At 37.3% G+C, this 42,181-nt stretch carries 38 protein-coding genes and 2 pseudogenes (1 of these 40 running past the window's edge); 23 read left to right on the top strand and 17 right to left on the bottom strand.

Going from position 1 to position 42,181, the window contains the following annotated elements; translation table 11 throughout:
• A pseudogene (locus EQ827_RS01840) lies at positions 1 to 219 on the top strand (3-hydroxyacyl-CoA dehydrogenase family protein); the annotation flags it as partial.
• Between the two features lie 485 nt (positions 220 to 704).
• On the opposite strand, the gene EQ827_RS01835 reads toward EQ827_RS01840, so the two are convergent.
• From EQ827_RS01835 to EQ827_RS01820, 4 genes are read right to left on the bottom strand one after another with little or no spacing between them, the layout of a single operon-like run.
• Positions 705 to 1,574 carry an IS3 family transposase gene (locus tag EQ827_RS01835; RefSeq protein ID WP_309109321.1) on the bottom strand — a complete coding sequence of 290 codons (870 nt, stop codon included), beginning with the start codon at positions 1,572 to 1,574 and terminating at the stop codon, positions 705 to 707.
• Complete coding sequence (locus EQ827_RS01830) at positions 1,508 to 1,726, bottom strand: hypothetical protein (protein ID WP_181189267.1); 219 nt, start codon at positions 1,724 to 1,726, stop codon at positions 1,508 to 1,510. The genes EQ827_RS01835 and EQ827_RS01830 overlap by 67 nt, the downstream gene beginning before the upstream one ends.
• Complete coding sequence (locus tag EQ827_RS09220) at positions 1,707 to 1,835, bottom strand: helix-turn-helix domain-containing protein (RefSeq protein WP_181189266.1); 129 nt, start codon at positions 1,833 to 1,835, stop codon at positions 1,707 to 1,709. The genes EQ827_RS01830 and EQ827_RS09220 overlap by 20 nt, the downstream gene beginning before the upstream one ends.
• Positions 1,836 to 1,838: 3 nt before the next feature.
• Complete coding sequence (locus tag EQ827_RS01820) at positions 1,839 to 2,084, bottom strand: transposase (protein ID WP_181189265.1); 246 nt, start codon at positions 2,082 to 2,084, stop codon at positions 1,839 to 1,841.
• Between the two features lie 558 nt (positions 2,085 to 2,642).
• Between EQ827_RS01820 and EQ827_RS09215 the strand changes: the two are divergent.
• Positions 2,643 to 2,786 (top strand): annotated as a pseudogene (locus tag EQ827_RS09215) (transposase); the annotation flags it as partial.
• A 490-nt stretch (positions 2,787 to 3,276) separates the two neighbouring features.
• On the opposite strand, the gene EQ827_RS01810 reads toward EQ827_RS09215, so the two are convergent.
• On the bottom strand, positions 3,277 to 4,083 hold the full coding sequence (locus EQ827_RS01810; protein ID WP_181189263.1) for a tyrosine-protein phosphatase: 807 nt from the start codon (positions 4,081 to 4,083) through the stop codon (positions 3,277 to 3,279).
• A 138-nt stretch (positions 4,084 to 4,221) separates the two neighbouring features.
• On the opposite strand from EQ827_RS01810, the gene EQ827_RS01805 reads away from it, so the two are divergent.
• The 9 genes from EQ827_RS01805 (at position 4,222) to EQ827_RS01765 (ending at position 14,289) form a co-directional block, all read left to right on the top strand.
• Positions 4,222 to 4,713, top strand: coding sequence for a universal stress protein (locus tag EQ827_RS01805; protein WP_181189262.1), 492 nt, complete (start codon positions 4,222 to 4,224; stop codon positions 4,711 to 4,713).
• 74 nt (positions 4,714 to 4,787) lie between these two features.
• On the top strand, positions 4,788 to 6,599 hold the full coding sequence (gene pepF, locus EQ827_RS01800; RefSeq protein ID WP_181189261.1) for an oligoendopeptidase F: 1,812 nt from the start codon (positions 4,788 to 4,790) through the stop codon (positions 6,597 to 6,599).
• An 87-nt stretch (positions 6,600 to 6,686) separates the two neighbouring features.
• The gene (locus EQ827_RS01795) at positions 6,687 to 9,194 is read left to right on the top strand and encodes an ATP-binding cassette domain-containing protein (protein WP_219912610.1); all 2,508 of its coding nucleotides are present in this window, start codon (positions 6,687 to 6,689) and stop codon (positions 9,192 to 9,194) included.
• Between the two features lie 129 nt (positions 9,195 to 9,323).
• A complete protein-coding gene (locus tag EQ827_RS01790; protein WP_181189260.1) occupies positions 9,324 to 9,890 on the top strand; it encodes a sugar O-acetyltransferase in 567 nt (188 codons plus the stop codon).
• Positions 9,891 to 9,971: 81 nt separating this feature from the next.
• A complete protein-coding gene (locus EQ827_RS01785; protein WP_181189259.1) occupies positions 9,972 to 10,466 on the top strand; it encodes a hypothetical protein in 495 nt (164 codons plus the stop codon).
• 78 nt (positions 10,467 to 10,544) lie between these two features.
• The gene (locus EQ827_RS01780; RefSeq protein ID WP_181189258.1) at positions 10,545 to 11,063 is read left to right on the top strand and encodes a GNAT family N-acetyltransferase; all 519 of its coding nucleotides are present in this window, start codon (positions 10,545 to 10,547) and stop codon (positions 11,061 to 11,063) included.
• Positions 11,064 to 11,162: 99 nt separating this feature from the next.
• The gene (locus EQ827_RS01775; protein WP_181189257.1) at positions 11,163 to 12,437 is read left to right on the top strand and encodes a metallophosphoesterase family protein; all 1,275 of its coding nucleotides are present in this window, start codon (positions 11,163 to 11,165) and stop codon (positions 12,435 to 12,437) included.
• 90 nt (positions 12,438 to 12,527) lie between these two features.
• The gene (locus EQ827_RS01770) at positions 12,528 to 13,799 is read left to right on the top strand and encodes a carboxylate--amine ligase (protein ID WP_181189274.1); all 1,272 of its coding nucleotides are present in this window, start codon (positions 12,528 to 12,530) and stop codon (positions 13,797 to 13,799) included.
• 16 nt (positions 13,800 to 13,815) lie between these two features.
• On the top strand, positions 13,816 to 14,289 hold the full coding sequence (locus EQ827_RS01765; RefSeq protein ID WP_181189256.1) for a universal stress protein: 474 nt from the start codon (positions 13,816 to 13,818) through the stop codon (positions 14,287 to 14,289).
• Positions 14,290 to 14,368: 79 nt separating this feature from the next.
• On the opposite strand, the gene EQ827_RS01760 is transcribed toward EQ827_RS01765, so the two are convergent.
• From EQ827_RS01760 to EQ827_RS01735, 6 genes are read right to left on the bottom strand one after another with little or no spacing between them, the layout of a single operon-like run.
• A complete protein-coding gene (locus EQ827_RS01760; protein ID WP_181189255.1) occupies positions 14,369 to 14,893 on the bottom strand; it encodes a shikimate kinase in 525 nt (174 codons plus the stop codon).
• Between the two features lies 1 nt (position 14,894).
• Positions 14,895 to 15,992, bottom strand: coding sequence for a prephenate dehydrogenase (locus EQ827_RS01755; protein WP_181189254.1), 1,098 nt, complete (start codon positions 15,990 to 15,992; stop codon positions 14,895 to 14,897).
• A gap of 4 nt (positions 15,993 to 15,996) precedes the next feature.
• A complete protein-coding gene (gene aroA, locus EQ827_RS01750) occupies positions 15,997 to 17,292 on the bottom strand; it encodes a 3-phosphoshikimate 1-carboxyvinyltransferase (RefSeq protein ID WP_181189253.1) in 1,296 nt (431 codons plus the stop codon).
• Between the two features lie 10 nt (positions 17,293 to 17,302).
• The gene (locus tag EQ827_RS01745) at positions 17,303 to 17,830 is read right to left on the bottom strand and encodes an amino acid biosynthesis protein (RefSeq protein WP_181189252.1); all 528 of its coding nucleotides are present in this window, start codon (positions 17,828 to 17,830) and stop codon (positions 17,303 to 17,305) included.
• Between the two features lie 9 nt (positions 17,831 to 17,839).
• Complete coding sequence (aroC, locus tag EQ827_RS01740) at positions 17,840 to 19,009, bottom strand: chorismate synthase (protein ID WP_181189251.1); 1,170 nt, start codon at positions 19,007 to 19,009, stop codon at positions 17,840 to 17,842.
• Entirely contained in the window at positions 19,002 to 20,441 is a 1,440-nt protein-coding gene (locus EQ827_RS01735) for an MFS transporter (protein WP_181189250.1), read from the bottom strand. Before EQ827_RS01735 ends, aroC begins: the two co-directional genes overlap by 8 nt.
• A gap of 451 nt (positions 20,442 to 20,892) precedes the next feature.
• Here EQ827_RS01735 and EQ827_RS01730 point away from each other — a divergent pair, with 451 nt between their 5' ends.
• The 3 genes from EQ827_RS01730 (at position 20,893) to celB (ending at position 25,685) form a co-directional block, all read left to right on the top strand.
• Positions 20,893 to 22,839 (top strand): M13 family metallopeptidase, encoded by a 1,947-nt coding sequence (locus EQ827_RS01730; RefSeq protein WP_181189249.1) that lies wholly within the window; start codon positions 20,893 to 20,895, stop codon positions 22,837 to 22,839.
• Between the two features lie 122 nt (positions 22,840 to 22,961).
• Positions 22,962 to 24,338: a glycoside hydrolase family 1 protein gene (locus EQ827_RS01725; protein ID WP_181189248.1), complete on the top strand. Its 1,377-nt coding sequence runs from the start codon at positions 22,962 to 22,964 to the stop codon at positions 24,336 to 24,338.
• The gene (gene celB / locus EQ827_RS01720; protein ID WP_181189247.1) at positions 24,339 to 25,685 is read left to right on the top strand and encodes a PTS cellobiose transporter subunit IIC; all 1,347 of its coding nucleotides are present in this window, start codon (positions 24,339 to 24,341) and stop codon (positions 25,683 to 25,685) included. It abuts the gene before it with no gap.
• A gap of 195 nt (positions 25,686 to 25,880) precedes the next feature.
• Here celB and EQ827_RS01715 read toward each other — a convergent pair whose 3' ends face one another.
• Complete coding sequence (locus EQ827_RS01715) at positions 25,881 to 26,957, bottom strand: GntR family transcriptional regulator (RefSeq protein WP_181189246.1); 1,077 nt, start codon at positions 26,955 to 26,957, stop codon at positions 25,881 to 25,883.
• A gap of 270 nt (positions 26,958 to 27,227) precedes the next feature.
• Between EQ827_RS01715 and EQ827_RS01710 the strand changes: the two genes are divergently transcribed.
• The 5 genes from EQ827_RS01710 to EQ827_RS01690 all read left to right on the top strand — a co-directional run bounded on the left by EQ827_RS01710 (position 27,228) and on the right by EQ827_RS01690 (position 33,481).
• Complete coding sequence (locus EQ827_RS01710; RefSeq protein WP_181189245.1) at positions 27,228 to 28,604, top strand: sugar porter family MFS transporter; 1,377 nt, start codon at positions 27,228 to 27,230, stop codon at positions 28,602 to 28,604.
• 24 nt (positions 28,605 to 28,628) lie between these two features.
• Positions 28,629 to 30,227 (top strand): xylulokinase, encoded by a 1,599-nt coding sequence (locus EQ827_RS01705; RefSeq protein ID WP_181189244.1) that lies wholly within the window; start codon positions 28,629 to 28,631, stop codon positions 30,225 to 30,227.
• 43 nt (positions 30,228 to 30,270) lie between these two features.
• Positions 30,271 to 30,999: an L-ribulose-5-phosphate 4-epimerase gene (locus EQ827_RS01700; RefSeq protein WP_181189243.1), complete on the top strand. Its 729-nt coding sequence runs from the start codon at positions 30,271 to 30,273 to the stop codon at positions 30,997 to 30,999.
• Between the two features lie 17 nt (positions 31,000 to 31,016).
• Complete coding sequence (gene araA, locus EQ827_RS01695) at positions 31,017 to 32,441, top strand: L-arabinose isomerase (RefSeq protein ID WP_181189242.1); 1,425 nt, start codon at positions 31,017 to 31,019, stop codon at positions 32,439 to 32,441.
• Positions 32,442 to 32,509: 68 nt separating this feature from the next.
• A complete protein-coding gene (locus tag EQ827_RS01690; RefSeq protein WP_181189241.1) occupies positions 32,510 to 33,481 on the top strand; it encodes an amidohydrolase family protein in 972 nt (323 codons plus the stop codon).
• A 65-nt stretch (positions 33,482 to 33,546) separates the two neighbouring features.
• Here the strand turns inward: EQ827_RS01690 and EQ827_RS01685 are convergent, their stop codons facing one another.
• From EQ827_RS01685 to menB, 3 genes are read right to left on the bottom strand one after another with little or no spacing between them, the layout of a single operon-like run.
• Entirely contained in the window at positions 33,547 to 34,074 is a 528-nt protein-coding gene (locus EQ827_RS01685) for a DUF308 domain-containing protein (RefSeq protein WP_181189240.1), read from the bottom strand.
• A gap of 57 nt (positions 34,075 to 34,131) precedes the next feature.
• Positions 34,132 to 35,574 (bottom strand): o-succinylbenzoate--CoA ligase, encoded by a 1,443-nt coding sequence (locus tag EQ827_RS01680; protein WP_181189239.1) that lies wholly within the window; start codon positions 35,572 to 35,574, stop codon positions 34,132 to 34,134.
• A 24-nt stretch (positions 35,575 to 35,598) separates the two neighbouring features.
• Positions 35,599 to 36,414 (bottom strand): 1,4-dihydroxy-2-naphthoyl-CoA synthase, encoded by an 816-nt coding sequence (menB, locus tag EQ827_RS01675; protein ID WP_219912609.1) that lies wholly within the window; start codon positions 36,412 to 36,414, stop codon positions 35,599 to 35,601.
• A gap of 26 nt (positions 36,415 to 36,440) precedes the next feature.
• Between menB and EQ827_RS01670 the strand changes: the two genes are divergently transcribed.
• Together EQ827_RS01670 and EQ827_RS01665 are read left to right on the top strand one after the other, a co-directional pair.
• Positions 36,441 to 36,812, top strand: a complete 372-nt coding sequence (locus tag EQ827_RS01670) for a PaaI family thioesterase (protein WP_181189238.1) — start codon at positions 36,441 to 36,443, stop codon at positions 36,810 to 36,812.
• Positions 36,813 to 36,968: 156 nt separating this feature from the next.
• Positions 36,969 to 38,696, top strand: a complete 1,728-nt coding sequence (locus tag EQ827_RS01665) for a pyruvate oxidase (RefSeq protein WP_181189237.1) — start codon at positions 36,969 to 36,971, stop codon at positions 38,694 to 38,696.
• Positions 38,697 to 38,814: 118 nt separating this feature from the next.
• Here the strand turns inward: EQ827_RS01665 and EQ827_RS01660 are convergent, their stop codons facing one another.
• The gene (locus EQ827_RS01660) at positions 38,815 to 39,144 is read right to left on the bottom strand and encodes a hypothetical protein (protein ID WP_181189236.1); all 330 of its coding nucleotides are present in this window, start codon (positions 39,142 to 39,144) and stop codon (positions 38,815 to 38,817) included.
• Between the two features lie 63 nt (positions 39,145 to 39,207).
• Complete coding sequence (locus EQ827_RS01655) at positions 39,208 to 40,404, bottom strand: MFS transporter (protein WP_181189235.1); 1,197 nt, start codon at positions 40,402 to 40,404, stop codon at positions 39,208 to 39,210.
• Positions 40,405 to 40,489: 85 nt separating this feature from the next.
• Here EQ827_RS01655 and EQ827_RS01650 point away from each other — a divergent pair, with 85 nt between their 5' ends.
• A complete protein-coding gene (locus EQ827_RS01650; protein ID WP_181189234.1) occupies positions 40,490 to 41,683 on the top strand; it encodes a MalY/PatB family protein in 1,194 nt (397 codons plus the stop codon).
• A gap of 220 nt (positions 41,684 to 41,903) precedes the next feature.
• Positions 41,904 to 42,181, top strand: partial view of an aldose epimerase family protein gene (locus EQ827_RS01645; RefSeq protein ID WP_181189233.1) — the beginning only. It continues 721 nt past the right edge of the window; only the first 278 of its 999 coding nucleotides appear in the window; it begins with the start codon at positions 41,904 to 41,906; its stop codon lies beyond the right edge, outside the window.

Genomic DNA, 42,181 nt, shown 5'->3' with positions numbered 1-42,181 from the left:
AAGAATATTAGCTCATATTTATACGCTGATTTAGGTGCTGAACAAAAGACTGATCCCTTATTAACTAAAATGGTTGCGGATAATAAATTAGGTCTGAAATCTGGAGAAGGCTTTTTTGATTGGAAGATTGATTCAAATAAGCAAGTTGTTCAAAAGCGAGATCAGGCCTTATTAGAGTTATTAAAACAAGATCAAAACAGTAAAAAAGTTTGTCATTAATTTATTTTTATATATTGTTTTTAAATATATAACTGAACCATATTTTTCTGCGGCTTGGACTACTCCCCTTATTAATTGGACAGAGGATATTATTCCAGTACCGTTAGGTTAATTAAAAGACAAAAATATATTCGAGAACAAGAAGATCGATTACAAGATACAATTAGTAAAAGAGAGGACATTGATCCATTTTCAAATATTAAACTTCAAAATAATTAGAATGGACGCGATTGCTAGGTTTTTGTTGTGCCCCTTTGAGGGGCTTTTTGCTTCCCATATAGTGTTAATAAAAAAAACACCAGCTACGCTGGTGGATGGTTACTGAAGTGCAACAAAAAAGTTAGACAGTTTAGAGAAACTTAATAGTATAGCTGAATAAGACTTAGAACTCTGGAACTATCGTAACTTATTCCAGCTAATAAAGCAGGACCGATTAATTTTTGGTTTTGCTTTTTTGTTTGGTTCTATAGATGTTTTATCTAAGCTCAGGCAGTTAACCTTTGCTGTCGGTATTCAATCGGAGTTAAGCCGTTTTTGTTGAGAGAAATCCGCTCAATGTATTTTTGAACCATTTTTACCAATGCTGCTAGATCCACAATTGATTGTCGGTTAAGGCGTTCACGTTTCATTAAGCTAAAGAAACTTTCCATAGGCGCATTATCGTGGCAGTTGCCCTTGCGTGACATACTAGCTGTGAGACCCATTGCTTGGACCCGCTGCTGGTATAAGGCCGTTTGATATTGCCAGCCTTGGTCAGAATGAATAATTGGCGTCACGCCTGCGGGTAAATTATGTTGGAGCATGTCTAAGGTATCACTTAAATGTTGTTTATTAGCTGACTGAGAAACCACGGCGCCAATTACTTCTCGACTGGCTTCATCGAGCACGACTGAAATATAACCCCAATGTTGATTGGCCAAGCGGACTTGTGTGATATCGGTATGAAGAACGGTGTAAGGTTCGGTGGCCTGGAATTGCTGCTTTAAGAGATTGTCATTAACAGTGCCGAGCTGGCCTTTGTAAGAGTGATAATTACTGCTATGACGTGAGTAAACCATGACGGCTAAATCCAGTTCCCCCATCAATTTATTAATCGTCATCGGCGCACACTTAAAACCAGCTTTCAGGGCACATAAATGAATCCACCGATAACCATAGGTTTGCATACTAGCGTGAAAAGTCTGTTGAATAAAGGCTTTAAGTTGCCAATATTTATCAGGTTTCTGGTTCCGCTTTAAACGGTCATAAAAAGTAGATCGTGGTAAATTAACTAATTGCAGTAATGCGGCTAAAGGATATAAAGGCCGTAAGGAAGCGACAACTTGTGTCTTGGTTGCTGTGGTTTGTTCTTCAATACGGCCGTTAATTTTTTTAAGACATCACGCTCCATCTGTGTGTAATACAGTTCTTCTTCGAGACGAGCAATTTTTTGTTGAGAGTTTTCTGGTTCCCTTTTGGCAGCTGGCTGCTTGAGTTTTTGTGACTTACTAACTTTCTTGGACTTCATTTTTGAGGGCCTTCCTTTGGGGGGGACTCAATCCCGTAATTCCTTGTTGCTCATAAAGCAAATTCCACTTTTTAACTTGTGAAGAACTAATTCCAAAATGAGCTGCCACAGGTCAGAGACCTTGACCACTAGTTTGGTAGTATTCTACTACAGCTAATTTTTGTTCTAGGGAATAAACCCTTTTGGAATGTTTCACCCGCAGAGATTCCAGATCCTGAGACTTAAAACGCAATACCCACTCTCTAATTATTGATGGAGAAGAAATCTGGTATTTACTGGCTAAATCTTGATAAGATGTAGTGCTTGTCAGATATTCTTTGACAATTTTAATTTTTAATTCCAGAGAATATTTGGTCATAAAAAGTGCCTCACAATCGTTAGTATTTGTCTAACAATTATGAGGCACTTCATACACATAAAGAGTTTTTGTCCCAGCCACATACCCTATTAACGTATCACCAATTTTATAATTAATAATATAGAATTAATTTTAAGAGTGTTTAAATAATTATGTGTAAATACAATTTCTGAAGAGACTGTAAAAGGAAAGTCTATCCCTTTATGAATCAGCTTAATAAAGATATGATAGAGATACTAGTCAAAAACAGGATTTAAGTGAATTTTTCCGTCAACATCTAGAACAGGATATTAATTATATGCTTCAACATGAATTGGCCGCTTTTTTAGGTTATGAACATTACGTTCGGCAGGGTTTTAATTCCGGTAATTAGCATAATAACAGTTATCAACGTACCCACAACTTAGTATAGTTCTTTGAATTTAACCATTTCACGTGATCGTAACGGTAATTTTAGCAATCATACGTTATCAACTTATCAAAGCCAAACGGATCCAGTTAGAAATAATTAGCATTTATTAGTTTGTTTCAACTTTCCTAGTGTTATTTTGCCAGCATTATAGCTCTAATCTTAGTGAAACCTTTAATAAAAAGCTCAAGCAGCAAACCAAACGGCGGGAACAGTTTCCAAATGAAGAATCGTTAGAAAGAGTATTAGTGACCGTCATTTTAGATTATAATAACCGCTATAGTTTAAGATGAATTGTATAAAATATGGGGATTTAAAGTTGATTTTTATTTTTTGTTTAAATCTTATTATCATAATGTAATATCGAACTGTTAAAGTAGGGGATAGGCCTTTAGCCTATCCCCTACTTTTTTAATGTGTTGCCTCTTTTATAATTAATCATAAAAGTATTAATTTAATCTCTTGCCAACATTAGTTGTTACAACAGATCACAAAATCAGGATTGTTTTAACCGCTAAGTGATAGTTCCTTTTAACATAATACCAAACTTAGATTAAGCCATAGATGAATTAACTGTGTCTGAGTTACAAAAAAGTCAACTATTTGGAAACTGAAACAAACTTAAAAACCATTGAGCACAGTCTTTAAATCATCACTGGAAGAATTTATAGAGTATTTTAGCCCTAGTTAAAAGTATTATCGTTGATTGCAGAAAATAATTTTTAGAAAAGTTTAAAAAGATTAAAATCACAAAAACAACTGTTGGATATTTATTACAAATTGTTATTCTAAATAAATTTTCTTTAAATCTGCTATTTCTTGATCGGTAACTTTTAATTCAGTATAGAGATAATTCATCCAACTGCCAGCCTCTTTTTTGACTTCAGCATCTGCAGCTTTCAAATAATCTGCATTCACAGTGAGTAAAGCTTTTGCTGAATCATATATAACCTTATTATCAACAAAGGGGGCAATTTGTTCTTCAACAAAGTCTTGAGTAACTTCATTAGTTAAAAGGTAATCTTGAATAATAGTTTGCCGATCGACTCCTAAAGCGGTTAAGAAAAAGACAGCGCCCATGCCTGTGCGGTCTTTACCGGCAGTGCAGTGGAAAAGCAATGCTTGTTGGTCTTGATCATTGGCTAATAATTTATCGAAAAAAATCCGATAAGCCTTTTTGGCACTTTCTAGCTGAATGAGTTCACCGTAGGTATTACACATATTTTCATAACCATTATTAGGTATTTCATCCATGCCTTCAATTTTTTGTGCAGAAGCTGCTTCTTTTTCTTGTTCATCGAACTTAGACGATTGTGTTAAATCTACACCAAATACAGGATCAAAGATATATTCAGCTTTTTTAGGCAAGCGATCAGGAACTTTATATTGCTCATCAGCTGATCGAAAATCAATATCATATCTGACACCATAATCAGATAAGTATTGTAGGTCATGATCAGTGAGCTGGCCTAAGCTAGCAGAACGTATGACTTTATGATATTTGATCGTTTGTCCCGTAAGTGTTTGATAGCCACCTAATTCACGAAAATTTCTTCCCGCTTCTAAAGTTAAAAGACGTTTATTTTCCATATAAAAAATAACCTCCACTGCATATTTATTTTATTTTATCAAATATTTTCTAGAAAATAACTAATTTGTTTGATAGAGAAATATTGAAATTTTTGCATAATAGACGTATTCTAATAATAAATAGAGAGGGTGAAGCCAATGTTACAAGAGTATAAAAGAATATTAGCTCCAGTTGATGGATCAGATGAAGCTGAGATTGCTTTAAAAAAGGCGACCCAAATTGCGATTCGTAATCATGCTACTTTAGATGTGCTAGATGTCTTAGATACGCGTCAATTTGTTGGTGCTTATGGTGGAATGTTAACCAGTGATGTGATTTATCAAATCACTGAGGATACGCAAGATTATTTATCACGTTTACAAAAAGAAATTGTGAAGGCGGGACTACCTAAAGATCAAGTTAAAGTTCATATTCGTTTTGGTGATCCTAAAACAGTTATTGCAATGGACTTTTTAAAGGACTACCATAATGATTTGATTATTCTAGGATCAACAGGTTTAAATGCCGTTGAGCGTTTATTAGTAGGATCGGTCTCTTCATATGTTACTCGTACTGCACTTACAGATGTGATTGTGGTTCGAACGGATTTAGATAATAAGACGATTGTCAAAAGTAATCCTAAAAAGTAGTTATGAAAAGCAAGTGAGACTGCCCAGATTAAGTGGCAGTTTACTTGCTTTTTTATTACCATTTGGAGGCATTTATGGAAGAAATAAAACAGTTACCCACTAGAGCCGAAGTTCCCCCAGAATTAACCTGGGATTTAACGAAAGTTTTTGTCGACGATCAAGCTTTTGAGTCAACTTTAAAAAATGTCCAAAAGATTAACGAAAAAATTAAGACAGTCAAAGGCACTCTTGCGCAATCGGCTGAATCATTAAAAAGTGGCATTGATCGAGTTTTAGATTTATACCGGCAAATCGAAAAATTATATGTTTATGCAAGCATGAAAAGTGATCAGGATACAACCAATAATCACTATCAGGCTTATCAAGCACAAGTAGAAAGTTTACTGGCTCAAATTAATGCCAATACAGCTTTTTTAGAACCAGAAATTTTAGCAATTAAGCCAGAAATACTTCTGCAATGGCAAAAAGAACCTGTGCTGCAGAAATATCAGCATTTTTTGGATAATATAACTATCAACCGACAACATGTTTTAGATACAGCCAGCGAGGCTCTAATCTCTGCGGCGGGAGATATACTAAATACTGCAAGTAATGTTTTTAATGTTTTGGATAATTCTGATTTACAATTTCCAATTGTTAAAGATGAAAAAGGACAAAAATATCAGCTATCGGATGGTGTTTATAGCCGTTTATTAGAATCGCTCAGTCCCCAGGTGCGTCAAGAAGCCTTTAAGACACTCTATCAAGTTTATGGACAGTTTAAAAATACCTTTGCTGCCACTTTAGCTAGTGAAGTTAAAAAGAATAATTATCTAGCTCAAGTACATCATTATTCGAGCGCCCAAGAACGAGCTCTGTCATCAAGTCAAATCCCAATTAGTGTTTATGATAATTTGGTGACAGAAGTTAATGATCATTTGGACTTGTTGCAGCAATATGTAGCTTTAAGAAAACAGATTTTAAAATTGCCTGAGCTGCATATGTATGACTTGTATACCCCTTTAGTGGGTCAACCTCCTCTGACTTATACTTTTGAGGGTGCAAAAGAAGTAGCTCTAGCAGCTTTAGCGGTGTTAGGGAATGATTATAGCAGTCATGTCAAAGAAATTTTTAACAACCGTTATCTTGATGTCATGGAAAATCAAGGCAAAGTCTCTGGAGCTTATTCAGGCGGCTCATATGATACACCTCCTTATGAATTGTTAAACTGGCAGGATAATTTAGATAATCTTTATACTTTAGTTCACGAAACCGGCCATAGTGTGCATAGCTGGTATACACGGCACTATCAGCCTTATGTTTACGGCGATTATCCTATCTTTATTGCGGAGATTGCGTCGACAACTAATGAAAACTTGTTAACAGAGTATCTATTAAAAACCCAAACTGATCCTAAAGTCCGTGCTTATGTACTCAATTATTACTTAGATGGTTTTAAAGGTACTGTCTATCGGCAGACCCAATTTGCTCAATTTGAACATTATATTCATCAAGCTGCTGCAGAGGGAAAAGCCTTAACTGCGGAATTTATGTCAGCTTATTATGGAAAGTTAAATGCCCACTATTATGGTGATGAAGTAGTGAACGATCCAGAAATTGCCTGGGAGTGGACGCGCATTCCTCATTTTTATATGAATTATTACGTTTATCAATATGCTACAGGCTTTGCCGCGGCTTCTTACTTAAGCACGCAAATTATTCAGCAAAAGTCCCAAGCATGCAGCAATTATCTTCATTATTTACAAGCGGGTTCTTCAGCTTATCCTATTGAAATCATGCAACAAGCAGGAGTAGATATGACAAAGTCGGATTATCTGCGGTCTGCTTTTACCGTATTTAAGCAGCGGCTGGAAGAATTCACAGCGATTATGACTCAACTTGATTAAGGGTCTACAATTACAGATTAATTTACTAAAAGCAAGTTTAAATTTTAGTGGTGATTAATCTCGATTTAAGATAAGGAAGTAACGATATTGGCAGCTACAAAACCGCAACACATTGAAGTTATTGGTGGACAGGTTCATAATCTAAAAAATATTAATTTACAGATTCCCTTGAATAAGTTTGTAGCAATTTCGGGGCTTTCTGGTTCTGGTAAGAGTTCTTTAGCAATGGGAATTTTGTATGCTGAAGGCTCTAGACGTTATCTAGAAGCCTTATCAACTTATACTAGAAGGCGTATTAATCAATCTAAACGTTCGCAAGTGCAAGAGGTGCGTCACATCCCGGCAGCGATCGCTTTGCGGCAACGTCCCAGTGTGCCTTCAGAACGTTCAACTGTTGGATCAATTAGTGAAATTTTTAATGTGGTTCGGCTGATTTTTTCGCGTTTAGGCTCTCCGGTCTGTCCCAATGGTCATCGTTTAGCTCCTAATATAAAAATTGCTCAAGTCATGGATCTGACAGATTCACGAATGGGAATTTTAACTTGTCCAGTTTGTGGTGTTCAATTTGCAGCTAAGGCAGCTGAAGATTTTGCTTTTAATGGACAAGGGGCTTGTCCAACCTGCCATGGTACGGGTCAAGTCCGGCAGATTAATCCTGAGCGCTTAATTGGCGATGAGAACAAGAGTTTACAAGAAGGAGCCGTAGCTTCATGGCATTTACCAGGACGTAATTTTATGCCTAAGGTAGTGCAAACCCTAGGCGTACGTATTGATGTGCCTTATAAGGATCTAACTGATCATGAAAAAGATATTATACTTCATGGTGCTAAAAAACAATATCCTGTTGACCTGAACACCTCAACCGGGCGAGTTTTTCATATGGAAAAAGCTCTTTATGAAAATGCCTATGAGGCCATTTATGATACTGCCAAAAAAACATTGAGTGCGCGTGCTCAAAAGCAATTGAACCAGTTTTTTTATTTTTCTACTTGTCCTACTTGCCAGGGATCACGTTTGAATCCTCAATTATTAACACAACTCAGCGGTGGTTTAAACATTGCACAGGTTGCACAGTTATCTTTGGGTCAATTAACAGCTTGGTTGCAAAAAATTAATGCCGAATTGCCTTCTAATATGCACAAGTTAGCGCAAATTTTATTTGAAGATTTGAGCGATAATCTCCGCCCGCTTTTAGATTTGGGTCTAGATTATTTAACCTTAGAGCGCAGTGCTAATACCTTATCAACCGGCGAATTACAGCGGATTCAATTAGCTAAGACCTTACGTACCCAAACTACTGGTGTTCTTTATGTATTAGATGAACCATCAATTGGTTTGCATCCGGATAACGTTCACGGATTAATCAAAATATTACGCGGATTGATTGCTCAAGGGAATTCGCTAGTAGTTGTTGATCATGATGTTGATATTATTGCGGCCGCGGATTGGATTATTGAAATGGGGCCGGGATCAGGAGCTGCCGGCGGACAGGTGATTTGTCAAGGCAGCCCTCAAGATTTAGTGCATAATCCTGATTCTTTAATTGGTCCTTTTATTTCTGGAACGGCCACTATTTTAAATGCGTCAGATTTAAAGCCAGCATCTAACTTTACTATGACCAGTGTGACGGTAGATAATTATTTTAATTTAAAACATGTACACATTCAGCTGCCTGAGCAGCAAATTACTGCTGTTACGGGATATTCAGGAGCTGGGAAAACTAGTTTAATTTTAGATAGTTTGATTCCGGCACTTAAGAATTCTCGGCCGCCACGCCAGGTAGGTCAATTATCTACTAATTTAAAGCACGTTGTGAGTGTCGATGCAAGTCCGATTGGCAAAAATGCTCGTTCGACAGTGGCAACTTACACTAAAATTATGGATCACTTGCGGACAATTTTGGCGCAATTGCCTGCTGCCCAACAGCAACATTTAACACGAGCTAATTTTTCCTATAACAATAAGCAAGGCGCTTGTCCTAACTGTGGTGGGTTAGGGATGATTACACTGGATATTCAATATTTGCCTGATATGGAAGAAGTTTGTCCGGTTTGTCATGGGGATCGTTTTAATCCACAAATTCAACAAATTAAGTGGCACAATTATAGTATTGTGGATTTACTACAGTTATCGGTACAAGAAGCCTTGCCGGTGTTTGCTCAAGTGCCAGTTATCTTGCACCAATTAGAATTATTACAGCAAGTAGGTTTAGGTTATTTACATTTAGGGGAGAGTACGCCTAGTTTATCTGGCGGAGAAGCTCAACGTTTGAAATTGGTTAAGCATTTAAACAAGCAACAAGCACAGACCTTATTTGTCTTTGATGAGCCGTCAGTAGGGTTACATCCTCTAGATGTGCAAACTTTATTAAGAGTAATTAACCAGCTGAAATCTCAAGGAGCCACTGTGATTGTTATTACCCATGATTTAGATATTATGATTAATGCTGATTATTTAATTGATCTAGGTCCTAAAGGGGGCGCTGCCGGCGGGCAGGTGATGGCTAGCGGCCGGCCTTTAGAGCTTATTAAAAAGCCAACGAGTTTAACCTTACAGTATTTAGCAAAACACTATCATAAATATCAGCAAAACTAGATTTCTAATTAAATAGTTTTTTGAGGTAATGAGTTTCATTATTATTAATAAATTATTTTAGGACTTTACGTATAGAGTTGTTATTTTATAATAATAATTGATGTCTAAAATAATAAAGGAAAGATAATAATGAAAACAGAAAAAGAAAAATTTTTAGCTTTAGAACCTTATAATGTGATGGATCCTCAATTAGCTGGAGAAGAAACTAAAGCGCGGCGTCTCTGCAAAATTTTAAATGAACTAGATGATACTGCTGTTCAAGAAAAAGAACGGGTCATTAACCAATTATTTGGTTCTGTGGGCAAGAGCCCTTGGGTTCAGCCTAACTTTCGTTGTGATTTTGGTTATAACATTCATGTGGGGGATTATTTTATGTGCAACTACGACAATGTTATTTTGGATGTTGCGCCGGTAACAATTGGTAATCACTGCATGTTTGCTCCACATGTACAGATTTATTCTGCTTATCATCCCTTTGATCCTCAGGAGCGTGCAGAATTTACGGGGTTAGGTAAGCCAGTAACTATCGGTGATAATGTCTGGTTGGGCGGCAATACTGTGGTTTTGCCTGGAGTAACCTTGGGTAATAATGTTATTGTGGGGGCTAATTCTACGGTAACTAAATCATTTGGAAATAATTTGATAATTGCTGGTAATCCGGCGCGTATTATTAGAGAAAATCCGCCAAAGAAATAATTTCTCCTCTTCGTATGTGCTGGAAACTTGCGTGTGAAACAGTTATAATTTGCTAGTAAAGATTTTGAGGAGGCAATTCTTATGCGGGCACAAACAGTGAGTCAAATGGCCGACTGGCTGGAAGATCATGTACCAGAAATTGCAGCACGTAAATTAAAGCTTGATGTGCAAAAAATTGACGACTTAATTGATAGCTTGGAAATTTTAAGACATCCAGTTAAAGATTATTTAACTATGACAGAAGAGCAATATTATGAAAATGAATCTGATCATCATTTAACATTAAAACATGAACAAAACCAATTGCAGCAACTCCATGATCGGGTTTTGGTCAATCATGTGGACGGCAGTTTTACAAAAAGTGAACTGAATTTCACTTATAATCATGAACACCCTTATGCAGATGGTAAATATGATGTAACTAATGACTTGCATACAATTGAATATGCCTTAGAAGTCATTGGGGCAGTGGTAGCTAATACGATTATGGCTGATGTGCGGAATAACTTGTCGCGTGATGCGGTATTGTCAGTGGCTTTAGCTGCACATGCCGTGGAAAAGTGGCAAGATCAATAATTTATCAGTCCTTTTAGTTGCATTTTTGGTCAAGTTTCGCTAATATATCCCGGTGTTTGTTTGAGGAGGGATAGAATTATGGCTGTAACATATTTACGTAAAGTACAGATTAATGAATTAGCACAAGTTATTGAAATTATTGAAGAAGCTAAACAAGTTTTAAAGGGACGTGGGGTTGATCTCTGGCAGGATGGTTATCCAGATGAAAATATTCTACGTAGTGATATTGAACGGGGTATTGCGTATTTTTTGATTAAAGATGCTAAAATTGTGGGAGTGGCAGCCTTAGAAGATCAAGGTGAAGCCAGCTATGAACATATTGAAGATGGCCAATGGTCCAAGCAATCTCAAGCGCATTATGCAATTATTCATCGGGTGGCAATTGCTCAAGGTCATCAAGGCGAGGGTCTGTCTTCAATTTTTATTCAGCATTTATTGACAGTTTCCGCATCATTGAGCATTCATGATATCCGTATTGATACGCATTTTGATAATTTGGCTATGCAGCACGTAATTGAAAAGAATGGTTTTAATCATTGCGGCACTATTCGTGACGATCAAGGACGGCCTTTAGTAGCGTATCAACGATTTATTTAAAAAGTAGTTAAACTGCGGCTAAGGTAATTAATTTGCAGAAATAATAATTTAAGCAAATTAAATTTAGCGGCAGTTTTTTAGTTCAAAGAGGATGGCATAATGCAATTACTATCACGTTGGTGGCAGGGAATACAGTTTAAACTGATTCAACAATCTGGAGAATATGCTGTGCATTATCGGCGACAACCCTATACATTGCAAGTTAGTCCTCGGCGCCAAATTTTATGGCCCCAGCAGCTGGGGACGATTTATTATCGCCAGCAGTCGGGTAATTTTCAACCGGTTTTAATTAAACCTCGTTATTTTGTGCAGCAGTACTTACAATCAGTAGCGCAAGGTGTTCGTTCACTAACTGTAGATTCATCATTAACTTTTGGGATTATTACAGATACTCATATTAAATTTGCGGATAGTCCTAGCTATTATGGCTTTAATGGTCTGCAGCACATTGCAGAATTTTTGATGTTGCCCCAACTTTTACCGCTAGATTTTGTAGCACATTTAGGCGATGTGATTGATGGTAGTGATGATGCAATTACTGATCAGTATTTTTTAAAGCAGGTTAGCAATTATTTTGCTAAAAGTGCCTGTCCTTATTACCTTGTTAAGGGTAATCATGATGATAATGATAAGTACGATGAGCATACTGCCCTGAAAAAGCCATCTTTTTCTGCTAATACTTTTTCTAACTTACTATGGCAGCCTATGTATCAGCAGAGTTCTTTGACTGAAGACTATTCTGCCAGTGGTATTGGCTATTTTGATAAAGGTAATGTGCGCGTATTATTTATTAATACGACGGACGTGCCTTACTTACTAGATCAGCATGGACGCAAGCTTTATGATAGCAAATTAGTTTTAGCTGTAAGAAATCGACAGCTGCAAGATATTGTGCATATTTTGGAGCATTCAGCCAATAAAAGAATTCTTGTTTGTGGTCATGCTAATTTGATGACTGTAAAGGGACAAGATGGTTTACAGCATAATGGTAAGGCTGTTCATGATTTATTTAAGGCCTTTAACCTCGGCTTAAGTGGTCAGCTTATACGTCAGGATGCTGATTCCAATTTTTCTTTAAATGTGCGCTTTGATTTTCATCGCAACCAAACTGGCCGGATAGGGGCCTATTTATGCGGTCATCGGCATGTAGAAGACCAATTCAAGATTGATGATATTCAGTATGTTTTACTCAATGTTTCAGCTTTAATGGGACGCAAACATGGATTAACAACTAAGTATAACCGCGCTTGGGATCGCCATAAAGACGAAGTGAGTGAATTTGCTGGCTATATCATTAATTTTGATGAGCATACGGGCTGGCTACAGGTGTTTGGCTATGGCGCTGCTACGCCTTTAAGAAAGTTTAAGATATAGTAGAATTTATGGTTTTTGTTCCTCAGTGAACAAACATTTGTTATAATAAGCTTAAAATGACTAGACCATTGTAAAGGAACGTGAACTGTTATCGATAATCAAAAACATCCCCAATTTACTCCAGTTTTATTAGGCAGTGATATTAATGCGTACGGATTTGCACGGTCATTTTATGAATTTACTCAACAGCCAGTTCAAGCTTATGCAGAGGTGGCTTTGGCACCTACTAAATATTCCCATATTATTAATGTAAGCTTGCATGACGGCTTTAGTGAAGATCCTAACTTTATTGAAACTATGCGTAAAATTGCTCAAAAGTATGCTCAACATCCGGAACCAGTGATTTTATTAGCTATGGGTGATGGCTATGCGGAATTAATTGCTAAACACAAAGCAGAATTAGAACAAACTTTTGTTTGCCCTTATGTTGACTATGATTTGTTACGTCAGTTGAACAATAAAGAATCGTTTTATCAAATTTGTGATAAATATCAGTTGCCTCACCCGCAAACGCAGATTATTACGCGCCAGATGTATCAACAACAGGAGTCTATCCCTGTTCCTTTTGATTATCCGGTCGCCTTAAAACCGGCTAATAGTGTGGAATGGCTAGATATCCACTTTGAAGGGCGTAAAAAGGCTTTTACTATCCATTCTCAGGCGGAATTGCTCGATATCATTGGCAAAATATATGATCATGGTTATACGTCAGATTTAATTTTGCAGGAATTTATTCCTGGTGATGATTCGCATATGCGGGTGTTAAACGCTTATGTGGATCAGCACCACCACGTAAAGTTATTATGTTTGGGTCACCCCCTGCTGGAAGATCCTACTCCAGCTTCCATTGGTAACTATGTGGCAATTTTGCCGGAATACGATCAAAAACTGTATGATTTAATTCAGAAATTTTTGGAAGATATTGAATTCACTGGCTTTGCTAATTTTGATATGAAATTTGACGATCGGGATCAAGAATTTAAGTTATTTGAGATTAATTTGCGCCAAGGGCGGAGTAGTTTTTATGTTACCTTGAATGGCTATAATTTGGCGCAATATGTAGTAGATGACTATGTTACTGGCACGTTAGAAAACCAATCGACAGTTTATGGCAATAAAAATAAAGCCCAACATCAATTATGGCTGGGAGTTCCAGTTCATGTTTTTAAAAAGTACGCTTTAGAGAATCAAGCTAAAGAAGTAGCGCTTGAATTAATTCGTCAAGATCGTTATGGCACCACAGTTTTTTATAAGGGCGACTTGAATTTTAAGCGTTTGTTATTAATGAGTTATATGTTTTACCGTTATCGTGGTCGTTTTAAGCGTTATTTTGCTGAAAATAAGGGCCGTGATTTGAAATAGCCAAGGAGGCTAATTGATGAAACCAATTGAAGAATTAAAAAATTATCACGTTCAGAATGTCGATCTAAAAAATATATTAGTAGCTATTGATGTAGATGATTTCACTTCCTCAGATCAGGCTTTTGATTTTGCTTGTACGATTGCTCAAGCTGCCCAAGCACGCTTAGGAATTGTGACGGTAGTTGAAAGTCGTGATATCAATGTGTTTGAAAGCTTAACACCGGGAACTATGGAAGATAAGCGCTTAGAGGCTTCCCATGATCTCTTAACTTATGTGAAAAAGGCTCAAGAATTTGGAGTCCAAAATGTTAAACCGATTTTGACTGAAGGCACCCCTAATAAAGCTATTCTAGAAGAAGTAGTACCTGATTTTAAACCTGATTTAATTGTAGTAGGATCAGAAACCAAAAAAGTTTTGGGCAAAACTATTGGTTCACAAGCAGAAGGAATTATTGAAAAATCACCAGTAAGTGTTATTGTTGTGAGATAGTAACAATATAGAGGGCGAGGGAAATTAATTTTCTCTCGCTCTTATTTTGACCTTTTAAGAGTAATAGTAGTTTTATAAATTAATCTTTTTGAAGATTAAGCTGCGAATTAAATAACCATTTTTTGATCTGCTCAACAATTTGTTGAGGACTTAATTGATCTGTCTGGATTACCAAATCAGCTACACGCTCATAAGTAGGTGTGCGCTTTTCTTGTAAGCTTAACAAGCCTGAAGCGTCTAATTTATGTGCTAGTGGACGTGTAGTGTCATTTTGCAGCCGCTGTAAAGTTGTGGCTCCGGTAGTAGCCAGCCAAATTGTCGGCGCCGCATCAGCCTTTAATAAAGCAGCGTTAGTAGTTTTCATAGGTGTGCCACCACCGGTGGATAAAATTCCGGGCAAAGTCAGAACATGTCTTAAATATTGTTCTTCTAGCTGCCGAAAATAAGTTTCACCATGCTGAGCAAAGATTTGAGAAATCGTTTGGTGAGTTTGCCGAACAATAAAACTATCTAAGTCTGTATGCTTAGTAGTTAATTGCTGTGCTAATAGTTTTCCCACGGTCGTTTTACCACTAGCCATAAAGCCAATTAAAATCGCCTGCATTTTAATTCCTCCTTAAGATTTGATAACCTGATTGTTTTAAAAGCTTGGCTGCTTGAGCTTGCGTACTGGCGTCACTAAAAGTTAACTGCAAGACACCATCGATATCTTCACGAATTTCCAGTATATGAATGTTTACTAAATTAATCTGGGCTTGGGATAAGAGATGGGTAATTTGGGCAAGCGCTCCTACTTGATCAGGAATATTCAAAAATAAATCAAAGAAGTTAGGTAAGCTGCCGAGCTGCTCTGGGCCTAGATGGTCACGAGTAACTTTAGCTTTATTAAAAAAATCAGTAATTTGGGAAACGTCTTGTTGAGTTAAAGCTTTTTTGATATTTAATAATTCTTCAATATATGCCTGCAGCTGAACAATTAAAAGCGAACGATTAGTGCTTAAGATATCACTCCACATTTGGGGATCGGAGCTGGCAATTCTGGTAATGCTTTTAAAACCACCCGCTGCCAGTCGCAATCCTAAAGGATAATCGCTTAATGACTGTTGGGTTTGATTGACTAATGCTGCTGCAACAATATGTGGCAAATGACTAATTTGACCAACAATACGATCGTGCTGTTTGGGAGTTACGGTTAACCATTTAACGTGAGCTGCCTGAAGTAAGTCTTGAAGTTTGCTCACGGAACTTGCGGGTGCAATACTTGGTATTAAAAAGTAAAAAGCATTCTCAAATAAATCTGTTCGCCCTGCCGTCACTTTAGACTTATGTGAACCGGCCATTGGATGGCCGCCAATAAAAGTAATTCCTCGTTTTTGCAGGGGTTGAGCCGCTGCAATAACTGCTTGCTTAGTACTTCCCACATCGCTGATAAGAACATGGGGTTTAAGAGGCAGGTTTGCTAAAGTTTTTAAATCGGAAATAATCACTTGGGCGGGAGCCGCCAGAATAATTACGTCGGCTTGTAGGGCAGCAGCTGCAAAATTGGTGGCGATTTTATCGATAATCCCTCGCTGTTGAGCATAGTTTAAACTAGCAGAGTCAATATCATATCCAAGAATTTGGTAGTCAGGGTGGGCTTTTTTAATGACTAGTGCCAAAGAACTGCCAATTAAACCAAGGCCCTTTATTAAAATATTTTGCATAATCTCACTCCTCGATAATTAAACTGTGCAGATCTTGAAAAAATTTTGGATAAGAAATATTAACAGCACCAGAGTTTTTTAAGGTTAGCGGCTGATTTGCCTTTAAGGCTGCAATTGCTAACATCATGCTTATTCGATGATCGCCATGACTATCTAAATGGGGGTTATTGATAGTCCAATTTGGCTGTCCATAAATAATAAAGCCATCTGTTTTTTCGATAATTTTAATGCCGAATTTTCGCAGTTCACAGACAATAGTGGCGATACGATCAGTTTCTTTCACTCGTAATTCAGCAGCACCGCTAATTTCACTAGTTCCTTCTGCTGTAGCAGCCAAAAGGGCAATAAGCGGTAGTTCGTCAATAACACTTGGTATATCAGCGGCTGTGAGCTTGATTGGTTTTAAGGAAGCAGATTGAATTTCGAGAGTGCCATAATTTTCCGCCTTATTTTGAGAGCGGGTACTAATGTGAACTTTTCCGCCCATTTTTTTTAAGACTTTTAAAATTCCGGTGCGCGTAGAATTTAATCCGACATCAATTAGTTTAATCCGCGAATGGGGAATGATAGTGGCGGCAGTAATGAAAAAGGCCGCCGAAGAGATATCACCAGGGATAGTTAAGTCTTGTCCCAGTAACTTTGGTTGGGGATTCACGGTGATGGTATAGTGATTTGGACTGGTGGTAATTACCCCGCCAAATTGTCGTAGTAAACGTTCAGTATGATCGCGGGTAGGTAAATGTTCAATAATAGTACTGGGGGTATCTGCTTGCAAAGCGGCTAAAATAAGAGCGCTTTTGACCTGGGCACTAGCAATTGGCATTTGATAAGAAAGAGACTTTAAGGGCTGTCCTACAATTATCAAGGGTAAATGACCACTTGTTAATTGAATTTGGGCACCCATTTTTTGTAAAGGCTGCTGCACGCGCTGCATGGGTCTTTGGCTTAAAGAAGAATCACCTATTAAAGTTGCTGTCAAATGTTGACCGGATAAAAGCCCGGTTAATAGTCGAGTTGTCGTGCCTGAATTACCCATGTTTAGGTTTTGATGAGGAGACTGCAAGCCTTGTAATCCTCTTCCATGAATGGTTACAGTTTGCTCATTTATGCTAATAGGAATTCCCAATGCTTGTAATGCTTTGAGAGTTGACAAGCAGTCTTGACTTAATAAAAAATTATGCAGATGTGTGATGCCTGTACTGATTGCTCCTAAAATTAAACCGCGATGAGAAATACTTTTATCGCCGGGAACTTTCAGGGTGCCGCGTAAACCTTGTTGAGCTTGTGGTAATAATTTCATTTGTAATCACCTAGTTGATTTGATATAAGCACCAGACCATTGAGGGCTGGAGTTGTTTAATAATATGCTCCTGAGAACTTAATGTGACAATCTTTAAATTAGTAAGCACAAAAGCAGCCTGATCGTGACAATATGCTTGATAAGCACGATATTTACTGGGATAAGTTTGAATAACGATATTATGGACAATCCGGCTTAATAATTGGGCGGTTGCGGCGTGAGTATATCCAATACGATTATTAGCATCTTGTCGTTGAATGACAACTAAGGGGTCTAATTGAGTTATAAAACTAGTCACTAAAGTCATTTGTTCTAATAACGCATAATGGATATCTCCCCAACTAGCCTTTAAAATATTGGATTTAAAAGCAGCAGGTATTAATAAATAATCTTTTGAATATTGTTTTAGGTGCGTTAGTAAGTTCTCGAAGCTGTTATGTCCGCAAATTATAGCTTGATTACGGCAGTAATGTTGATTGTAAAACTTAGCCGCTGTATAGCTATCAGTTACTTGTGGTCCTAAAGTATGAATCCGCATAATTAACTCCTAATAATTTTGCAGTTCTTGACGATAAGCAGCTATGTTTTCTTGAAGACGTGTAATATTACTTGACTCAAAAGTTTCGGTGATAATTTTAGCTAATTCGATGGCCACAACTTTTTCGACAACAATAGAAGCGGGAACGATTGCGGTGGTATCGGATCGTTCCACTTGAGCTTTTTGAACCACTTTGGTATTGATATCTGCACTTTGTAATGGCTTATAGAGGGTAGGAATGGGCTTCATAGCGGCTTTGATAACAATAGGCATACCATTAGTCATGCCGCCTTCAAAACCGCCGAGATGATTAGATAATCGTGTCCAGCCAGTGGGAGCCTGCCAATCAATGGCATCCATAACTTGACTGCCATAATTACTAGCAGCGCTAAAGCCATCACCGATTTCTACCCCCTTGATAGCATTAATGCCCATGACCGCACCGGCTAAACGTGCATCAAACTTAGTATCCCAACTTGTATAACTGCCTAATCCTGCTGGGACATTTTCAGCTATTACCTTAATGACGCCACCTAAAGTGTCACCATTCTTTTTAGTTTGAAGGATTAATTCATGAATCGCTTCTACGTCGGTAGTGTCGAGAATGCGTAAATCGTTTTGTTGAATAAGTTGGATTATTTGCGCTACTGATAATGCTGGCTGTTCTTTAACTTGCACATTGCCAATTTGTTGGACGTAACCAACCAACTGGATATCTAATTGTGCTAGCAATTGTTCACAGATAGCACCAATAGCGACCCGCATTGCAGTTTCACGGGCTGAGGAACGTTCTAAAACGTTGCGCAGATCACGATGACCATACTTCATACCACCAACTAAATCAGCATGCCCTGGTCGCGGGCGGGTTATTTTGCGTAAGGTGTTGGTATTGTTGACTGAACTGATAGGGTCCATAATTTGGGACCAATGTTGATGATCACGATTTTGAATGGTTAAAGCTAAAGGACTACCTAAAGTTACTCCATGACGTAATCCACCGGTAAATTGGATAGTATCATGTTCAATCTGTTGGCGGCTGCCCCGCCCAAAGCCGCCTTGGCGGTCGGCTAAAGCAGCATTAATTTTGGAAATATCTAAGTGCAGTCCCGCGGGAATACCAGTTATAATGCCGCTTAATTGGGGGCCGTGGGATTCACCAGCAGTTACATAGTTAATCATGTTGATTCTCCTTAGATAATTTTTCTTGATAGGAACGTGAATTAGTCATTATCGTTTGATAAATTGCTTGCAGATAAGGTATATGCTCACTTTGAGCAGTTTTTTGAGCGACTGTTTTCAAAACATTACTTTCTCGTTGCTTATCTAAAATTGGTAGCTGTTGGTTAAGCTTGAGATCACTAATGGTGGTAACAATTTTAAAACGTCGATTTAATAAGCGAATAATTCGTTGATCAATCTTGTTGATTTGCTGACGCTGATTGGATAAAGACTTTGGTGTGCGTAAAGCCCAGCAGGCTAAGCTAACCAATATTAAGCCGGCTAAACCCACGAAAATATCAAAGCGCATTGCTTGAGCGATACTAGTTTGTGATAACCAGCCAGTAATGATGGGAATTGAAAAGGAAGCTAAACTGCCAAAGGTAAAGTAGATGCCAGTAATCCGCCCCTTAATCTGCGGATAAAGTTGGATAAATTGATTTAATCCGACCTGCATAATGCCACCAGCGGCGCTAAAGCCGAAGATCACTGCGGCCGCCATAGAGACAAGCGCCCACGGACTGTAGCAAACAGTACATAAAGCTAACAGGGCTAAGATATTGAGGGTAATAAGCAGGCGGCTTTCAGAAATATTATGACGTAATAAAATAAAAATAATAATGACGCCACTAATAGAGCCGATGCTGTATAAAGATAATAACCAGTGAGCTAAAACAGCATTAAAACCAAAGGTACGGCTAACAAATAGGCTAATCCATTGGGTATATAAAATCATTACCGCCATTGAAGTGTAGCCATATCCAGCCAAACAGATAGCTGCAATAATCTTTTTAGCAGGGCTTAGCTGCTGAGACTCTATGGTAGACTGCTGTGACTGTTGATTGCGCGGCGGAAATTGTTGCCGGTTTAAAAGAATAAAGTTTAAAACCAATAATCCGGCAGCCATTAAAAATGACCATCCATACCAAAGTTTTTGAGCATCTAAATTCGCAATTAAAAGCGGTAATAAAAATTCGCCGGCCGACATGAAAGCTTTTAATAAGACATTCGCTGCTCCTTGAGTATCGCCCATTTCAATAAAAGTAGTATAAGTACCTGCATCCAGTGCAGAGTTAGCTACTCCTGCCAGAATTGCTAAAAAGTAAGCAACTTTAATGTCAGTAACAAAGGCCATGCCCACAAAAAAGATAAAGTAACTAATCATACCCAAATTAACAAAAATTTTGCGTCCCCAATGATCGGATAAATTACCGAGAATAAAGTATGCCAGTAAGCGCCCAATGCCTACGCCGGAAATTACATAAGACACAGTGGCTAAGGGTGCTTGCCAGTGGTGACTTAATGACTGCATATTTTGGGTTAAAATAATCAGACCAATACCATGAATGAAGTAGTTTAAGTAAAGACTTAAAGACAATGTTTTTTTATGCATAAACTTTCTCCTTCTAAAATTATATAAAAAAAACCAGCTAGAGTATAATAATCTAGCTGGACTTAATTTACTATTATAAGGCCTTCAGCTAGATTAATGGTGTCTAGCTGGTCAGGACAAAATGACTTCACTTAGACACGAACAAGGATTGATGTCCGCGTCTAAGTATAACGACACGGACACTACCTAAAATAAGCAAAGCCAAAATAATAATTTTTGCTGGATAAGCAGTTTTCCATGATAAAATTCCTTTCGGTTAATTTACTAATATTAAAACATTATCATTTGAATAAGTCAATATTAATTTTATTTAATATTAAGAATCTAATTTAAATATCAGTTGATTTGATAGATAAAGTGAAGATATCTGCCAACTTAAAAAAGTAGGATTGTCCGCAAAAAGATTAAATAATGGTAAAATATGAGAAATGTAATAATGAGGAGGAAGCTTATGCAGCAAAGAATAAGAAAAGTTATCGGCGGCTTGGGTGATACTACGCAAGGAGCTGACGCTAGCTATCAAGATAATTTATATTTAGCAGTAAATGGCCAATGGTTAAAAACTGCCAAAATTCCGGCCGACAAGTCACGTACAGGGGGATTCTCTGATTTATCTTTAGAAATTGAAAAACAATTAATGCAAGATTTTGCAGATTTTGCAGCGCAGAAAAAAGCACCTGATAATGAGTTAATGGTGCAAGCAGTGAAGTTTTATCAAGTGGCAGCCGATTTTGATCGGCGTAATCAAGAAGGCTTTACTCCTGCGCAAACTGATTATGACAAAATCAAGGCTGTAACTGATTTTAAACAATGGTTAGCTCAACTGCCACAGTGGCTGCAAACGGGACTGCCTTTGCCGTTTGCTATCGGAATTGATGCTGATATGAAAGATACTAGTAAAAATGTGGTATATGTAGCAGCACCTGGCTTAATTTTGCCGGATACTAGTTATTATCAGGATAATCCGAGTGGCGAACAACTTTTAAAAATTTATCAGCAGACAGCTATCCAGCTGCTTCAAAAAATTGGCGAAACACCTGAAGCAGCCCAAACCTTGGTTCAACAAGCTTTAGCGTTTGATCGTTCTTTAGTGGACTATGTCAAGAGTGCCGAAGAACAAGCTGATTATGTTAAAATGTACAATCCTCAGTCAATGGCAGAATTTTCAAAGCAGGGTCAGGATTTGGATTTTGCAGCCTTAATTAATCAAGCAGTAGCAGCCGAAGTTCCACAAGTTATCGTTACTGAACCGCGCTTTTATCAAAATTTTGCTAAAATTGTCAACGCTCAGACTTTTGCTAACTTAAAGGGCTGGACTTTAGTACAATACGTTTTTGGTATCAGTGCATTTTTAAGCCAAGAATTTCGTGAAATTGCTGGTCATTATAATTTGGCTTTAAGCGGCAGTCAGGAATTATCGGCGCCGCTTAAACAAGCCTACAATTTGACTAGCTCCACCTTTAGTGAAGTTATCGGCAAATACTACGGTGAAAAATATTTTGGCCAAAATGCTAAAAATGATGTTGAACAAATGATCCACAAAATGATTAATATCTATCAACAGCGTATCAAAAATAATACCTGGTTAAGCACACCTACTAAGCAAAAGGCCATTGTTAAATTAGATAAAATGGTTTTGAAGATTGGGTATCCGGACAAAGTCAACCAACTGTATCACCAATTTAAAGTTGATCAGAGTCAATCTTTGTTGACAAATGTCCAAGCCATTCAGCGGTTAGTTTTGGCAGATAACTTTGCTAAATATTACCGCCCCGTAGATCGGACCGAATGGGCTATGCCAGGGCATTTAGTCAATGCTTGCTATGATCCTTCCCGCAATGATATTACTTTTCCTGCTGCCATTTTACAGGAACCATTTTATAGTCTAGAACAGTCATCTAGTGCCAATTATGGGGGAATTGGAGCAGTAATTGCTCATGAAATTTCGCATGGATTTGATAATAATGGTGCACAGTTTGATGAATTTGGCAATATGAATAATTGGTGGACGGAAGATGATTATGCAACCTTTAAGAAATTGACTCAGGCTATGATTGCAGAATTTGATGGAATTGAATTTGCTGGTGGAAAAGTCAATGGTAAATTAGTAGTTAGCGAAAATGTGGCCGATGCTGGGGGCTTGAGCTGCGCTTTAGAAGCTGCAAAGGCTCAGGATCAAGTAGATTTAAAAGAATTCTTTATTAATTGGGCACGCATTTGGCGGACTAAATCAACTCAACAGTTAATGGAAATGTTTTTAAATATTGATGTCCATGCGCCAGCACCGTTGCGGGCAAATGTTCAAGCTCAAAATATGGATGATTTTTACACAACATTTCAGATTACTGAAAAAGATGGCATGTGGTTGGATCCTGAAAAACGCGTTAATATTTGGTAATTTAAATTGTATATTGCTATCCAAAACAAAAGTGACCGTATAAAATTAAATACGGTCACTTTTATATATTATAAAAAGTTTTCTGTTTATTATTAAGAAAGCGTTATCAAAAGGAGAATTGTATGTTATCACCAAATTTTTTATGGGGCGCATCCTTATCTGCTCATCAAACTGAAGGAGCTGCCAATGAAGATGGCAAATCACCTTCGGTGCAAGATACCCGTTTACGTAATCCGCAAATTGCTGATTTTACGGTGGCAATAGATCATTATCATCGTTATTTAGAAGATATTAAATTATTAGGACAATTACACATTAAAGCTTTACGTATCTCGTTGCCTTGGACGCGCATTATTCCCGATGGCCGTGGTGCCACTAATCAGTTAGCTATTCAGCATTATCACCGGGTATTTGCTGCACTGAATGAACAAGGCATTGAGCCAATGGTGACTACTTATCATTTTGATTTGCCGCAAATCTTGCAGGATCAAGGTGGCTGGACCAAGCGTCAAACTGTTGCCGATTATGAACATTATGTACGGACTTTATTTCAAGAATTTGGTTCTGAGGTTCATTATTGGTTAACTATTAATGAACCCAATGTCATGCTCTTAGCTGATCAGAAGATTTTAGGCTTTACTTATACTCATCAAGAGCGTTATCAAGCTTTTTATAATTTGATGATTGCTGAAAAAAAAGCTTTTAAGGCCTGCCATGAATTATGCCCTGATGCCAAAATTGGACCAGTACCTAATATTTCTTATGTTTATCCCGGCAGCGCTAACCCCCAAGATGTGCGGGCAGCAGAGTATTTTAATGCTGTCCGCAACTGGGCATACTTGGATTTTAGTGTCCACGGCATCATTAATCCCCTGTTTCAAAATTATTTGCACCAAACAGGAATCAATTTACCAATACAGCCTTCAGATCGAGCATTGATGCAGACTGCCTTGCCTGATTTTATCGGTATGAATTATTACACCAGCGTTACTGTAGAATATCCGCAAAAGGGCAAAAATCGCACTAACGGCGTTAGTGACCAGCAGTCTGAAGATGTATATGAACAAGGATTTTATAAAGGATTGACTAACCCGTATTTATCTAAGAATGAATTTAATTGGACAGTTGATCCGTTAGGTTTGCAAACTACTTTAGAAGTAGTAAATGACCGTTATCATTTACCTATTTATGTTACAGAAAATGGCCTAGGTGCGTACGATGAATTAACTGCTGATCGGCAAATTCATGATGATTATCGGATTAAGTACTTACAAGAGCACCTATCCAGTATTCAAAAAGCTGTTGCTTGTGGTGTGGATGTGCGGGGTTATTTGCCTTGGTCGGCGTTGGATTTAGTCAGCGTTCATGAAGGTATGAAAAAGCGCTACGGGTTAATTTATGTTGATCGAAGCGAGCAAGATTTAAAGACTTTAGCCCGTTATCCCAAAGATAGTTTTTATTGGTACCAACAGGTTATTAAGAGAAATGGAGTGAGTTAAATGCAAAAGTTATTTGATTTTTTGAATCACTATTTATTGCCACCATTAAATAAGGTCGCTAACACTAAAGTAGTTCGGAGTATTATGAATGCCAGTTTGGCTGCCGTGCCGTTTACCATTGTGGCTTCTATCTTTTTGATTTTAAACAATTTACCGCAAATCTTTCCCTTTGCAGCACATTTCTTTCAGCAGACAATTCTTAAGTTTAGTGCCTTTTATATGCTAGGTAATACGATGGCATTGGGATCTTTGGCTCTGTATTATTCTTTATCTGTTGGTTATTATTATATTGAAGAATATCGACGCAGCGGCGAAAAAGAATTAAATTCTTTTACTGGTGCTTTATTATCGATGTTTGCATTTTTACTGACAATTCCAGCGATTTCTTGGAATCATGGCAGCGCCCAAGCCTTGAATAAAACTTTAGCGCCTAATAACTATTTAGTTGGCGGTGTGAGTCTGGTTAATGGGTGGCTACAGCGCTTTGGCGGTGTGGGTATTTTTATTTCTATTATTACCGGTATAATTGCTGTTCAACTGTATCGGTTATGTGTGCGAAAAAATATCACCATTAAAATGCCAGCCGGAGTGCCTGAAGGAGTAAGCCGTTCTTTTGCATCTTTAATTCCGGCAATTTTAGTAAGTTTTGTTATGATTTTTTTGAATATTATTTTGGGATTAATGCATACTGATTTGCACAGTTTATTATCTGCACCTTTCGGTTTTGTAAAGAACTTAACAGGCTCTTGGCTAGGGATGATTGTCATCTTACTTTTAATTCACTTATTATGGGTGGTAGGCGTCCACGGCACAGCTATTATTAAAAACAGTTTTGTTAATCCAATTTTGTTAGTAGCCTTAAGCGAAAATGTTAATGGTGCGCATAATGTGTTTGCGGGTGATTTTATTAATATGTGGGTTTTTATTGGTGGAGCAGGTGGAACTTTGGGACTCGTCTTATTGATGCTTTTTGTTTCTAAATCAGACCAATTAAAAACTCTCGGTAAAACTGCCATTTTACCAGCTATTTTTAACATTAATGAACCTGTTATTTTTGGAGCACCTATTGTCTATAATCCTTACTTGATTTTGCCATTTATCATTAATCCGATGGTTTTGGCATCTGTAGCTTATTTTGCGATTAAATTACATTTAATTAGTTATGTAACCAGCGCAATTGCATGGATTTTGCCAGTTGGCATGGGTGCTTGGCTAGGTACTAGCGGTAATTTAGGCGCTGTTTTGGTTGCTTTCTTGAATTTATTCTTATCGATACTGATTTATTATCCATTTTTTAAATTATATGATCATAAGCTATACCAAGAAGAACAACTTCCAAAAAAATAACGGGGTCTTGTTATGAAGTTTTACTACATTAAATCATCAGTTGGGCTTCTTATAAATGGCAATAAAAATTTCGTACTATTTTATTAAAACAGATCAACAAGGATCAGGGCTAATGACGTTCTTGAAGCTTTTTCTAATTGGCTGTATTTATCTAACAATTAGAAAATAATTTAGTCTTGATCTTTTTATATTGTCTTATTTTGGTGCAGCAGTAGAGTTACGAATTTTCATAGTGGGATGATGAGTAATGGAATTGAAATTTTCACCTTTAATTAAGGCAATAATTCCTTGACCAGCTTCTTTGCCTATCTGGTGTGTTTCATATGTCATAGTGGTTAGACTGGGAGTGAAGTAATGGGCGGTATCGTAATCATCAAATCCGGTAACTGAAATATCTTCAGGCACTTGATAATTTGATTTTTTTAATTTAGCAACTATACGGATAGCTAATTGATCATGATAACAAACAATCGCAGTGGGTTTTTGCGAATTATTTAAATAAACATCGATTTTATGACTAATGGTTTCAAAATGATCATGGGAACTATACATAATGATATTACTATAAGAAATATCGATATTCTGCTCTTGATACGCTTTAATAAATCCTTGCATTCGATGAACTCCTTGTAAATCATCAACTTGAAATATTCCAAGAATTTTCTGGTGGCCTAAATCTAATAAATACTTAGTTAATTCTTTTTCTGATTCTTCATCGGTGTTTTGAATTACAGGGAAATCCAATCCCGGATAACAAGCGTTTAAAAATAATATTGGAATTTTATTATGTTTGATAATTCGATAAAGATCTAAATTGGGATTAGGACGAGCGCTTTCGCTAGGTTCAACTATTAGTCCTGCTACCTGAGAATCAAGCATATTGATTAAACGTGCCCGTTCTTTTTGAGGATTATTGTGGGTATTTGTGACTAATAGAGAATATCCTAATGGTGCAATAATAGAATCAATATGAGAAATGATTTTTGGAAAAATATAATCAGCTATATGAGTACAAATTAAGCCGATAGTTTTACTGTTAGAGTTGTATATCCATTTTTTATTCCAGTCTTGAACGAACATACCACTGCCTTGAATACGATAAATAAGTTTTTCATCTTCTAACTTTTCCAAAGCCTTTCTAATTGCATACCTGGATACGCCAAATTTTTTAATTAGTTGTGCTTCCGTGGGCAATTTTTTATTAGCTGCTAATTTACCATTGGTGATTAATTGTTTGAGAGTAGCTCTGACAGTTAAATAATCATTTTTCATGAGAAAACCTCGCCGATTGATTCGAATTAATTTACTTATTTAGCTTAATTATAGCATGATTTATGTTATCAATTAGATATTTTTTTAATTATAAAAAACAAATATTTATTTTATTTTGGAAAATTCTTGATATATCAAATAATATATTTAAATATATTAATTCGAATCAATTTTTTTGATATTGATTTATCTAAATCTATTAGCTACAATGTATTTGTTGATTGAAAACGCTATTTTAATTAATTAATTAATAATGAAGGAGGATAAATTTTGGCTTCAGAAGAGAAAAAGATACCGAGTGGTTTTATATATTTTTTTGGATCCTTTGGTGGCATCTTATTTGGATATGATATTGGGGTTATGACAGGTGCTTTGCCATTTTTGAAACATGATTGGAATTTAACTAATGCAACAATTATTGGTGCTATTACTTCAGCGGTTATGTTTGGTGCTATTTTTGGAGGCGCTTTAGCTGGACAATTATCAGACAAGTTTGGCCGTCGAAAAATGATTCTAGTTTCCTCTTTGATTTTTGCTGTGGGTTCAATTCTTTCAATGATTTCCCCCCATAACGGACAATATTATCTAATTGGTGTTAGAATTTTGTTAGGATTAGCAGTTGGTGCTGCTTCAGCGTTAGTTCCGGCTTATATGTCAGAAATGGCACCTACAAGGATGCGTGGACGATTATCAGGACTAAATCAAACAATGATTTGTTCGGGAATGCTTTTATCCTATATTATGGACTATGTTTTAAAAGGATTGCCAGAAGCTTGGGCTTGGCGCTTAATGTTAGGATTAGCAGCAGTTCCAGCAGTAATTTTATATTTTGGCGTAGTAAAATTGCCAGAATCACCAAGATTTTTGATTAAGAATAATCAATTGCCAGAAGCACGTAAAGTATTATCTTATATTCGTGATAGTGAAGCTGAGATTAATTCTGAAATTAAGGATATCCAAAATGCTTCAGCACAAGAAGAACAGGCTGATCAAAGTGCTACTTGGTCTACATTATTTAGTGGTAAGTATCGTTATTTAGTAATTGCTGGGGTCGGGGTAGCAGCTTTTCAACAATTCCAAGGTGCAAACGCAATCTTTTACTACATACCATTGATTGTAGAAAAAGCTACTGGTAAAGCTGCCAGCTCAGCATTATTATGGCCGATTGTTCAAGGTGTCATTTTAGTAGCAGGTTCCTTGTTATTTATGTGGATTGCAGATAAGTTTAACCGTAAAACTTTACTGACAATTGGTGGCAGTGTGATGGCTTTGTCGTTCTTATTACCGGCAATTATTCATTTGGTAATGCCTCATACTAATCCATTTATGATTATTGTTTTCTTATGTATTTATGTTGCTTTTTATTCAGTTACCTGGGCTCCTTTAACTTGGGTATTAGTTGGAGAAATCTTTCCTTTAGCGATTAGAGGTAGAGCATCTGGTTTGGCTTCATCCTTTAATTGGATAGGTTCTTGGGCTGTTGGTTTGTTGTTCCCAATTATGACAGCTTCAATGCCCCAAGATGCAGTGTTCGCTATTTTTGGTGTTATTTGTATTCTAGGTGCTCTGTTTGTTCATTTCTTCGTACCTGAAACTAGAGGCCGCTCTTTGGAAGAAATTGAAGAAGCAGGTGTTAAAAAAGCTTAATTAATAATAAAGAGGTACTTATAAATGGATATTAAACAAATATCTCAATTAATAGAATCAGGACAAACAGCTTTAGGAATTGAATTAGGTTCTACACAAATAAAAGCTGTTTTAATTACTAATGATACTCATCCCATTGCAGAAGGCAGTTTTGTCTGGGAAAACCGTTATGAAAACAACATTTGGACTTATTCTTTGGAAGATGTTTGGCAAGGGATTCAAGCCAGCTATCAACAATTAAGCGCTAATGTTCAAAGCCAATATCATGTTAACTTACAAAAGATTGGCGCCATCGGGGTTAGTGCTATGATGCATGGGTATTTGGCCTTTGATGATGCGGGGCAGCAGTTAGTTCCATTTAGGACTTGGCGTAACAACATTACACAAGATGCCGCTGATAAATTAACTCAATTGTTTGATTTTAATATACCGTTACGTTGGAGTATTGCACATTTATATCATGCAATTTTGCAAAAAGAACCCCACGTTTCCCAGATAGCATTTATAACTACTTTGGCTGGGTATGTACATTGGCAGTTGTCTGGTGAAAAAGTTATTGGTGTTGGCGATGCTTCTGGAATGTTTCCTATTGATGTAAATGATCAATTTAATCCTCATATGATTCAGCAATTTAATGAGTTACCAGAAGTGCAAAACTATTCCTGGCAGTTAGCTGATATTTTGCCGCAAATTAAATTAGCTGGACAGGTAGCGGGGCATTTAACTGCTTCGGGAGCTAAGTTGTTAGACCCTACGGGAGTACTTCAAAGTGGCAGTGTTATGGCCGCACCAGAAGGCGACGCGGGTACAGGAATGATTAGTACTAATAGTGTCCGTTTGAAAACTGGTAATATCTCTGTTGGTACATCAGCCTTTTCGATGGTTGTTTTGGATAAGCCTTTAAAACAAGTTCATCGTGATATTGATTTAGTTACGACACCCGATGGCTTGCCTGTAGCCATGGTGCACATTAACAATTGTTCTTCAGATATTAATGCATGGGCAAATCTGTTCCAAGAGTTTGCAGGCCGTTTAGGAATTAACTTATCAGCTAATAAGTTGTATGAAACCTTGTTTTTAGATGCAGCTAAAAGTGAACCGAATGCTGGTGGATTAATTAATTATAGTTATTTATCCGGTGAAAATATCACTGATATTAAGGCTGGTCGTCCATTATTTGTACGTACCCCCGAAAGTAAATTTACTTTAGCTAATTTTATGTTGGCGCAGCTTTATTCAGCCTTTGCACCATTAAAGATAGGGATGGATATTTTAACCAAAGAAGAGGGTATTCACCCCGGAGTAATGATTGCTCAAGGTGGACTTTTCAAAACGCCTGTAATGGCTCAACAAATTTTGGCTAACGCTTTAAATATTCCGATCGCAGTCATGAATAATGCTAGTGTCGGCGGGCCATGGGGTATGGCAGTTTTAGCACAATATACAGCTTCAGGAGCTCAAGAAAGTTTGCCGGATTATTTAGACACTAAAGTGTTTGCAAGTTCAGAAACCATGACTTTAAGTCCAGAGCCAGCAGGTGTTCATGGGTACGAAGAATATATTCAACGTTATCAAACTGCTTTGCCAATAGAAGCTCAAGCAGCTATTTTACAAGATAAATAATTTGATATTTTACAAGATAAATAATTTAAGGAGGTGAGACAGGTTGTTAGAACAGTTAAAACAAAAAGTATATGAAGCTAATATGCAATTACCTCAATTAGATTTAGTCACCTTTACTTGGGGCAATGTTTCCGGTATTGATCGGGAAAAAGGTTTATTTGTTATTAAGCCATCAGGTGTGGCTTATGAAGATTTAAAACCTGAAGATATGGTAGTTGTTAATCTGCAAGGAGAAGTAGTAGAAGGAGAGATGAATCCTTCCAGTGATACTCCAACACATACCGTGTTATACAATGCTTTTCCTAATATTGGTGGCATCGTGCATACGCACTCGCCTTGGGCAGTATCTTTTGCGGCAGCAGGGATAGATATTCCAGCCTTAAATACTACCCATGCCGATACGTTCTACACAGCTGTACCAGCAGCAAGAGCCTTAACCAAAGAGGAAATTGAAGCAGACTATGAAGGTAATACCGGTCAAGCCATTGTGGAAGCCTTCAAAGAACGTGGCTTAGACTACGAAGCTACACCAGCAGCATTAGTCAGCCAACACGGACCATTTGCCTGGGGAGATACAGCAGCCAAGGCGGTATATAATGCCAAGGTATTAGAAGTAGTAGCAGAAGAAGATTATCATTCTTTACAGTTAACTCGGCAAAACATTGAATTACCACAATATTTATTAGATAAACATTATTACCGTAAGCACGGCAAGAATGCTTACTACGGGCAAAACAATGCCCAATCCAAAAACCATGCACCACACAAATAAAAAAGGGAGTGTTTATTATGTTACAAGTACCTGATTATGAATTTTGGTTTGCTGCAGGAAGTCAACATCTTTACGGTGAAGAAACTTTAAAGAGCGTTGCTAAAGATGCTAAAGAAATGGTTGCTGGCTTAAATGCTAGTGGCAAACTGCCTTATAAGATTGTCTTTAAAGAAGTTTTGACAACTGCTGATGAAATTACTAAATTCATGAAAGATGCCAATTATAATGACAAAGTAGCTGGTGTTATTACATGGATGCATACTTTTTCACCAGCTAAAAACTGGATCCGCGGTACTAAGTTATTACAAAAACCGCTCTTACACTTTGCAACTCAATATTTAGATCATATTCCTTATGACACAATTGATTTTGATTACATGAACTTAAATCAAAGTGCTCATGGTGATCGTGAGTATGGTTATATCAACGCACGTTTACAAAAACATAATAAAGTTATTTATGGTCACTGGAATGACAGCTCAGTACAACAAGAAATTGCTGACTGGGAAGATGTTGCTGTTGCTTATGAAGAATCCTTCAATTTGAAAGTTGCACGTTTTGGTGACAATATGCGTAATGTTGCCGTTACCGAAGGTGACAAGATTCAAGCACAAATTCAAATGGGCTGGACAGTTGATTACTTTGGTGTTGGAGACTTAGTTGCAGAAATGAAACAAGTCAGTGATGCTGATGTTGAAAAAGAATACAACAAGTTGAAAGATGAATATGAATTTGTTGTTGGTGATAATGATTCTGCTAGCTTTGAACATGCTGTACGTTATCAATTAAAGCAATACATTGCTATGACACGTTTCTTTGAACGCGGTGGCTATAGTGCCTTTACTACTAACTTTGAAGATTTGTGGGGCTTAGAAGAATTACAAGGCTTGGCTGCCCAATTATTAATGCGTGATGGTTATGGCTTTGCTGGCGAAGGTGATTGGAAGACTGCAGCTTTGCTACGGGTCTTTAAGATTATGACACATAACAAACAAACTGCCTTTATGGAAGATTACACCTTAGACTTACGCTCTGGCCACGAAGCTATTTTAGGCTCACATATGCTTGAAGTTGACCCATCAATTGCCTCAACTAAGCCACGGGTTGAAGTTCATCCATTAGATATTGGTGGTAAAGATGATCCTGCTCGTTTGGTATTTACTGGTTCTGAAGGTGATGCAATTGATGTTACTATGGCTGACTTCAGAGATGGCTTTAAATTGATTAGTTATGAAGTAGATGCTCATAAACCTGAAAAAGAAACTCCACATTTACCTGTTGCTAAACAGATGTGGACACCAAAAGCAGGTTTGAAGAATGGTGCTACTCAATGGATCCAAAATGGTGGTGGACATCATACAGTATTTTCATTTGCAGCTAAAACTCAACAAGTTGAAGATTTAGCTACTTTATATGGTATTAAGTTAGTCAATATTAAATAACTTGCTAATATAAAAAGTCTTCCTGATATATAATATTGGGAAGACTTTTTAATATGGGGACCATATCTATGAAAAAAATTGATGGACATTTACATTTAGTACGTGCAGTTGCTGGGTTAAATGGTAAAGGACGTATGACACCCTTAGGCAACGGTCAAACCATTTGGGATGATGGTACTTTAATTAAACTTATTCCTGATGGCTGGGGTGATGATAATTTTTTGGCTGAGTCAGCTTTAAAAGTAATGGCAGATAATGGCATAGATAAAGCAGTTTTACTTCAGGGAAGTTTAAATGGATACCAAAATTATTATTCTTATCAAACCGTTAAGAAATATCCTGACAAATTTATTGCAGCTTTTTCAGTTGATCCCTTTGCTGATAATGCAATGCAGATCGTTAAACGTCATGTAGAAGACCTAGGTTTTCGTGCAATTAAGTTTGAAATTAGTCAAGGTGGTGGCTTGCATGGTTATCATCAGCCATTTAGACTAGACACAACACCAGAATTAGGGAAGATATTTCATTTTATTGCTGATTATCCAGGATTTGTAGTTACCGTTGATTATGGTGATTACACACAATTTAGTTATGAGCCTGAAGCTATTGCCAATTTAGCTCAGCGTTATCCAAAACTGGATTTTGTAGTTTGTCATTTATCATTTCCTAATGCTGATCACTTGGATCGATTAGAAAATGCTTTGCAGCAATGGCAGCCATTTGCTAATATTTATACTGAATTATCAGCAATTCAAGATATTGAAGGGGAAACAGAATTTCCATTTCCACGTTGTCAAAAAGATGTAACCTTGGCTAAAAAAGTTTTAGGTGCTAAACGAATTTTTTGGGGCACTGATTCACCGTGGTCATCAACTTTCAATTCTTATCACGATTTGTCAACTTGGTTAGAAGCTACTGACATCTTTACTGAATCTGAATTAGAAGATGTTATGTATAATAATGCTGAACGGATTTATTTTAAGCCGCAAAATGTTCAAGCAATGCGTGATAGTGAAGATGCTGTTTTTAAAAATAATTAAAAAGCAAGGAGTTAAAAGACATTCCGTCCTCAACTCCTTGCTTTTTTAGCGGTGTTAATTTTAGATTACTTATAAAGACGTGTATTAATGAATTCCATAAATGCCAGTGCAATTAATCCCACTCCTAGTAAACGGAAAAAAATCCGCAACATGTCAAAAGGATTAAAGACTAGTGCAATACCCAGGAGAATCAATAAGATGGAATATAAATAATCCAACCATGGAGTTACATTAATATATTTGCGATTAACACGTGCGTTAAAAAACTGGTTAACACCATTGATTAATAAGACAATACCTAAAATAACCGGTAAAAGTGGTAATAAAATGTGGGCAATCGGGAAAATTAAAATTGCCATAATAATTGAAATTACAGCCGTAGCATATGGTCCGGTATTATCACTGTGGGTTTTAGCTAATAACCAGCCATCATGTAAAGCAATCAATGCTAAACCTACTAAATAAGCAGCAATTAGATATAAGATGACATCCAGACTTTTGTCAGGATTAAGAATCATTACACTACCTGTGAGTACTAAAAAAAGAATCCGCAGCCAACGATACCAGTGAAATTGGCGTGAATATTGTTTCATAATTAGCCACCATCATTAAGATTTAAAGAACCCTTTAATCATAAGCCTGAATAATTGCTAAAGCAATTGAAATTTACTTTGGGAAAGGCGTGAGCGTTGGATTTTACCGCTGCCAGTACGCGGAAATTGCTTGATAAGTCTAAATTCTACCGGTACTTGATAATGGGCCAAGTGCTGGCGACCAAAACTTCTTAGTTCAGAAGCTGATAGGGATTGCTTACTAGTTAAATAGGCGATAGGAACAGCGCCAAATTGTGGGTCGGCTTTATGACTAACCACAATCTCATCAATACCTGGATATTGCGCGTAGACATTTTCAATTTCATTAGGATAAATATTTTCTCCCCCTGAAACAAACATCTCATCTAAACGTCCTTGCACATATAAAAAACCTTCGGCATCTAAATAACCTACATCGCCACTTCGATACCAGCCATCGGTTGTAAATTTTTGCTGGTATAAAGGCTGTTGGCGCCAATAACCTACAGCTAAAGTTGGCGATTTAATTTGAATTTCGCCGCTGTGGTGGGTGCCTGCAATGCGAATTTGATTGCTAAACAGGGCTTGTCCGCAAGAGCCGATTTTTCTCCGGGCATCTTGGGGCTTTAAAACGACCACGTTAGAACAAGTTTCGGTCATACCATAAGATTGAATGGTAGGGATATGTCGTTTTTGGCATATTTTTAGGGTCGGCAGATCAATTGGGCTTCCACCTAAAAACATAATTCGAAAATGATTATTATAGGCTTGAGCTGTTTGATTTTGGTCGAGTAGGCGTTTTAACATCGTGGGGACTACTGAAATAATAGTAACTGGTTCATGGATTAAAAGTTGATTAATGCGTTCGGGGAGAAATTTGGGCTCTAAATAAATCCTAATGCCATAAATTAAAGAACGTAAGAGAATCGAAAATCCAGATATATGAAAAATTGGCACTACACACAGCCAACTATCTGTGGCTGTGATTTGAAAATTGAGAAAAGTATTGATTGCGGAGTGCCAATGATTGCCATAAGTTTGAAGAACACCCTTGGGGCGCCCAGTAGTGCCTGAAGTATACATTAAACTGGCAACATCACTTAGCTCCATGGCAGCAGGTGAATATGGCCGAGCAGGAGATTGTTTAAGAATTTGATTAGTAATAAGCGGGATATTGTGAATCTTCATAATGACACTAGTTTCTAAAGCAGGATCTACCAGGCAGGCTTTTAATTGGGCATTATTAGCCTGATATTGTAATTCCTCTTGAGAAAGACGAGTATTTAAAAAGACTATAACTGCTCCCACTTGTTGGAGTGCTAAGATATTATAATAAGTGTCTAGGCTATTAAGGCCAAAAATTCCAATGTGCTGGTGAGCTTGAACGCCCCATCCTATTAGATGTTGCGCGCGTTGTTGCGCTTGTGCCAATACTTGAGCAAAAGTATAGCTTTGTCCTTGATAAGTTAAAGCAATTTTAGTAGGGGAAAGTTGCGCCCGTTTATTTAGCCAATTTTCCATATATTAGGACTCTTTTCTGCATAATTAAGGAAATTTTGGAAATTTATCAAAATCAGGTTTTCTTTTTTGCAGATAGGCATCGCGGCCTTCTTTAGCTTCTGGTGACTCGTAAAAGAGCATGGTTGAATCCCCAGCTATTTGCTGTAAGCCTGCTAGACCATCTGTATCAGCGTTCATAGCGGCTTTAATAAAGCGTAAAGCGGTCGGTGATTTTTGGAGGATTTCATGGCACCAAGCCAAAGTTTCTTTTTCTACATCTGCGAGAGGAACAACTTTATTCACCCAACCCATTTGATAAGCTTCTTGAGCAGTGTAAGGATGACATAAAAACCACACTTCTTTAGCTCGTTTATGACCAATAACGCGTGCTAGATAAGCAGAGCCATAACCGGCATCAAAGCTGCCGACTTTCGGGCCCGTCTGCATAAATTTGGCATTATCAGCAGCAATAGTTAAGTCACATACGAGCTGTAAAATATTACCGCCACCTACAGACCAGCCGCGCACCATTGCGATTACAGGTTTAGGAATAATGCGGATTAAATGCTGCAAATCCAAAACATTTAAGCGGGCAATATGGTCTTTACCGACATAACCGCCGTCGCCGCGTACGTTTTGATCACCACCAGAGCAAAAAGCTAAATCGCCTTGACCGGTTAAAATAATGACGCCAATGCTGCTGTCATCGCGACAATAATTAAATGCTTCAATCATTTCTTGAATAGTATCAGGAGTAAAAGCATTGCGTACCTGAGGGCGATTGATTGTAATTTTAGCAATATGATTTTGACGTTCAAATAAAATTTCACTATAAGTTTTAATAGTTTGCCATTGTGCCATAATAATTCTCCTTTTGAGGTAATAATATGAATTTAATAGATTATCTAAATATTAAAACAATTATCCAAACTCCGCAAAAAGTAGTCTTGCAGATTCCAGTTTCTGACCACATATTACAGCCTTATGGCCTAGTTCATGGTGGTATTAATGCCGTTTTAGCTGAAACAGCTGCCAGTATGGGAGCTAATTTAAACATTGCTGCCACTCAGGTAGCTATTGGGACTAATATCAATACTACCCATTTGCGGCCTGTAAAAACCGGTCTATTAAAAGTGCAGGCTACCCCGATTAAATTAGGACATACACTGCAGGTGTGGCAAGCTGTAACTTATCAGACCCAGCTGAATTATCCCACTAGTTATAGTAACATTACTTTAATGATTCAAAACAGCAAATGACTTTTTGATTTGTCAGCTCTAATATTTCACAAAGTTATATTTAAAGAAGTATTTATTGTCGATATTATCTAGATATTACTTTCTACTTTAGTTTGTGATTTTTTCGTGGTAAAGTAATAGTGATAATTAAGATTACGAGGCGGGGATGAGAATTTTATGACAAAAATTAATGCAGCAGATAAAATGGTTCAAGTAATGGAAGCTTGGGGCATTGATAATGTATACGGTTTGCCCGGGGATTCGGTTGATACAACAATTGAAGCTTTATATCGTGAACGTCAAAAAATTAAATTTACGCAAGTGCGTCATGAAGAGGTGGCAGCCTTAGCTGCGGCTGCTCATAGTAAATTGACTGGGCGGGTGAGCGTTTGCTTATCTATTGGCGGACCAGGAGCGATCCACTTACTTAATGGTTTGTATGATGCCAAAATGGATCACGCGCCTGTGGTTGCAATTTTGGGACAAGTACAATCACATTTATTGAATAGCGGTTTCTTCCAAGAAGTTAATACGCCAACTTTATTTGAAGATGTTGCAGTATATAATAAATTAGTCACTAATCCAGCTACTTTACCGAATGTGATGGATGAGGCAATTCGGATGGCCTATACTTATCAAGGAGTATCGGTATTAACAATTCCCGATGATATTCCTGACCATAAAATTGCTGATACTTTTGTATCTACAGCTGGTCAATTTCAACTAGAACAGCCTCAAGCTCAAATTAAGGATGTTGATCAAGCTTTAGCAATGATTAAAAAAGCTAAAAATCCGGTAGTGTTACTGGGTAAGGGTGCTGAAGATGCGAAAGCAGAGGCAAAAGAGTTTGTTGAGCGCTACTCACTGCCCTTTATTCAAACTATGCCTGCTAAGGGGACAATCGCAGATGACCATCCTAATGCTTTGGGACAGATTGGTAAATTAGGTACAAAACCAGCTTATGAAGCGATGTTTAATGCTGATTTATTAATCTTAATTGGCACAGATTATCCTTATGCTCCATATATCAATCATAAAATTCCAGCAATTCAAATTGATGCGAATGCTAGTCATATTGGTCATCGCCATAATATTGATTTGGCGATTGTTGCTGATTCTAAATCAGCTTTAACCTTGTTAAATGCTCGTGGTGAAGTGATAACCCAGCGGCCATTTTTAGAAGCCTGCCAACAAAACATGCGGATTTGGCGTTCATGGATGAGTGATGTCCAGACTAAGCAACACACGGGCGTATTGCCTTCTAAGCTATTTTCTACAATGAGTGCTATGGCGCCGGAAGATGTTGTGTGGTCGATTGACGTAGGAACGGCAACTTCTTTTGGAGCCCGCTTTATTGATGCGCAGCCTACACAAAAATATACTATTTCAGCTTGGCTTGGTACCATGGGTTGTGCTCTACCAGGAGCCATTGCTGCCAAGAGAGCTTGGCCTAATCGCACAGTTTATGCAATCTGTGGTGATGGTGCTTTTGCAATGGTAATGCAGGATTTTGTTACAGCCGTTAAGTATGATTTGCCGATGGTATTAGTTGTTTTAAATAATCAAATGTTGGCCTTTATTGAGTATGAACAGCAATCTGCTGGCCAGCAAAATTATGGTATTGATTTGGCGGATATTGATTATGCCAAATTTGCCGAAGCCTGTGGTGGAATTGGCGTTAATGTTACAACGGATGCAGAATTTAAAGCTGCTATGGAACAATATCAAAATCCTACAAAACCAGTTTTAATTAATGCTGCAGTGTATGATGAAGCACCTCTGCCAGGCAAAATTGTCATGGATGAAGCTAAGGGCTACATGAAATTTGGTTTTGAATACTTCAAAGATAAGTTTCAAATTCCAAAGATGCCGCCATTAAAAGAAATCATGCGGCAATTCTTGTAAAATCTTATAAAGAAGTGGAGATAAATATTGTCCCTGCTTCTTTTTGTCTGGAATAAAAACACCCCCAAATCATTGGCTACTGAATAATGATTTGGGGGTGTTATTTTGATAAATCACTTTATCTTTCCGGTTCGTGAATTTGAGCCTTTTGCTCAAGATACCAATTTTCCCAAGCTTGGGGGGTATCCAGTTGCTCCATATTTAAGTGGGCGTTGGCAATTAAATCTTCTAATAAGAGATTAATAATAGATGTGTGCTTTTTCATGAGGACAGGAATAATATCCTTCATCCGAAAATTACGATCATGCAAAATAAAGACGTTTAGTTCTGTTACATGATGATCGACATCGTATTGTGATAAAATTTCCAAGTCATTATCACGTAAATGCCGCACATAAAAAGCTAAAAAAGCAGCTACTGCTTTTTCACTATAAATTGTATCAGACAATTCTACTCCTTCTTTCTATCAGACGTACTATTTAATCATTGCATGATTGCGGCCAATTGTAAATCACTTTACTAAAATTTTTTGTAGTTGAGAGTGGTTCGCCATTATTAATAAAACTACTAACATTATAGCAGCAAGGGCTATTTGCAATTGATAAGTACCTTGAAGAATGTTGTGATTAAAAATAGGAACTACTTTATTAAAAATCAAAGCAGAGCTGGAAAAGCCTAGGCTGGTAATGGCCGAAAAACCACCCATAACCAGTGGGTAACGCTTGGCTGTAGACAGATTAGAAAGTATATAAGGAATTGTTGTCAGCATAGTAGCACTAGATGCACCAATAATAAAGGTTGCAAGACCAATACTCCAGCTAGTATGCCAAACTAATAATAATATTCCACCAATCAAAGTGAAACCATAGCAGGCAGCTAAGAGGTACTGTTTAAAAAATCTTCGTATCCATTTTAAGGTTAAACCAACCACGATGGCTGCTCCACCGTCAAGCATCATAATTTTTCCTGACAAAACAGGAGTGCCTAGATGAAAATGTTGAATATAGATTGCATTTTTGTTATATAAAACTGCTTCTAAAAAGACCATCATACTGGCGGTGAGCATATAAGCGCCAATGGAAATAATAGTTTTTCGTGACATAATTTGAGGACTGGTTGGCATGTCAGCTGTTGTTTCTTGTCCAGGATGGCGGTTAGGTAAAGTGAAAGCTACAATAATTAAACTAATTAAGGCTAAGAAGAATAAGTAATAATTATGCAGCCAATATTGGCTGGCTAAAAGCCCCCCGGCAAATAATAACACCATCGATGAGCCATTTTCTAAAGCTACTACTCGTCCTAGCATATTCGCTAAAGCTTCACCGTGATAGATATAAGACTGTAAACTAGGTAAAATCGTGGTAATTCCGCCGGCCCCAAGACCCGCAACGAATCCAGCTATTAAAAGGTTATTAATGGAATGGTGCCAGATTAACGGTGATAAGCCGCCCAGAGCTAAAATTGTGACACTGATAATACCTAGGCGCTTAAAATTCCAATAATCTAGCAGTTTACCAAAAATTAATGCCGAAATAACCGCTGCTAAATCACCGATAGTTGCTACAGATTCTACTTGAGTGGCACTTGCTTGGGGAAAGGCTTTGCCAATTACAGCAAGAGCTGGGGAGGTAGAAACTATTAATCGTGAGACTACTGCTAGAGCGATAATTCCTATTAAAATTTTATTTTTAGACTTTGAAGATGACATATGACACTTCCTTATAATTTACTAAAATTGCTCTTGCCGGCATTTTTGACTACAATGAAGATAGTCTGTTAAGGAGGCTAAAAACATGAATTTTGATCAAATTAATCAACGGCATAATACTTATAGTATCAAGTGGGATGGAGCCAAGGCAGTGTATCATAATCCCGAAGTTATTCCCATGTGGATTGCTGATATGGACTTTCAATCTCCACAGCCAGTGATTACCGCTATAAAAAACCAAGCTGCTCAAGGTATTTATGGCTATTCAACTGAACCAAATATGACTTCTATTCCCCAAATCATTGCGACATGGCTTCAGCAGCAAAATGATTGGGAGATTGATCCTGACAATTTAGGCTATAGTGCGGGCGTAGTGAATGGTTTAGGGCTGGCAATTCGAGCTTTAACTAAGGAAAACGACGCCATTATCACACAAACTCCTTTATATGGCCATTTTAAATTAGCCGTGGAAAATAGTAAGCGCCGTCTTATTAGTAATCCTTTATTATATCAAAATGGAAAATATAGTCTGGATTTTCAGCTTTTAGAGCAGCAAATTGTTGAGCAACACGTGAAAATGGCGATTTTATGTAATCCCCATAATCCCACTGGGCGGGTCTGGACAGCTGCTGAATTAAAGCAGTTCGCTCAAATTTGTCAGCAACATCAGGTAATTATCCTATCAGATGATATTCACAGTGATCTCACTTTACCAGGCTATAATTATCAGCCCTTAGCCAAGATTTATCCAGAATATCAAGATCAAATCATTACTTTTAAATCACCTTCTAAGACATTTAATTTAGCGGGTTTGCAATTTGCTTATTATTATACAACTAATCCCAATTATCGAAAGCAAATGCAATCGACAGCGGCCTATTCTTCTAATCCTGATTTGCCAACTATCTTTGCCTTACCAGCTTTAGCAGCAGCCTATCAAAATCAAGAGTCACATGCTTGGCTAATGGATTTACGAAAATATTTAGCTTCTAATCTGGAGTGGTTAACACAACAAATTGAAAGTCAAACTGCTGCTCATGTAATTCGTAGTGAAGCAACTTACTTAGCTTGGATTGATGTGAGCTATCTTAAGTGCAGTGAAGAAAAATTGCTGCAGGCTTTAGATGCTGGCGGTGTGGGTGTGCAAACTAACCAAGAATTTGGTTTAGATGATAAGGCAGGCTTATTTATTCGTTTGAATTTTGCTACTGCTCGTCTGACTTTGGAAAAGGGTATTGCACGCTTAGTTAAAGCTTTGCAGCAATTAGAAGTTGAATGATTAACCATAATTTCAGAATTTAAAACGTTGTGATTTTAGATATTTAAGGAGTTGGGACACAATTGGTTCCAGCTCCTTAATTTTTACTTATACTTATATAAGTATAGTATTTAGATTTAAAAAATTGGTTATTATAGCACTAAAATCCAATTAATTTTTTATTCGAATTAATTTTTTAAAGGATTTTTTGGTACAATAGATGGTATGAGGAGGCTTTATTATGGCAATAACAAAAAAACAATTAGCACAGACTGAACAAGGCAATATTGAACTGTTTAGCATTACTAACCAGCACCAAACGAAAATTGAGCTCTTGAGTTATGGTGCTACCTGGCAAAATTGGGAGATTCAAGAAGCTAATCAGGCTCATTCTTTAATTACTCATTATCCTAATTGGACTGATTATCAAGAACCTGCTTTTAATCCGGGTAAAACTGTAGCACCAGTCGCTGGCCGTATTACTAAAGCCCATTTTCAATTAAATGGTCAGGACTATCA

Origin of the sequence: Bombilactobacillus bombi (assembly GCF_013607485.1) — a bacterium.
Taxonomy (GTDB): Bacteria; Bacillota; Bacilli; order Lactobacillales; family Lactobacillaceae; genus Bombilactobacillus; species Bombilactobacillus bombi_A.
This window is presented reverse-complemented; position numbering and strand designations above follow the sequence as displayed.

Bases quoted from the DNA above. Each gene is read 5' to 3' on its own strand.
- EQ827_RS01830 (WP_181189267.1), bottom strand. From the start codon at position 1,726: ATGAAGTCCAAGAAAGTTAGTAAGTCACAAAAACTCAAGCAGCCAGCT.
- EQ827_RS01820 (WP_181189265.1), bottom strand. From the start codon at position 2,084: ATGACCAAATATTCTCTGGAATTAAAAATTAAAATTGTCAAAGAATAT.
- EQ827_RS01810 (WP_181189263.1), bottom strand. From the start codon at position 4,083: ATGGAAAATAAACGTCTTTTAACTTTAGAAGCGGGAAGAAATTTTCGT.
- EQ827_RS01805 (WP_181189262.1), top strand. From the start codon at position 4,222: ATGTTACAAGAGTATAAAAGAATATTAGCTCCAGTTGATGGATCAGAT.
- pepF (WP_181189261.1), top strand. From the start codon at position 4,788: ATGGAAGAAATAAAACAGTTACCCACTAGAGCCGAAGTTCCCCCAGAA.
- EQ827_RS01790 (WP_181189260.1), top strand. From the start codon at position 9,324: ATGAAAACAGAAAAAGAAAAATTTTTAGCTTTAGAACCTTATAATGTG.
- EQ827_RS01785 (WP_181189259.1), top strand. From the start codon at position 9,972: ATGCGGGCACAAACAGTGAGTCAAATGGCCGACTGGCTGGAAGATCAT.
- EQ827_RS01780 (WP_181189258.1), top strand. From the start codon at position 10,545: ATGGCTGTAACATATTTACGTAAAGTACAGATTAATGAATTAGCACAA.
- EQ827_RS01775 (WP_181189257.1), top strand. From the start codon at position 11,163: ATGCAATTACTATCACGTTGGTGGCAGGGAATACAGTTTAAACTGATT.
- EQ827_RS01765 (WP_181189256.1), top strand. From the start codon at position 13,816: ATGAAACCAATTGAAGAATTAAAAAATTATCACGTTCAGAATGTCGAT.
- EQ827_RS01760 (WP_181189255.1), bottom strand. From the start codon at position 14,893: ATGCAGGCGATTTTAATTGGCTTTATGGCTAGTGGTAAAACGACCGTG.
- EQ827_RS01755 (WP_181189254.1), bottom strand. From the start codon at position 15,992: ATGCAAAATATTTTAATAAAGGGCCTTGGTTTAATTGGCAGTTCTTTG.
- aroA (WP_181189253.1), bottom strand. From the start codon at position 17,292: ATGAAATTATTACCACAAGCTCAACAAGGTTTACGCGGCACCCTGAAA.
- EQ827_RS01745 (WP_181189252.1), bottom strand. From the start codon at position 17,830: ATGCGGATTCATACTTTAGGACCACAAGTAACTGATAGCTATACAGCG.
- aroC (WP_181189251.1), bottom strand. From the start codon at position 19,009: ATGATTAACTATGTAACTGCTGGTGAATCCCACGGCCCCCAATTAAGC.
- EQ827_RS01735 (WP_181189250.1), bottom strand. From the start codon at position 20,441: ATGCATAAAAAAACATTGTCTTTAAGTCTTTACTTAAACTACTTCATT.
- EQ827_RS01730 (WP_181189249.1), top strand. From the start codon at position 20,893: ATGCAGCAAAGAATAAGAAAAGTTATCGGCGGCTTGGGTGATACTACG.
- EQ827_RS01725 (WP_181189248.1), top strand. From the start codon at position 22,962: ATGTTATCACCAAATTTTTTATGGGGCGCATCCTTATCTGCTCATCAA.
- celB (WP_181189247.1), top strand. From the start codon at position 24,339: ATGCAAAAGTTATTTGATTTTTTGAATCACTATTTATTGCCACCATTA.
- EQ827_RS01715 (WP_181189246.1), bottom strand. From the start codon at position 26,957: ATGAAAAATGATTATTTAACTGTCAGAGCTACTCTCAAACAATTAATC.
- EQ827_RS01705 (WP_181189244.1), top strand. From the start codon at position 28,629: ATGGATATTAAACAAATATCTCAATTAATAGAATCAGGACAAACAGCT.
- araA (WP_181189242.1), top strand. From the start codon at position 31,017: ATGTTACAAGTACCTGATTATGAATTTTGGTTTGCTGCAGGAAGTCAA.
- EQ827_RS01690 (WP_181189241.1), top strand. From the start codon at position 32,510: ATGAAAAAAATTGATGGACATTTACATTTAGTACGTGCAGTTGCTGGG.
- EQ827_RS01685 (WP_181189240.1), bottom strand. From the start codon at position 34,074: ATGAAACAATATTCACGCCAATTTCACTGGTATCGTTGGCTGCGGATT.
- EQ827_RS01680 (WP_181189239.1), bottom strand. From the start codon at position 35,574: ATGGAAAATTGGCTAAATAAACGGGCGCAACTTTCCCCTACTAAAATT.
- menB (WP_219912609.1), bottom strand. From the start codon at position 36,414: ATGGCACAATGGCAAACTATTAAAACTTATAGTGAAATTTTATTTGAA.
- EQ827_RS01670 (WP_181189238.1), top strand. From the start codon at position 36,441: ATGAATTTAATAGATTATCTAAATATTAAAACAATTATCCAAACTCCG.
- EQ827_RS01665 (WP_181189237.1), top strand. From the start codon at position 36,969: ATGACAAAAATTAATGCAGCAGATAAAATGGTTCAAGTAATGGAAGCT.
- EQ827_RS01655 (WP_181189235.1), bottom strand. From the start codon at position 40,404: ATGTCATCTTCAAAGTCTAAAAATAAAATTTTAATAGGAATTATCGCT.
- EQ827_RS01650 (WP_181189234.1), top strand. From the start codon at position 40,490: ATGAATTTTGATCAAATTAATCAACGGCATAATACTTATAGTATCAAG.